At 72.7% G+C, this 55890-nt stretch carries 51 protein-coding genes and 1 tRNA gene (2 of these 52 running past the window's edge); 29 read left to right on the top strand and 23 right to left on the bottom strand.

The genetic code is table 11. The annotated features are described in order from the left end of the window. From HEK131_RS02720 to mscL, 3 genes are all read left to right on the top strand, one after another. On the top strand, positions 1-369 hold the final stretch of the coding sequence (locus tag HEK131_RS02720; RefSeq protein WP_217461250.1) for an S-methyl-5'-thioadenosine phosphorylase. The gene continues 465 nt to the left of window position 1, outside the view; the window shows 369 of its 834 coding nt (coding positions 466-834); its start codon lies beyond the left edge, outside the window; it ends in the stop codon at positions 367-369. Between the two features lie 177 nt (positions 370-546). Continuing rightward, positions 547-1164: an RcpC/CpaB family pilus assembly protein gene (locus HEK131_RS02715; protein ID WP_244333540.1), complete on the top strand. Its 618-nt coding sequence runs from the start codon at positions 547-549 to the stop codon at positions 1162-1164. Positions 1165-1305: 141 nt separating this feature from the next. Further along, positions 1306-1827 (top strand): large conductance mechanosensitive channel protein MscL, encoded by a 522-nt coding sequence (mscL, locus tag HEK131_RS02710; RefSeq protein WP_244333539.1) that lies wholly within the window; start codon positions 1306-1308, stop codon positions 1825-1827. Positions 1828-1846: 19 nt separating this feature from the next. Here the strand turns inward: mscL and HEK131_RS02705 are convergent, their stop codons facing one another. Beyond that, a complete protein-coding gene (locus HEK131_RS02705) occupies positions 1847-2023 on the bottom strand; it encodes a hypothetical protein (RefSeq protein WP_202496326.1) in 177 nt (58 codons plus the stop codon). A 73-nt stretch (positions 2024-2096) separates the two neighbouring features. Here HEK131_RS02705 and HEK131_RS02700 point away from each other — a divergent pair, with 73 nt between their 5' ends. From HEK131_RS02700 to HEK131_RS02690, 3 genes are all read left to right on the top strand, one after another. Next, positions 2097-2720 (top strand): flavin reductase family protein, encoded by a 624-nt coding sequence (locus HEK131_RS02700; protein ID WP_244333538.1) that lies wholly within the window; start codon positions 2097-2099, stop codon positions 2718-2720. Positions 2721-2800: 80 nt separating this feature from the next. Continuing rightward, the gene (locus HEK131_RS02695; protein ID WP_244333537.1) at positions 2801-3829 is read left to right on the top strand and encodes a P1 family peptidase; all 1029 of its coding nucleotides are present in this window, start codon (positions 2801-2803) and stop codon (positions 3827-3829) included. A gap of 185 nt (positions 3830-4014) precedes the next feature. Beyond that, positions 4015-4761: a DUF6227 family protein gene (locus HEK131_RS02690; protein ID WP_217461255.1), complete on the top strand. Its 747-nt coding sequence runs from the start codon at positions 4015-4017 to the stop codon at positions 4759-4761. A 61-nt stretch (positions 4762-4822) separates the two neighbouring features. On the opposite strand, the gene HEK131_RS02685 is transcribed toward HEK131_RS02690, so the two are convergent. From HEK131_RS02685 to HEK131_RS02670, 4 genes are all read right to left on the bottom strand, one after another. Then, positions 4823-6916 carry a PTS fructose transporter subunit IIABC gene (locus HEK131_RS02685; protein WP_244333536.1) on the bottom strand — a complete coding sequence of 698 codons (2094 nt, stop codon included), beginning with the start codon at positions 6914-6916 and terminating at the stop codon, positions 4823-4825. Positions 6917-7094: 178 nt separating this feature from the next. Continuing rightward, positions 7095-8042 (bottom strand): 1-phosphofructokinase, encoded by a 948-nt coding sequence (pfkB, locus tag HEK131_RS02680; RefSeq protein ID WP_244333535.1) that lies wholly within the window; start codon positions 8040-8042, stop codon positions 7095-7097. Continuing rightward, the gene (locus HEK131_RS02675) at positions 8039-8800 is read right to left on the bottom strand and encodes a DeoR/GlpR family DNA-binding transcription regulator (RefSeq protein ID WP_217461258.1); all 762 of its coding nucleotides are present in this window, start codon (positions 8798-8800) and stop codon (positions 8039-8041) included. The genes pfkB and HEK131_RS02675 overlap by 4 nt, the downstream gene beginning before the upstream one ends. A gap of 146 nt (positions 8801-8946) precedes the next feature. Further along, on the bottom strand, positions 8947-10443 hold the full coding sequence (locus HEK131_RS02670; RefSeq protein ID WP_244333534.1) for an MFS transporter: 1497 nt from the start codon (positions 10441-10443) through the stop codon (positions 8947-8949). A 63-nt stretch (positions 10444-10506) separates the two neighbouring features. Between HEK131_RS02670 and HEK131_RS02665 the strand changes: the two genes are divergently transcribed. Then, the gene (locus HEK131_RS02665; protein WP_217461260.1) at positions 10507-11487 is read left to right on the top strand and encodes a helix-turn-helix transcriptional regulator; all 981 of its coding nucleotides are present in this window, start codon (positions 10507-10509) and stop codon (positions 11485-11487) included. Here HEK131_RS02665 and HEK131_RS02660 read toward each other — a convergent pair. Together HEK131_RS02660 and HEK131_RS02655 are read right to left on the bottom strand one after the other, a co-directional pair. Further along, positions 11478-12080 (bottom strand): TetR/AcrR family transcriptional regulator, encoded by a 603-nt coding sequence (locus HEK131_RS02660; protein ID WP_217461477.1) that lies wholly within the window; start codon positions 12078-12080, stop codon positions 11478-11480. The two genes, HEK131_RS02665 and HEK131_RS02660, sit on opposite strands and share 10 nt — an antisense overlap. A 630-nt stretch (positions 12081-12710) precedes the next feature. After that, on the bottom strand, positions 12711-13739 hold the full coding sequence (locus tag HEK131_RS02655) for a sigma-70 family RNA polymerase sigma factor (RefSeq protein WP_217461261.1): 1029 nt from the start codon (positions 13737-13739) through the stop codon (positions 12711-12713). Between the two features lie 191 nt (positions 13740-13930). Between HEK131_RS02655 and HEK131_RS02650 the strand changes: the two genes are divergently transcribed. Beyond that, on the top strand, positions 13931-14458 hold the full coding sequence (locus HEK131_RS02650; protein ID WP_244333533.1) for a GNAT family N-acetyltransferase: 528 nt from the start codon (positions 13931-13933) through the stop codon (positions 14456-14458). A gap of 15 nt (positions 14459-14473) precedes the next feature. Here HEK131_RS02650 and HEK131_RS02645 read toward each other — a convergent pair whose 3' ends face one another. Beyond that, on the bottom strand, positions 14474-15262 hold the full coding sequence (locus tag HEK131_RS02645; RefSeq protein ID WP_244333532.1) for a dioxygenase family protein: 789 nt from the start codon (positions 15260-15262) through the stop codon (positions 14474-14476). A gap of 148 nt (positions 15263-15410) precedes the next feature. Between HEK131_RS02645 and HEK131_RS02640 the strand changes: the two genes are divergently transcribed. Next, positions 15411-15932: a MarR family winged helix-turn-helix transcriptional regulator gene (locus HEK131_RS02640; RefSeq protein WP_244333531.1), complete on the top strand. Its 522-nt coding sequence runs from the start codon at positions 15411-15413 to the stop codon at positions 15930-15932. 13 nt (positions 15933-15945) lie between these two features. Here HEK131_RS02640 and HEK131_RS02635 read toward each other — a convergent pair whose 3' ends face one another. After that, positions 15946-17484 (bottom strand): MFS transporter, encoded by a 1539-nt coding sequence (locus HEK131_RS02635; RefSeq protein WP_244333530.1) that lies wholly within the window; start codon positions 17482-17484, stop codon positions 15946-15948. Between the two features lie 199 nt (positions 17485-17683). Beyond that, positions 17684-18328 (bottom strand): TetR/AcrR family transcriptional regulator, encoded by a 645-nt coding sequence (locus HEK131_RS02630; RefSeq protein ID WP_217461479.1) that lies wholly within the window; start codon positions 18326-18328, stop codon positions 17684-17686. A gap of 355 nt (positions 18329-18683) precedes the next feature. On the opposite strand from HEK131_RS02630, the gene HEK131_RS02625 reads away from it, so the two are divergent. Beyond that, positions 18684-20015: a M6 family metalloprotease domain-containing protein gene (locus tag HEK131_RS02625; protein WP_244333529.1), complete on the top strand. Its 1332-nt coding sequence runs from the start codon at positions 18684-18686 to the stop codon at positions 20013-20015. Positions 20016-20113: 98 nt separating this feature from the next. After that, a tRNA-Arg gene (locus HEK131_RS02620) sits at positions 20114-20186 on the top strand. A 65-nt stretch (positions 20187-20251) separates the two neighbouring features. Here the strand turns inward: HEK131_RS02620 and HEK131_RS02615 are convergent. Continuing rightward, positions 20252-20611 (bottom strand): amphi-Trp domain-containing protein, encoded by a 360-nt coding sequence (locus HEK131_RS02615; RefSeq protein WP_244333528.1) that lies wholly within the window; start codon positions 20609-20611, stop codon positions 20252-20254. 231 nt (positions 20612-20842) lie between these two features. Here HEK131_RS02615 and HEK131_RS02610 point away from each other — a divergent pair, with 231 nt between their 5' ends. The 4 genes from HEK131_RS02610 (at position 20843) to HEK131_RS02595 (ending at position 24940) form a co-directional block, all read left to right on the top strand. Next, positions 20843-21169, top strand: a complete 327-nt coding sequence (locus HEK131_RS02610) for a carboxymuconolactone decarboxylase family protein (RefSeq protein WP_161146232.1) — start codon at positions 20843-20845, stop codon at positions 21167-21169. 117 nt (positions 21170-21286) lie between these two features. Continuing rightward, positions 21287-22732: a DUF2252 domain-containing protein gene (locus tag HEK131_RS02605; protein WP_244333527.1), complete on the top strand. Its 1446-nt coding sequence runs from the start codon at positions 21287-21289 to the stop codon at positions 22730-22732. Positions 22733-22815: 83 nt separating this feature from the next. Next, complete coding sequence (locus tag HEK131_RS02600; protein ID WP_244333526.1) at positions 22816-24432, top strand: MFS transporter; 1617 nt, start codon at positions 22816-22818, stop codon at positions 24430-24432. Positions 24433-24526: 94 nt separating this feature from the next. After that, a complete protein-coding gene (locus tag HEK131_RS02595) occupies positions 24527-24940 on the top strand; it encodes an LppU/SCO3897 family protein (RefSeq protein ID WP_244333525.1) in 414 nt (137 codons plus the stop codon). 70 nt (positions 24941-25010) lie between these two features. On the opposite strand, the gene HEK131_RS02590 is transcribed toward HEK131_RS02595, so the two are convergent. The 3 genes from HEK131_RS02590 to HEK131_RS02580 all read right to left on the bottom strand — a co-directional run bounded on the left by HEK131_RS02590 (position 25011) and on the right by HEK131_RS02580 (position 27673). Beyond that, complete coding sequence (locus HEK131_RS02590; RefSeq protein WP_244451926.1) at positions 25011-25946, bottom strand: bile acid:sodium symporter family protein; 936 nt, start codon at positions 25944-25946, stop codon at positions 25011-25013. Between the two features lie 143 nt (positions 25947-26089). After that, entirely contained in the window at positions 26090-26470 is a 381-nt protein-coding gene (locus HEK131_RS02585) for a TraR/DksA family transcriptional regulator (RefSeq protein WP_244333524.1), read from the bottom strand. Then, complete coding sequence (locus HEK131_RS02580; protein ID WP_244333523.1) at positions 26471-27673, bottom strand: MFS transporter; 1203 nt, start codon at positions 27671-27673, stop codon at positions 26471-26473. It lies immediately after the preceding gene. A gap of 66 nt (positions 27674-27739) precedes the next feature. Between HEK131_RS02580 and HEK131_RS02575 the strand changes: the two genes are divergently transcribed. Together HEK131_RS02575 and HEK131_RS02570 are read left to right on the top strand one after the other, a co-directional pair. Further along, positions 27740-28714: an ArsR family transcriptional regulator gene (locus HEK131_RS02575; RefSeq protein ID WP_244333522.1), complete on the top strand. Its 975-nt coding sequence runs from the start codon at positions 27740-27742 to the stop codon at positions 28712-28714. A gap of 9 nt (positions 28715-28723) precedes the next feature. After that, positions 28724-29230, top strand: a complete 507-nt coding sequence (locus HEK131_RS02570) for a glutathione peroxidase (RefSeq protein ID WP_217461273.1) — start codon at positions 28724-28726, stop codon at positions 29228-29230. A 154-nt stretch (positions 29231-29384) separates the two neighbouring features. Here the strand turns inward: HEK131_RS02570 and HEK131_RS02565 are convergent, their stop codons facing one another. The 3 genes from HEK131_RS02565 to HEK131_RS02555 all read right to left on the bottom strand — a co-directional run bounded on the left by HEK131_RS02565 (position 29385) and on the right by HEK131_RS02555 (position 31621). Next, positions 29385-29573: a DUF397 domain-containing protein gene (locus tag HEK131_RS02565; RefSeq protein WP_217461274.1), complete on the bottom strand. Its 189-nt coding sequence runs from the start codon at positions 29571-29573 to the stop codon at positions 29385-29387. A gap of 182 nt (positions 29574-29755) precedes the next feature. Further along, the gene (locus HEK131_RS02560) at positions 29756-30613 is read right to left on the bottom strand and encodes a helix-turn-helix domain-containing protein (RefSeq protein WP_244333521.1); all 858 of its coding nucleotides are present in this window, start codon (positions 30611-30613) and stop codon (positions 29756-29758) included. Between the two features lie 252 nt (positions 30614-30865). After that, positions 30866-31621 carry a GOLPH3/VPS74 family protein gene (locus tag HEK131_RS02555; RefSeq protein ID WP_217461276.1) on the bottom strand — a complete coding sequence of 252 codons (756 nt, stop codon included), beginning with the start codon at positions 31619-31621 and terminating at the stop codon, positions 30866-30868. Between the two features lie 181 nt (positions 31622-31802). On the opposite strand from HEK131_RS02555, the gene HEK131_RS02550 reads away from it, so the two are divergent. The 3 genes from HEK131_RS02550 (at position 31803) to HEK131_RS02540 (ending at position 38460) form a co-directional block, all read left to right on the top strand. After that, complete coding sequence (locus tag HEK131_RS02550; protein ID WP_244333520.1) at positions 31803-34577, top strand: D-alanyl-D-alanine carboxypeptidase; 2775 nt, start codon at positions 31803-31805, stop codon at positions 34575-34577. A gap of 165 nt (positions 34578-34742) precedes the next feature. After that, positions 34743-36737, top strand: a complete 1995-nt coding sequence (locus HEK131_RS02545; RefSeq protein ID WP_244333519.1) for an LLM class flavin-dependent oxidoreductase — start codon at positions 34743-34745, stop codon at positions 36735-36737. A 154-nt stretch (positions 36738-36891) separates the two neighbouring features. Continuing rightward, entirely contained in the window at positions 36892-38460 is a 1569-nt protein-coding gene (locus tag HEK131_RS02540) for a sodium:solute symporter family protein (RefSeq protein WP_244333518.1), read from the top strand. 67 nt (positions 38461-38527) lie between these two features. On the opposite strand, the gene HEK131_RS02535 is transcribed toward HEK131_RS02540, so the two are convergent. Continuing rightward, positions 38528-39643 carry an ADP-ribosylglycohydrolase family protein gene (locus HEK131_RS02535; RefSeq protein WP_217461279.1) on the bottom strand — a complete coding sequence of 372 codons (1116 nt, stop codon included), beginning with the start codon at positions 39641-39643 and terminating at the stop codon, positions 38528-38530. A 234-nt stretch (positions 39644-39877) separates the two neighbouring features. Between HEK131_RS02535 and HEK131_RS02530 the strand changes: the two genes are divergently transcribed. Next, on the top strand, positions 39878-40420 hold the full coding sequence (locus HEK131_RS02530; RefSeq protein ID WP_374201416.1) for a DUF2165 domain-containing protein: 543 nt from the start codon (positions 39878-39880) through the stop codon (positions 40418-40420). On the opposite strand, the gene HEK131_RS02525 is transcribed toward HEK131_RS02530, so the two are convergent. Next, on the bottom strand, positions 40413-40976 hold the full coding sequence (locus HEK131_RS02525; RefSeq protein WP_217461280.1) for a hypothetical protein: 564 nt from the start codon (positions 40974-40976) through the stop codon (positions 40413-40415). The genes HEK131_RS02530 and HEK131_RS02525 overlap by 8 nt on opposite strands. Positions 40977-41035: 59 nt before the next feature. Then, entirely contained in the window at positions 41036-43621 is a 2586-nt protein-coding gene (locus HEK131_RS02520) for a bifunctional FO biosynthesis protein CofGH (RefSeq protein WP_244333517.1), read from the bottom strand. 171 nt (positions 43622-43792) lie between these two features. On the opposite strand from HEK131_RS02520, the gene HEK131_RS02515 reads away from it, so the two are divergent. The 6 genes from HEK131_RS02515 to HEK131_RS02490 all read left to right on the top strand — a co-directional run bounded on the left by HEK131_RS02515 (position 43793) and on the right by HEK131_RS02490 (position 50599). Continuing rightward, on the top strand, positions 43793-44305 hold the full coding sequence (locus HEK131_RS02515) for a hypothetical protein (RefSeq protein ID WP_244333516.1): 513 nt from the start codon (positions 43793-43795) through the stop codon (positions 44303-44305). Positions 44306-44386: 81 nt separating this feature from the next. Next, positions 44387-45229, top strand: coding sequence for a DUF4097 family beta strand repeat-containing protein (locus HEK131_RS02510; protein ID WP_244333515.1), 843 nt, complete (start codon positions 44387-44389; stop codon positions 45227-45229). A 79-nt stretch (positions 45230-45308) separates the two neighbouring features. Beyond that, entirely contained in the window at positions 45309-46334 is a 1026-nt protein-coding gene (locus HEK131_RS02505) for an ATP-binding cassette domain-containing protein (RefSeq protein ID WP_244333514.1), read from the top strand. Continuing rightward, the gene (locus HEK131_RS02500; RefSeq protein WP_217461285.1) at positions 46331-47113 is read left to right on the top strand and encodes an ABC transporter permease; all 783 of its coding nucleotides are present in this window, start codon (positions 46331-46333) and stop codon (positions 47111-47113) included. Before HEK131_RS02505 ends, HEK131_RS02500 begins: the two co-directional genes overlap by 4 nt. 128 nt (positions 47114-47241) lie before the next feature. Further along, positions 47242-50181 (top strand): AfsR/SARP family transcriptional regulator, encoded by a 2940-nt coding sequence (locus HEK131_RS02495; RefSeq protein ID WP_244333513.1) that lies wholly within the window; start codon positions 47242-47244, stop codon positions 50179-50181. Between the two features lie 226 nt (positions 50182-50407). After that, the gene (locus tag HEK131_RS02490; protein ID WP_217461287.1) at positions 50408-50599 is read left to right on the top strand and encodes a hypothetical protein; all 192 of its coding nucleotides are present in this window, start codon (positions 50408-50410) and stop codon (positions 50597-50599) included. A 158-nt stretch (positions 50600-50757) separates the two neighbouring features. Here the strand turns inward: HEK131_RS02490 and HEK131_RS02485 are convergent, their stop codons facing one another. Then, positions 50758-53106: a PQQ-binding-like beta-propeller repeat protein gene (locus tag HEK131_RS02485; RefSeq protein WP_244333512.1), complete on the bottom strand. Its 2349-nt coding sequence runs from the start codon at positions 53104-53106 to the stop codon at positions 50758-50760. Between the two features lie 192 nt (positions 53107-53298). Then, positions 53299-54027, bottom strand: a complete 729-nt coding sequence (locus HEK131_RS02480; RefSeq protein WP_244333511.1) for a VOC family protein — start codon at positions 54025-54027, stop codon at positions 53299-53301. A 124-nt stretch (positions 54028-54151) separates the two neighbouring features. Between HEK131_RS02480 and HEK131_RS02475 the strand changes: the two genes are divergently transcribed. Further along, positions 54152-54787 (top strand): TetR family transcriptional regulator, encoded by a 636-nt coding sequence (locus HEK131_RS02475; protein ID WP_217461482.1) that lies wholly within the window; start codon positions 54152-54154, stop codon positions 54785-54787. Between the two features lie 111 nt (positions 54788-54898). Then, positions 54899-55576 (top strand): pyridoxine/pyridoxamine 5'-phosphate oxidase, encoded by a 678-nt coding sequence (locus HEK131_RS02470; protein WP_217461290.1) that lies wholly within the window; start codon positions 54899-54901, stop codon positions 55574-55576. Positions 55577-55583: 7 nt separating this feature from the next. Here the strand turns inward: HEK131_RS02470 and HEK131_RS02465 are convergent, their stop codons facing one another. Then, positions 55584-55890 carry the 3' end of a GNAT family N-acetyltransferase gene (locus HEK131_RS02465; protein WP_244333510.1) on the bottom strand. Its footprint extends 563 nt past the window's final position, so 307 of the gene's 870 nt are visible here — the last part of the coding sequence; its start codon lies beyond the right edge, outside the window; it ends in the stop codon at positions 55584-55586.

Raw genomic sequence — 55890 nt, 5'->3', positions numbered from 1 at the left:
TGGACGCCGGTGGACGGCGGCACGCTGGTCGTGGTGGAGGGGCCGCGCTTCTCCACCCGCGCCGAGTCGCTGTGGCATCAGGCGCAGGGGTGGTCGGTGGTGGGCATGACCGGGCATCCCGAGGCGGCCCTCGCCCGTGAACTGGAGCTCTGCTACACCTCGCTGACCCTGGTCACCGACCTCGACGCGGGCGCCGAGACCGGCGAGGGCGTGTCCCACGACGAGGTGCTGCGGGTGTTCGCGGCCAACGTGGACCGGCTGCGGGGCGTGCTCTTCGACGCGGTGGCCGCGCTGCCGGCCACCGAGGAGCGGGACTGTCTGTGCGTGGGCGCGCTCGGGGGGATGGAGCCGGGGATCGAGCTGCCGTGAGGTGGCTGCGGTAGGCGCCGGCTGAGGGTGCGGCGGGGCGACTCGTCGGTCTTCTTCCTCGTCCGGGTGACGGGGTTTTCCACAACCGGCCCGTTGTCCACGGGCTCGGGCGGGGTTCGGCGGGGCGGGTCATCGTGGGGATCGCAAGCCGTTCCCTCGCCGCAGGTGGTGATCCACATGTCCGTGAACCCGAACACCGTCCCCGCTTTCCGTGTGCCACGTCCGCCGGGGACCGATGCCCCGGCCACCCGTGAGGTCCCCTTCTTCCCGCCCGTGCGCGTACGAGGCGGCGGCCGTCAGGCGGGGCGGCTGGCACGGTACCGGGGCCGGGCGGTCGCCGCGGGGCTCGCGGTGACGGCGGCGGCACTGGTCGCGGCCGGCCCCCGCCCGCTGTCCGGCGGCACTCAGTCCACCGAGCGGCCCCGGGGCCACCCCGCCGCGGACCCGGTACGGAGGCACGGGCCGGGCGAGCTGGTCCGGGCCCCGGTCCGCATCGCCGACGCGGCCGCCGTCCGGCTGCTGCGCCCCGGCGACCGGGTGGACGTGGTCGCGGCCGAGGAGCGGTCGGCGGGCGGGAGCGCGGCGCGCGTGCTCGCGCGCGGGGCCAGGGTGGCCCGGCTGCCGGAGCTGCCGGAGCTGCCGGAGCTGCCGGGCCAGGGCGATGGGCCGGAGGCAGGTGTCGGTGAGGGAAGCGTCACTGCCGGGGCGCTGGTCGTACTGGCGGTGCCGCGTGCCACGGCGGCGCGGCTGGTGGGGGCAAGCCCCACGGCACGGCTGGCGGTGGCGCTGTGGTGAGCCTTGTCGGCCATGTTTCCGAAGGCATGCGGTCAAGTCGCTCGATCGGGGGACGGGATTGGACAGGGTGGCCGCACCTTGACGTAGGTTGCGGAGCGCTCCGTTCCCCAGCCTGTGCACACGACGAGGAGAGTCACCGAGGTGAGTGCGAAGAAGGAAGCGACGAGCATTCTGGACGGCTTCAAAGCCTTCCTGATGCGCGGCAACGTCATCGACCTGGCGGTCGCGGTGGTCATCGGCGCCGCCTTCACCAGCATCGTGACCGCGGTGGTGAAGGGCGTCATCAATCCGCTGGTCGGCGCGATCGGCACGAAGAACCTGGACCACTACAGCTACTGCCTGAAGGAGCCCTGCAAGCCAGGAGCGGACGGCACCGCCGAGGGCGGCGTGCAGATCCTCTGGGGCTCGGTGGCCGGTGCCGCGCTGAACTTCGTGATCACCGCCGCGGTGGTGTACTTCCTGATGGTGCTGCCGATGTCGAAGTACCTGGCCCGCCAGGAGGCCCGCAAGCAGGCCCGCACCGGCAAGACCGAGCCGGAGCCGAACCCCGTGACGGAGCTGGAGGTCCTCCAGGACATCCGCGACCTGCTGGTCACCCAGCGCACGGGCACGGCGGACGGCGTGGTCAAGCAGCAGCGCGCCGCCGGGCCGGACGGGCGCTAGCGAAGACCCTCCGCACCGTTCAGAGGTGGTGGGGCGGCTTCTCGTCGAGGAAGCGCCTGAGGTCGGCGGCGCTGTCGCCGGCCGGACGCTCGCCCCACCCCCGGTCGGTGTCGTCCGAGGACTGCTGGTTCAGCGGGTCGTCGAAGACGAGCGCGGCCTTCGGGTCGCGCGGCTCGGGTGCGGGGACGGTGCTCATGCGTCCAGGGTACGGTCCGCCGTCCGGCACGGTTCGGCGCCCGCCGAACGGACCGCTTCCTAGGCTCGCGCCCATGAACAGCCACACGGCGATCGAGCCGAGCATCCTGTACTTCGGCACCCCTGTGGTGCTGCTGTCCACCGAGAACGAGGACGGCACCTTCAACCTGGCCCCCATGTCCTCCGCGTGGGCGCTCGGCCGGACGGTCGTCCTCGGCCTGGGCAGCGAGGGCCAGACCGCACGCAACCTGCGGGCCCGCCCCGACCTGGTCATCAACCTCCCCGCCCCCGACCAGTGGCCCGCGGTGGAACGCCTGGCCCCGCTGACCGGCCGCGCCCCGGTCCCGCCCACCAAGGCGGCGGGCTGCCGCTTCGAACCGGACAAGTTCGCCGCGGCGGGACTGGGTGAAGAGCCCTCCCACGTCGTCCGCCCGCCCCGGGTGGCCGAGTGCCCCCTCCACCTGGAGGCGCGGGCCGAACGCATACGCCCCGACCTCTCCGGCGACTGCGTCGTCGTCGAGACGACGGTCCTGAAGATCCACGCGGCTCCCCACCTGGTGGTCCCCGGCACCCACCACATAGACCCTTCCGCCTGGAGCCCCCTGATCTACAACTTCCGCCACTACTTCGGCCTGGGCCCGGAGCTGGGCAGCTCCTACCGGACGCAGACGCCGCGCACGACGGCCACCGTCGGCTGACACCCCTCGCGTGACGCCCCCTCGGCTGACGTCGCTCGCGGCTCGGTCCGGCCGCCGGGACGGTGGGCCAGACTGCCGGTATGACGACGGCTGGGGCGTTGACGGATGTCGGTGGGATTCGGGTCGGGCACGCCGGGCGGTGGGGGGCCGGGTGGCTCAGCGGGGTGACGGTGGTGCTCGCGCCGGAGGGCGGGGCGGTCGCCGGGGTGGACGTGCGGGGCGGGGGACCCGGCACCAAGGAGACCGACGCGCTGGACCCGCGCAATGTGGTGCGGAAGGTGGACGCCGTCGTGCTCGCCGGGGGCAGCGCGTACGGGCTGGACGCGGCGTCCGGGGTGATGGCCTGGCTGGAGGAGCGGGGGCGGGGGGTGCGGGTGGGCCCCGAGGCGGGGCAGGTGGTGCCGGTCGTGCCCGCCGCGTGTCTCTTCGATCTGGGGCGAGGCGGGGACTTCCGGGCCCGTCCCGACGCGGCGATGGGACGGGCCGCAGTGGAGGCGGCCGCCGCGAGCGTGCCGGGGGCGCCGGTGGCGGAGGGGTCCGTGGGGGCCGGTACCGGGGCGGTCGCGGGGTGCGTGAAGGGCGGGGTGGGCACCGCGAGCGTGGTGCTCGGCTCGGGGATCACGGTCGGCGCGCTCGCGGTGGTGAACTCCGCCGGGTCCGTGCTGGATACCGGGACGGGGGTGCTCTACGGGGAGTTGTTCGAGGGGCCGGTGGCGTATCCGGAGCCGGGGGTGCGGGAGGCCGCGCGGCGGCGGCTGGACGAGGTCGCCGCGCGGAACGCGCCTCCGCCGCTGAACACCACGCTCGCGGTGGTGGCCACGGACGCCGGCCTGTCCAAGGCGCAGGCCCAGAAGATGGCGGGCACCGCGCACGACGGCATCGCGCGCGCCGTCCGGCCCGTGCACCTGCTGAACGACGGCGACACCGTGTTCGCCCTGGCGACGGGCGCCCGCCCGCTCGACCCGGAGCCGACGGCGCTGAACGAGGTCCTCACCGCCGGAGCGGACCTGGTGACCCGCGCCATCACCCGCGCCGTGCGCGCCGCGCACCCGGTGTCGGAGCCGGGCGGGGCGTGGCCGTCGTACGAGGAGTTGTACGGGAGGCGGTAGGTGAAGGAGGGGTGTACGGGGGAAGAAAAGCCTTGGCCGTCAGGGCATTTCGGTCGCCGGGCGGGAACTCTCCGGCCACGCCCGGCGTTTACTCCAGTACGTTTCTCGGTTCCCGGACACGATGTCCGACCGAGGGGCTACGGTATGCACCCACCAGGTGACATGCAGCGACGCCGGGAGACACCTTGAGCGTTCCGTACGAGACGGCGGAGTACGAATCCGCCCAGTCGCCCGAGTCTCCGGAGGAGCACCTCGCGCGACTCCTCGGCCGTGCCCTGAACTCGTTCGAACTGCCCGACGAAGTGCTCCGGGACCTGGACTGCGCGCTGGCGCACGACAGTTCGCTGCACTCCGCCCACCACAGCGCGGGCCTGCACCGCGAGACGTACCGGCACACCTGGCTGCTCGCGGACGGCTCGGCCGTCACCCTCTGGGAGCTGGCCCACAACACCACGCCGGGCGCGGAGGCACAGCACGAGGTGTACCTCGACGAGGAGGAGCTGCACACCGCCACGACCCGGCTGGCGCTGCCGTACGACACCTCGGACTTCGAGCCGCCGGTGCTGACCGAGCTGTCGGCCGTCCCCGAGCCCCGGCACTCGTACGTGGAGGACAACTCCCCCGACCACGCCCGCAGGTTGCTGCGCCGGGCGGAGAACCCGGACCGCCCCGGCGGAGAGCTGGCGGCGCTGCTGGCCACGGCGGCGGCGCACGAGATCACCCAGGCGTTCGGCCGCCCCGGCCGGACCGCGCGGGCCGGGGTGAGCTTCGCGCTGTACGAGCACGCGTTCCTGCTGGGGGACGGCCGGGAGATCTCCCTGTGGGAGGTCGAGCACACCGCGACCCCCGACGGCCGCCACATGTGCGAGGTGTACACCTCCCCGGACGCGGCCCGCGACGCCATGGAGCACCGCGCGGCCCGGCACGGCTAGACGCACCGCGTCCCCCCGGCGGTGTTCGCCGAGGGGACGTTCGTGAGGTGATCCGGCCGGCTCAGGCGGCGATCGCCTGCTCGCTCTCCTTCTCCCCCGCCGCCCGGTCCTTCGCGGACTCGGCGGCCGGGATGTCCTGGCCCGGCTTGCGCATGCCCTTGAGGACGACCACCAGGGCGGTGCTGACGCAGACGCCCGCGGCGATGGCGATCAGGTAGAAGAACGGGTTGCCGATCAGCGGGACCACGAAGATGCCGCCGTGCGGAGCCCGCAGGGTCGCGTCGAACATCATCGACAGCGAACCGGTGACCGCGCCTCCGGCCATCGCGGCCGGGATGACCCTCAGCGGGTCGGTCGCGGCGAACGGGATCGCGCCCTCGGAGATGAAGGAGGCGCCCAGCACCCAGGCGGCCTTGCCGTTCTCGCGCTCGGCCGGGGTGAAGAGCTTGCCGCGCACGGTCGTGGCCAGGGCCATCGCCAGCGGGGGGACCATTCCCGCGGCCATCACCGCGGCCATGATCTTCATCGCGGAGTCACTGGGGCTGGCGACGGCGATGCCGGCGGTGGCGAAGGTGTAGGCGACCTTGTTGACCGGGCCGCCCAGGTCGAAGCACATCATCAGGCCGAGGAGGGCGCCGAGCAGGACGGCGTTGGTGCCGGTGAGGCCGTTCAGCCAGTCGGTCATGCCCTTCTGGGCCGCGGCGATGGGCTTGCCGATCACGACGAACATCAGGAAGCCGACCACCGCCGAGGAGATCAGCGGGATCACCACCACCGGCATGATGCCGCGCAGGGCCGCCGGTATCCGCATCCGTTGGATGGCCAGCACCACACCACCGGCGATCAGACCGGCCGCGAGGCCGCCGAGGAAGCCCGCGTTGATGCTGAGGGAGATCGCGCCGCCCACGAAGCCGGGGACCAGGCCGGGCCGGTCGGCCATGCCGTAGGCGATGTACCCGGCGAGCACCGGGACGAGGAAGGTGAACGCCATGCCGCCGATCTGGAACAGCAGCGCGCCCCAGCTGTCGGTCTGGGTCCACACGAAGTGGTCCATGACGGAGGGCGCCTTGTTCACCTTCCAGCCGCCGATCGCGAATCCCACGGCCATGAGGAGGCCGCCCGCGGCGACGAACGGGACCATGTAACTGACCCCGGACATGAGCCACTTGCGGAGCTTCGTGCCGTAGCCCTCCGTGGAGTCGCCCGCGCGGTCCACCGGGGTACCGGTGTCGCCGGCGGGGGCGGTCTTCTCGCCGCGTTCCGCCTTGGCCCGGACCTCGGCGATGAGTTCGGTCGGGCGGTTGATGCCCGCCTTCACGCCGACGTCCACCGTGGGCTTGCCCGCGAAGCGGTCCTTCTCGCGCACCGGCACGTCGTGGGCGAGGACCACCCCGTCCGCCGCCGCGATCACCGCGGGGTCGAGCCGGGTGAAACCCGCAGAGCCCTGCGTCTCGACGGTCACCTCGACGCCCGCCTCACGGCCGGCGTTCTCCAGCGACTCGGCGGCCATGTACGTGTGGGCGATGCCGGTCGGGCAGGAGGTGACCGCGACGATCCGGAACGGGCGCTCCTTCGGGACCACAGGGGTCTGCGCGGCCGTACTGCCCGCCGCGGCGCCGGCGGAGGCCGCCGCCGGCGCCGTGGCGGTGTCCTTGTCGGCCTCCGCGATGGAGGCACCTTCGGCAGCCGCGTCCTCGGCGGCCTCGGCCGGAGTCACGTCCCCCCGGATCAGCGCCGCCGCCGTCCCCGGCGCGGAGACCGCCCGCAGCGCGTCGGTGAACTCGGTGTTCATGAGCTGGCGGGCCAGCGAGGAGAGGATCGTGAGGTGGGCGTCGTCCGCCCCGGCCGGGGCCGCGATCAGGAAGACCAGGTCGGCCGGGCCGTCCGCCGCGCCGAAGTCGATCCCGGCGGCGCTGCGTCCGAAGGCCAGCGTCGGCTCGGTGACGTGCTCGCTGCGGCAGTGCGGGATGCCGATGCCGCCGTCGAGACCGGTCGGCATCTGGGCCTCACGGGCGGCCACGTCGGCGAGGAAGCCGTCCAGGTCGGTCACCCGCCCCTTGGCCACCATGCGCTCGGCGAGGGCACGCGCCGCCGCTTCCTTGCTCTCGGCGGACAGGTCGAGGTCGACCAGGTCCGCGGTGATCATCTCGCTCATCGCGGGCTCCTTTGCTCGCGTATCGCCCGGGGACGTGGGGTGGGCGTGACGGGGGTGACGGGGGTGACGGGGATGACAGGGGTGACAGGGGCGGTAGAGCTGTGGCGCGGGTCAGGACAGGGGGCGGCGGGCAGCCGCCGGGACTCCGGCACGGGCCGCGTACGCCGGAGCGGGCGGTTCATGACACCGGCTCCGTCAGTAGGCGGTCTACCGGCACGTCCGCCGTCACCGTGACCGAGGCGGGGTCCAGGTCGGCCGGGGTGGGCATCACGCTGCCCGGCAAGCACACGGCGGCCGCGCCGTGCGCCACGGCGGACGCGAGCGCCTCCGGCCCGCTGCCCCCGGCGATCAGGAATCCGGCGAGGGAGGAGTCCCCCGCCCCGACGTTGCTGCGTACGGCGGCCACGCGGGCGGAGCCGAACCAGGTGCCCTCGTCGTCCACCAGCAGTTGGCCGTCGGCGCCCAGGCTGGCCAGCACCGCGCGGGCGCCCATCGCGCGCAGTTCCTCGGCCGCCTTCACCGCGTCGCCCACGGTGAGCAGCGGGCGGCCCACGGCGGCGGAGAGTTCCCCGGCGTTGGGCTTGACCACGTCGGGCCGGGCGCGCAGCGCCTGGAGCAGCGCGGGTCCCGAGGTGTCCAGGGCGATGCGCGCGCCGCCGGAGTGGGCACGGGCGACGACATCGGCGTACCAGGAGGGGGCGAGGCCCAGCGGGAGGCTGCCGCAGCAGGCGATCCAGTCGGCGTCGGCCGAGTGGGTGCGCACGGTGTCGAGGAGCGACTCCTCCTCGGCGGCGGTCAGTTCGGGGCCCGGTGCGTTGATCTTGGTGAGGACGCCGTCCGCCTCCGCGAGCGCGATGTTGGAGCGGGTGGCCCCGGCGACCGGCACGGGGGCGACCTCGATGCCCTGGGCGTCGAGCAGTTCGGCGACGAGGGCGCCGGGCGCGCCGCCGAGCGGCAGTACGGCGAGGGTGCGGCGGCCGGCGGCGGCGACCGCGCGGGAGACGTTGACGCCCTTGCCGCCGGGGTCCATGCGCTCACCTGAGGCGCGGATGACCTCCCCGCGGTCCAGGGCGGGTACCTCGTAGGTGCGGTCCAGGGACGGGTTGGGGGTGACCGTGAGGATCATGCGCGTACCACTTCCGTGCCGCCGCGCTCGATGACGGCCGCGTCTTCGGGGCTGAGCCCGCTGTCGGTGATGAGCAGGTCGACGTCGCTCAGGTCGCCGAAGCGGGCGAAGTGCTCCTGGCCGTGCTTGGCGGAGTCGGCGAGCAGGACGACCCGGCGGGCGGCGGCGAGGGCCGCGCGCTTGACGGCGGCCTCGGCGAGGTCGGGGGTGGTCAGGCCGTGCTCGGCGGAGAAGCCGTTGGCGGCGACGAAGGCCACGTCGGCGCGGATCTCGCCGTAGGCGCGCAGGGCCCAGGCGTCCACGGCGGCACGGGTGCGGGTGCGGACGCGGCCGCCGACCAGGTGGAGCTGGAGTCCGGGGTGGTCGGCGAGGCGGGCGGCGATGGGCAGGCTGTGGGTGACGGCGGTGAGCGTCGCCTCCAGCGGGATCGCGGCGGCCAGCCGGGCCACGGTGGTGCCCGCGTCGAGGATGACCGTGCCGTCGACGGGGAGTTCCGCGAGGGCCGCCTTGGCGATGCGGTCCTTCTCGTCGGCGGCGGTGGCCTCGCGTTCGTTGAGGTCGGGCTCGAAGTCGAGGCGGCCCGCCGGGATGGCGCCGCCGTGCACCCGGCGGACCAGGCCCGCGCGGTCGAGGGCCTTCAGGTCACGGCGGATGGTCTCCGCCGTCACCTGGAACACCTCCGCCAGCGACAGCACGTCCACCCGGCCGCCGTCGCGGGCGAGCCGGAGGATCTCCTGCTGACGCTCCGGTGCGTACATGTCCGCCTGCCTCCGAGTCTCCGCCCACCGTCCGGCATCAATGCCCGAACGTGTGGTTTCGCTCCGAGGCTACGCCCGCGTTTCCGGAAAGTAAACGGGTTCGGGCTCCATTCGGACATGAACGGAACTCGGACAGACAGACTCCGTCAGGACACCAGCTCCGGCTCCCGCTCCCCCTCGGGCAGCTCCGCCCCGCCCTCCACATGCTGTGCCGGACGCTTCGGCAGCACGGCCATCAGCAGGAAGATGACGCCCATGACCCCGGCCACCCACCACAGCGCGTACTGGAAGGCGCTGACGAAGGCCGGGCCGACCTGCGCCGGGGCGAGCCGGTCGGCGATCTGCCCGAAGAAGACGACGGACACCAGGCCGAGACCGAGGGCGTTGCCCATCTGCTGCACGGTGTTGATCAGGCCGGAGGCCGATCCGGCGTGCTCGCGCGGCACCTCGGAGAGGATCGCGTCGGTGAGCGGGGCCACGATCAGACCCATTCCGGCGCCCATCACGACCAGCGGGAGCGCCATCTGCCAGGAGGCGATGGCCATTCCGTACCGGTCGGACTCCCAGATGTAGAGGAGCACACCGAGGCCCATCACCAGGGCGCCCGCCTGGAGCACCTTGCGCCCGAAGCGCGGCACCAGGAACTGCACCGACATCGCGGCGGCCATCGACACCGCGATCGAGAAGGGCACCCCGGTCAGCCCGGCGCGCAGCACGCTCCAGCCGAGGCCGATCTGCATGTACAGCGTCCAGACCAGGAAGAAGACACCGAGCGCGACCCCGAACACCGTCTGCACGGCGATGCCGGCGGCGAAGCTCCGCACCCGGAACAGGGACAGCTCCACCAGCGGGGAGCCGTCGCGGGCCGCCTTGCGCCGCTCGTACGCCACCAGCGCGGCGAAGACGAGCAGGGAGCCCGCCATCATCAGGTGGCCCCACAGCGGCCAGCCCAGCTCACGGCCCCGGGTGAGCGGGTAGAGCAGCATCAGCAGGCCGAGGGTGACCAGGACGACACCGACGAGGTCCAGCTTGAGGGCGCGGGGCGCGCGGGACTCGGTGATGTAGCGGCGGCCGAGCAGGACTGCGGCGATGCCGACGGGGAGGTTGATGAGGAAGATGGGCCGCCACTCGAGGCCGAACAGGTTCCACTCCGTCAGCAGCGCGCCGAGCAGCGGCCCGGAGACCGCGCCGAGGCCGACGACCCCGCCGAACAGGCCGAAGACCTTGCCGCGTTCATGGGCGGGGAAGGTGGCGTGCACGATCGACAGCACCTGCGGGACCATCATCGCGGCCATGCCGCCCTGGAGGATGCGGGCCGCGACCAGCATCGCCGGGTCGACGGCGAGACCGCACAGCGCCGAGGCTACCGTGAAGCCGCCGACACCCAGCAGGAACAGCCGCCTGCGGCCGTGGATGTCACCGAGCCGGCCGCCGGTGATCAGACCGGCCGCGAACGCCAGCGCGTACCCCGCGGTGATCCACTGGATCTGGCCGAACGAGGCGCCCTCGTCCCGCTGGATGGAGGGGATGGCTATGTTCACGATCGTCACGTCGACGAGGTCCATGAAGGCCGCGGTCATCACGATGGCGAGCGCGAACCAGCGGCGACGGTCCGCGCCGGAGGTCTGTTGCGTTGAGGTCATGTACTCCACGCTAGTGACCCAGTAGGACAGAACGTGTCCTAGATGTGCGCCATGCTCGGACGCATGACGACGGACACCCCGGCTAGGCTGCTGACGCTCCTGTCCCTCCTCCAGACCCCGCGCGAATGGCCCGGCGGCGAGCTGGCCGGCCGGCTCGGGGTCTCCCGGCGCACCGTCCGCCGTGACATCGACCGGCTGCGCGAGCTGGGCTATCCGGTGCAGGCCAGCAAGGGCGCGGAGGGCGGGTACCGGCTGGTCGCGGGCAAGGCGATGCCTCCGCTGGTCCTGGACGACGAGGAGGCCGTCGCCATCGCGGTCGGCCTGCGCGCCGGTGCCGGGCACGCGGTCGCGGGCGTGGACGAGGCGTCGGTACGGGCGCTGGCCAAGCTGGAGCAGGTGCTCCCGGCCCGGCTGCGCCGCCAGGTGGCCACCCTCCAGGCGGCGACCACACCCCTGACCAGCGGCGACGGCCCGACCATCGCCCCGGAGACGCTGACCGTGATGGCCTCCACGGTCGCCGGCCACGAGCGGCTGCGCTTCGCCTACCGCGCCGGTGACGGCAGCGAATCGCGCCGGCTGACCGAGCCGTACCGGCTGGTGTCCACCGGGCGGCGCTGGTACCTCGTCGCCTACGACCTCGACCGCGAGGACTGGCGCACCTTCCGCGTGGACCGGGTCAGCGAGCCCTTCGCCACCGGCGCCCGCTTCACCCAGCGTGAACTGCCCACCGGCAGCGCGGCGGAATTCCTGCGCCACTCGATCCGACCGCACATCGAGACCTGGGAGTTCACCGTCCGCTTCGCGGCGCCCGCCGACCTGGTCGCCGCCCACGTCCCCCACTGGTTCGGCGCCCCCGAACCGGACGGCCCCGGCCACTGCCTCCTGCGCGGCACCACCGGCGACCCGGTGGAGTGGCTGGCGGTCCGGCTGGCGATGACGGGCCACGAGTTCACGGTCCAGGGTCCGGACGTGCTGACCGAGGCCGTGCGGGCGCTGGGGGCGCGACTGCTCCGTGCCGGGAGTGCGCCCGCCCCTCAGTCCTGAGGGGCTTCCCAGGCGAAGTCGCCCAGGGCCACCAGGTTGCCGACGGCCAGCGCGGCGGGTCCGGCCGGGCCGGTGGGCGGGGCATCGGTGAGGGCCCAGGTCTCCACGGCGACGCGTACGGCCGCGCCCGCGACCGCCGCGGCGAAGCGGAGGCGGGGGGTCGCCGCTTCGGCGACGTCGGCGCCGTCGGCCGGCGTCAGCCGCGCGGCCAGCGCCTCGGCCAGTTCCGTCTCCGACGCCTGGCAGACCTCCGCCCAGACCTTGCGCAGGGCCGGGCTGGTGTGGGCCATGCGGATGAGGGTGCGGGCCCACTCCCAGGCGGACGCGGAGACGCCGACGCCGGGGGCGAGGGTGCGGTCGACGGCGTGCCGCAGGGCTTCGGGGAGGGCGAGGTGGGCCGGGGCCTCGCGGACGGTCGCGGTCCAGAGCTGGGCGCCGGCCGCGTACAGCGGGGCCACCGCCTCCTCCTTGGACGCGAAGTAGCGGTAGAAGGTGCGCGGCGCGATGCCCGCGGCGTGGGCGATGTCCTCGGCGCGGGTGGCCCGCAGGCCCTGCCGGACGAAGAGGGTCGCGGCGGCGCGGGCGATCTCCATACGGGTCTCGGCCTTGCGGCGCTCGGTGAGGGAAGCCGCCGGAGAGGCCGGGAAGGAGCGCCTTCGGGCGGTGGTGCCGGTGTTGCCGGTGTTACGGGTGGTACGGGGGGTGCTCACCTCGGCAGGCTATGCCCCTGTGGCACAATCTGCCATTCGGCGGGTCACCCCGTGGTTCAGGTGCGGGGTGGCCCGCTGTGCCATGCCCGCCCCGAGGCCGCCCGGGCAGAAAAAAAGCCGGGCCCCGGCGCCGGGGGGGGTGGCGCCGGGGCCCGGCGGGAAGTCCCGACGCCGGGGGGGATGACGTCGGAACTGGTCCGTGGGCGCCCGCCCCGGAGGGCGGGCCTGGCGCAGCGGTGGGGCCGCTGCGCGCCGTACTACGGGGGAGTGCGGTCCCCGGAGCCTCGACTCCGGTGCCCGCAAGGGTTGTTCCCTCGCCCCGGGGCGTTGAAGCGACGGGACCGCGCCATGTTTGCGCCGTCTTCCGCCACCGGGCGCCCCGACACGCGCCGGTCGCGCACCGGGCGCCGCTCATACACCCGGCGCCGACCGCACCGAGCGGACGACCGCGCACCCGGCGCGATCGCACCGCGCGCACGTCCGTACCGCACGCCCGCTCCCCCGCCAGGGGTCCTAGGCCGCCGCGTCGAACCCCGTGTCGCGGGCCAGCTTCTTCAGTTCCAGCAGCGCGTGCTTCTCGATCTGCCGGATCCGCTCGCGGGTCAGACCGTGCTCCTTGCCGACCTCGGTGAGGGTCCGCTCGCGGCCGTCCTCGATGCCGTACCGCATCTTGATGATCGAGGCGGTGCGCTCGTCGAGGCGGCCGATCAGGTCGTCCAGCTCCTCGCGGCGCAGCAGGCTGAGCACCGACTGCTCGGGGGAGACCGCGGAGGTGTCCTCCAACAGGTCGCCGAACTGGGTCTCGCCCTCGTCGTCCACCGGCATGTTCAGCGAGACCGGGTCACGGGACCAGTCGAGCACGTCCGTGACACGCTCCGGCGTGGAGCCGAGCTCGGCGGCGATCTCCGCGGGCTCCGGGTCCCGGCCGTGCTCCCGGTTGAACTCGCGCTGGACGCGGCGGATACGGCCCAGCTCCTCCACCAGGTGGACGGGGAGCCGGATGGTGCGGGACTGGTCGGCTATCGAGCGGGTGATGGCCTGGCGGATCCACCAGGTCGCGTACGTGGAGAACTTGAAGCCCTTGCGGTAGTCGAACTTCTCGACCGCGCGCACCAGGCCCGCGTTGCCCTCCTGGATGAGGTCGAGCAGGGGCAGGCCGCTGCGCGGGTAGCGCCGGGCCACGGCCACGACCAGGCGGAGGTTGGAGCGGATGAAGACGTCCTTGGCCCGCTCGCTCTCGTCGAACAGTGCCTCGAGCTCATCGCGGGACGCCTCGGCGGCGGTCTCCTCCTGGCCGTCGAGGACCTGGCGCGCGAACACGCCCGCCTCGATGGTCTGGGACAGCTCGACCTCCTTGGCGGCGTCGAGCAGGGGCGTACGCGCGATCTCGTCGAGGTACATGCCGACCAGGTCGCGGTCGGCGATCTCGCCGCCGCGGACGCGGACGCTGCTTGCCCTGTCAGCCGTCTGTCCCCCAGAGCCCGGAGCCTGGGAGGTGCCCCCATTGGCGGACTTACGACGGGCGACGGCGCGGGTTGCCATGCGTGCTCCCTTGCGGTGGTGGCTGGCAGGTGGTCCTGGCGAACGCTCGGCACTCCGGACCCTCCCTCGGGACTCTCCTCGGGTGCCCTGCATCCGTGGGAAACAACGACTGGAATCCGGACAGAATTCCCAAGCTGCCCCCCGATTTTTCTGATCATGCAGTACCCTGTGGCGCCACACGGGGAGGTGCGATGCCGTCCAGGAGCACAGAGGTGCAGGTCAGGCCGGGGACCGAGGCCGATCTGGACGCCCTCACGACGCTGTACAACCACTACGTACGTGAGACGGCCGTCACATTCGACACGGCGGTTCTCACCCCGATGGAGCGCCGCCCCTGGCTGCTCTCCCACCCGGAAGACGGCCCGCACCGACTCCTGGTTGCCACGGAAGCGGATTCCCGCCACATCCTCGGCTACGCCACCTCGGGCCCGCACCGCCCCAAGGCCGCCTACGCGCCCTCGGTGGAGACCTCGGTCTACCTCGCCCCGGACGCGACCGGCCGCGGGGTGGGCACCCTGCTCTACGGCGCCCTCTTCGCGGCGCTGGCGAAGGAGGACGTGCACCGCGCCTTCGCCGGCATCACCCAGCCGAACGAGGCGTCGACCAGGCTGCACGAGCGCTTCGGCTTCCGGCACCTGGGCACGTTCGGCGAGGTGGGCCGGAAGTTCGGCCGCTACTGGGACGTGGCGTGGTACCAGAAGGACCTGGCGTCCGGCTGAGCCGCCGGGGCCGTTTCAGCCGAACTGGACCGACCGCTTGGCGAGCCCCATCCAGAACCCGTCGATCACCGACCTGTGCGCGTCCGCGCCCGCGGCGCCGAGCGTGACGAACAGTGGCGCGAAATGTTCGGTGCGCGGGTGGGCGAGCCGCCCGGCGGGGGCCTTGGTCTCGAAGTCGAGCAGCGCGTCCCAGTCACCGGCGTCCAGCGCGGCCCGGCCCCAGTCGTCGAACTCGGCGGACCAGCCCGGCACCCCGCCGGCGTGCCGCAGGGCGGCCAGGTTGTGGGTGAAGAAACCGGAGCCGACGATCAGCACCCCCTCGTCACGCAGCGGCGCGAGCTTGCGGCCGAGGTCCAGCAGGCGGGCGGGGTCGAGGGTGGGCAGGGAGATCTGGAGGACGGGGATGTCGGCCTCGGGGAACATCTCGACGAGCGGGACGTAGGCGCCGTGGTCGAGGCCACGGTCGGGCACGTCCTGGACCGGCACGCCGGGGGCGCGCAGCAGCTTGCGTACGGATTCGGCCAGTCCGGGGGCGCCGGGGGCGTCGTAGCGCACGCGGTAGTAGTGCTCGGGGAAGCCCCAGAAGTCGTGGACCAGCGGGGCGGTGTGGGTGGCGCCGAGGGCGAGGGGGGCCTCTTCCCAGTGGGCGGAGACCATGAGGATCGCCGTCGGGCGGGGCAGGCCGGCCGACCAGGCGGCGAGCTGGCCGGGCCAGACGGGGTCGTCGGCGAGCGGCGGGGCGCCATGACTGAGGTAGAGGGCGGGCATGCGCTCGGGAGCGGACGGCTCGGCGGTGTCGTGCATGACGGCTCCTCCCATGGCGGCCTCAGGGCGGCCCGCTGGGGACCGAGGCTGACGCCGAGGCGACTTTGCTTTAACTCTCAAGCATTACCCGGTCAGATTACGCCCGGCTTGTTCAAGTTTCAAGAAGGTGGCTCGTACAGTGGGAGACATGAACTCGGCATCCACCCCGGCAACGGCGCCGGCATCCGGACACCGCTGGCTCAGCGACGAGGAGCAGCGCGTCTGGCGGGCGTACCTGCACGCCACCACGCTGCTGGAGGACCACCTCGACCGTCAGCTCCAGCGCGACGCGGGCATGCCGCACATCTACTACGGCCTGCTCGTCGGCCTCGCCGAGGCGCCGCGCCGCAGGCTGCGGATGACCGAGCTGGCCCGGAAGTCGAAGATCACCCGCTCCCGGCTCTCGCACGCGATCGCCCGGCTGGAGAAGAGCGGCTGGGTGCGCCGCGAGGACTGCCCCTCGGACAAGCGCGGCCAGTTCGCCGTGCTCACCGAGGAGGGCGCCGAGGTGCTGCGCCGCACCGCTCCCGGCCATGTGACCGCGGTCCGGCAGGCGCTGTTCGACCGACTGAGCCCGGAACAGCAGAAGGCCCTCGGCGAGATCATGGAGATCGTCGCCGAGGGCCTTCAGCCGAGCGAGGCGGGTGCGGACCTGCCCTGGCTCCGCTGAGTCACACCACCGGCTAGTGGGCGACCACCGGCACCGGGACCTCGTCCTCGGCGCCGTCGCCGGAGGCCACCTTGGTGGAGCCCGGCTTACCGGCGTTGACCATGGTGAACGCGATCAGCGAGGCGACGGCCAGGATGCCGACGGCGAACCAGATCGCCGAGCTGTACCCGTGCACCATGCCCTGGAGTTTGACCAACTGCTGCTGCGGCGCGGCGGTCGCGGACGCGATGTGGTCCTTGACGTACGAGGTGGTCGCGGACGCGGCGATGGTGTTCAGCAGGGCGGTGCCGATCGCGCCGCCGACCTGCTGCGAGGTGTTGACCATCGCGGAGGCGACACCCGCGTCCCGGGGCTCGACGCCCTGGGTCGCCAGCGACATGGCGGGCATGAACGCCGTACCCATGCCGAGGCCGAGCAGCACCATCGCGGGCAGCAGCAGTGCCGCGTAGGAGGAGCCGATCTCCAACTGGGTGAGGATCAGCATGCCGATGGCGGCGAGCAGGAAGCCGGGGCCCATCAGCAGCCGGGCCGGGACCCGGATCATCAGGCGGGCGCCGATCTGGGTGGAGCCGGTGATCATGCCCGCGACCATCGGCAGGAACGCGAAGCCGGTCTTGACCGGGGAGTAGCCCTTCACGACCTGCAGGTAGTAGGTCAGGAAGAGGAACAGGCCGAACATGCCGATGATGGCGAGGCCGAGCGAGAGGTAGATACCGCCGCGGCTGCGGTCGGCGACCACGCGCAGCGGCAGCAGCGGAGCCTTGACCCGCTTCTCGACCATCACGAACGCGAGCAGCAGGACGACGGAGGCGACGAACATCGAGATGGTGACCGCGTCGCTCCAGCCGTCGGACTCGGCGCGGGTGAAGCCGTACACCAGGGCGACCAGGCCGAGCGTGGAGAGGAACACGCCGGGGATGTCGAGCGGGGAGCGGTTGCGGCCGCCCTCGGGCTCCCGGATCACGAACCAGGCACCGGCCGCGGCGACGATGGCGAAGGGGACGTTGACGAAGAAGGTCCAGCGCCAGTCGAGGTACTCGGTGAGGAAGCCGCCGAGGATCAGACCCACGGCACCGCCGCCGCCCGCGATGGCGCCGTAGATGCCGAACGCCTTGGCGCGCTCCTTGGCGTCGGTGAACATCACCGCGAGCAGGGACAGCGCGGCCGGGGCGAGCAGGGCGCCGAAGACACCCTGGAGGGCGCGGGCGCCGAACATCATCACGCCGGTGGTGGCGGCGCCGCCGAGCGCGGAGGCCGCGGCGAAGCCGGCGAGGCCGAGGAGGAAGGCGCGCTTGCGGCCCCACAGGTCGGCGATGCGGCCGCCGAAGAGCAGCAGGCCGCCGAAGGCGAGGGCGTAGGCGGTGACGACCCACTGCCGGTTGCCGTCGGATATGCCGAGGTCCTGCTGGGCGGAGGGCAGCGCGATGTTCACGATGGTGGCGTCGAGGACGACCATGAGCTGGGCCAGCGCGATGAAGACGAGCGCCTTCCAGCGGTTGGCGTCGCCGCCGGGCGCGGCGGCCGCGGGCGGCCTGGTGACCGTTTCGGACATGGGGGTACCCCGTTCGGGACTTCGAGTGGACGTTCAGGACATGCGGGGCACGGTCGTACGGCGCTGCGTACGCGCACAGGGCGTGCGGGGCCCCACCGGCTCGCCCTCGTCGGCGGCCGGGTGGCTAGGGGGTGCGATTCCGGGGCGCGGGCCCGGCAGGTCGGTCGGTCGGATCGGTCGGTGGGATCGATCGGTCAGATCAGGACTGGCGCAGATCCTCCATGGTCACGGCCGTGCCGGGCAGGACGGAGCGGGCCGGTGCCCGCAGTCCGTCGAGGAAGAGTTGGAGATGGCGGTGCACGAATCGGTCGACGTCGAAGCAGGCCGTACCGGCCGGGGGCCGGCTGAGCTGCGCGGCGGCGACCATCAGGTCACCGACGCCGACGTCGGTGCGGAGCTGGCCGGCCGCCTTGGCGCGGTCCATGACCTCGGCGATCAGGGCCTCCACCCGCTCCCGCGCCGCCTCCAGGTCGGGGTGGTTGCGGTCGAAGGTGCTGGAGACCATCGGACACAGCGCGCTGATCCGCTCGTCGGCGGAGGCGTGCGCGAAGCGTTCCAGCGCGGCGAAGGCGTCGCCGGTCTCGGCGAGCGCGCCCTTCGCCGCTTCGGCCGTGCGGTCCATCACGGAGCACAGGACCTCCCGGACCAGGGCCTCCCGGTCCGGGAAATTGCGGTACAGCGTGGCGTTGCCGACGCCCGCGCGGCGGGCGATCTCGTCGAGCGGCACCTGGGGGCCGTGCTCGACGAACATCTCCCGTGCGGCGGCGATGATCCGCTCCCGGTTGCGGAGCGCGTCGGCACGGGGCCGGGGCGACGCCCTGCGGGCGGGGGGTGCGGTGCGCACGGCGGACACGGCGGGCTCCACATCTGTACGGGTCGGGACGGGCGGACGGTGATCGTCCGTTGATCCGGGGAGAAGCTCCCCGTTTCGCGCGGACACAGGTCTAAACGGGGAGACCCTCCCCGCTTATTTCCCGCCTCGGAAGAAATGCCTGTGACCTGGGTCACATCACGGTCGGCGCGTCACTGTTCCGCTTCCGGCCGGACGATTCACCCCAACAGTATGCGATTCACACCCACTCCTGCCGAAATCCCACGATCGGTCTCCTCCAGCGCGCGACCCCGGCCCCGGCGACCGAGGGTGAGGCCAAAGGGTGCAGCCGGGTAACGGGGGCTGCCGTGGAGCGGGAGGTCCATGCATGCAGCCGCAGTCGCCCCGCCGCCGCATACGCCCGCGCCGCGTTGCCGCCCTCGCCTCGGTGACCGCGCTGACCTTCGCGGTCAGCACCTCGGCCGGGTCCGGGCAGCTCACGGCGCGCACCACCGCCGGGCCGATCGGCCTGATACGCACGGCCGCCCTGGCTCCCTGCATGATCCAGGGGGCGGCGGAGGTCCAGATGACCGAGGGCTTCCCCACCTCCACCGGCTACTCCCGCTCCACCGGCACCGTCCACGCCCTGACCCTGATGGTCGACTTCCCGGACACCCCCGGCGAGGGCAAGGCGATGGACCGCTTCCACGAGTTCTTCCCGAAGACCCAGGAATGGTTCGCCAAGGCGTCCTACGGCCGGCTCGACTACCGCGCCGAGACCCCGGTCACCTCCTGGCTGCGGATGCCCAAGCCGTTCGAGGACTACGGCATAGAGCGCGGCGCCCCCTTCGACCCCGGTTACCGGCAACTGGTGCGGGACATCGTCTCCGCCGCCGACCCGGACGTGGACTTCCGCTCCTACGACCTGCTGAACGTGCTGGTCACCCCGAACGCCGGCCCCTCCGCCCTGGACACGGTCCTCTCCGTGACCTTCGCCGGCAACGGCGAGGCCCCGGTGGCCGACGGCACCCCGGTCGCCAACGCCTCCTTCGTCTACTCCCGCCAGGACGACGGCTCCGGCGCGTACACGGAGACGGGGTACCGGGTGCTGCCGCACGAGAACGGCCACACCTTCGGGCTGCCGGACCTCTACACGCAGGAGGGGGGCAGCGCGGTCGGCCACTGGGACATCATGAGCGAGGACTGGGGGGCCAACAACGACCTGCTGGGCTGGCACAAGTGGAAGCTGGGCTGGCTTCCGGCGTCCCAGGTCGGCTGCGCGACGGCGGCGGGCAGCGCGGACTACACCCTGTCCCCGCTCTCCCGGAAGGACGGCGGCAAGCTGGTCATGGTCCCGCTCGACGACCGCACCGCGTACGCGCTGGAGCTACGGGCGGAGGGCGGCAACGACGAGTCGGTCTGCAAGCCCGGCATCCTCGTCTACAAGGTCGACGCCTCCGTCGACACCGGCCGCGGTCCCATCACCGTCTACGACGCCCACCGCGACAGCGGCGGCTGCACCCGGAGCCCCAACGTCCACGCCGAGCTCTCCGACGCCCCGTTCTCCCCCGGAGAGACCTTCAAGGACCCCTCCCACGGCATCACGATCCACGTGGCGAGCGCGGACCTCGACGGCAGGTACCGGGTACGGGTGACCCGCACCCACGCGGCGAAGGGCACGACGGCCGCGGCGGGGCCGGTCCTGCCAAGTCGCCGCTGAAGTCGACCCTTTGGCCGGCCACGCCCCCGCTCGCCCACCACCCCACCCCTGATCCGCTACCCTGTCAGGGGCAGCCACCCCGGTGGCCGTCGTACCCCGCCTTCGTAGCTCAGGGGATAGAGCACCGCTCTCCTAAAGCGGGTGTCGCAGGTTCGAATCCTGCCGGGGGCACAGAGAAACACCTGGCCAGAGGCCCTTTCGTTCGGTGAACGGAAGGGCCTTCGCGCGTGCCCGGCTCACTTCTTCGCGGCGGCCCGCTTCACGGCCTTGCCCGTGGCGCCGCGCACGGACTTCGCGGGCACCCTCTTCCGCGTGGCGGCGGCCTCCGTGCCTGGGGCCGCCGGGGCCGGCGCCGGCGTCGCCCGCTTCCGTGCGGTCGGCCACTTGAACTCGATCTCCAGCTCGATCTCGCCGTTGCCGATCTCGATCTCCATCTCGCTGTGGAGGTCGTCGGGGATGCGCAGGCTCAGCGTCCCGGAGCCGAAATCCAGCTCGGCCTCCCCGCCTTCCCGCAGCGCGGCCGCGAGTGCCGTGAGCTGGTCAGCCGCCTCAAGGCGTGACAGTGAGCGCTTCTGCTCGAACTTGAGGTCCTTCATGGTTGTCTCCCGTCCCGGGCGAAGACCAGCAGGCCGCTACCGATACCGGTCGCCTTCGGCCGGTCGGGCTACTTCCAATCTCGTCGTCCCGGCTTCACCGCGCATGTCGGGGTGTCGTGCACAGGGCCCGGATGGGTTCTACGGTTGAGGTGAGGCCCCACATCCGCGGAACTCTCTCCGCTTCGCGCCTCACTCCCCCTCGGGCCAGAACTCACCAGGAGGACATGCGACATGTCCACTGCATCCGACACCCCCGTCCTGGACACCCTCGCCGCCATGACCGTCGACTCGATCGAGCGCTGCGGGCTGCCCTCGAACGCACTCATACTCACGCGCATCGCGGCACTCGCCGCCTCCGACGCCCCGCCGATCTCCTACGCGGCCCATATCGACCCCGCCCTCGACAGCGGCGTGACCGCCGAACAACTGCAGGACGTCCTGGTCGCCATCGCACCCATCGTGGGCACCGCCCGCGTCATGACGGCAGCGGCCAACATCGCCACGGCACTCGGCATCGCCATCGCCGTCGCCGATGCCGAAATAGCGGCCCGGGGCTGAGAGCGGGGCTCCCACCCGGCATCGACGGTCCGCGCGGCCGGCACCGGACAGCAGGGCGAGGAACTGTCCGTCCTGTCCCGCATGCCCGTGCTCGCGGACCCGGCAGGAAGGTCCCCGATGTCCCGGAGCGCGGCCACGGCCATGCGCGTGTCACCAGGCACCACGCCCGCGGACCGTGCGGCTCTCGGCAAAGCGGCCCGGCGCCGCTCGCCCCGGTCGAGCCACTCCGTGTACCGGCCCGCTCCCGACCGGCCGGACCCGCTGACGGTCCTGGAGGCGCAGTCCGCCTCGCGCGTGCCCGAACTGGTCCCGATCCGCTACGGCCGGATGACGGAGTCCCCGTTCCGCTTCTACCGGGGCGCCGCCGCGATCATGGCGTCCGACCTGGCCGGGACCCCGGTCTCCGGGCTCACGGCCCAGCTCTGCGGGGACGCGCACCTGCTGAACTTCCGTCTGCTCGCCTCGCCCGAGCGGCAGTTGGTGTTCGACATCAACGACTTCGACGAGACACTGCCGGGCCCCTGGGAATGGGACGTCAAACGGCTCTCGGCGAGCCTGGTCGTCGCGGGCCGGGCGAACGGCTTCGACGACGCCGAGCGCGCCCGCATCGTGAACTCCACGGTCCGTTCGTACCGCGAGGCGATGATCCGGTTCGCGGGCATGCGCAACCTCGACGTCTGGTACGCGAAGATCGGCCCGGACCTCCTGGAGTCCCTGGTCGCGGGCCGGCTGCGCGGGACGGACAGCGGTCGCAGGAACCTGGCCCGCGCCATGGCGAAGGCCCGCACCCGCGACAGCCTGCAGGCTTTCGACAAGCTCACCGAGACGGTCGACGGCCGGCCCAGGATTGCGGCGGACCCCCCGCTGCTCGTCCCGGCCGGTGACCTGCTGCCGGAGGTCGAACGCAGCGCGCTGGAAAGCCGGTTCCGCGGCCTCGTCGAACGGTACGGCCGCACGCTCGCCTCCGACCGGCGCACACTCCTGGCGGACTACCGCCTGGCCGACGTCGCCCGCAAGGTGGTCGGCGTCGGCAGCGTCGGCACCCGCTGCTGGATCTTCCTGCTCCTCGGCCGGGACGACCAGGACCCGCTCTTCCTCCAGGCCAAGGAGGCCGACACCTCCGTGCTCGCCGCGCACCTCGGCGAGAGCCGGTACCGCAACCAGGGCGAGCGGGTGGTCTCGGGCCAGCGGCTGATGCAGGCCACGAGCGACATCTTCCTCGGCTGGGAGAGAGTGGACGGGATCGACGGCAGGCAGCGCGACTTCTACGTCCGCCAACTGCGCGACTGGAAGGGCATCGCCGTGCCGGAACGGATGCGGCCGAAGGACATGCGGGTGTTCGGCGAGCTGTGCGGGTTCACCCTGGCCCGTGCGCACGCGCGGTCCGGCGACCGCGTCGCGATCGCCGCTTACCTGGGCGGCGGTGACTCCTTCGACCGGGCACTGGCCACCTTCGCCGAGGCGTACGCCGACCAGAACGAGCGCGACCACCAGACCCTGGTCGACGCCGTACGCGCGGGCCGGCTCCCCGCGGAGGAACCCCCGGCCGCCCGGCCCGAGTGATCCCGCCGGCCTCGGTCCGCCAACCGGTCGACCTCCGGGGCGGGTCGCGGAGCGCTCTCCCGGGCGGCTGGAACGATGCGCGCATGGCATCCGGAGCAGGCACCGCCGGCAGTCCGGCGACGGCGCGAATCGTCCTGCTGGCCCTCGCGGCCGGTCAGTTCCTGATGGCGCTCGACAGCTCGGTCATGAACGTCTCGATCGCGACGGTGGCCGAGGACGTGGGCACCACGGTGACGGGTGTGCAGGGCGCCATCACGGCCTACACCCTCGTGATGGCGATGTTCATGATCCCCGGCGGCAAGGCGGGGGCGCTGATCGGCCGCAGACGCGCGTTCATGATCGGCTGCGTCGTCTACGGCTGCGGCTCCCTCACCACCGCGCTCGCGCCGAACCTGCCCGTGCTGCTGCTCGGCTGGTCGCTCCTCGAAGGGATCGGGGCGGCACTCATCCTGCCCGCGATCGTGGCGCTCGTGGCGAGCAACTTCGCCGCCGAACGCCGTCCCGCCGCCTACGGTCTCGTCGCGGCCGCGGGCGCCGTGGCGATCGCGGTGGGGCCGCTCATCGGGGGTGTCGCGACGACGTACTTCTCCTGGCGGTGGGTCTTCGCCGGTGAGGTCGTGATGGTGCTCGGCATCCTGGGGCTCGCCGGCCGCATCGCCGACGCGCCGGTCGGTGAACGCCCGCGCATCGACCTGGTCGGCGCCGTGCTCTCCGCGCTCGGGCTCGGGCTCTTCGTCTACGGCGTGCTCCGCTCGGACGAGTGGGGATGGTTCCAGCCGAAGCCCGGCGCGCCCTCGGGGCTCGGGATCTCGCTGGTCGTGTGGTTCATGCTGGCCGGTCTGCTCCTGATCTGGCTGTTCCTCCGCTGGGAGGCCCGCATGGTGGAGCGGCGCGGGGAGCCGCTCATCGACCCGGGCATGCTGCGCAACAGGCAGTTCACCGGCGGACTGACGATGTTCTTCTTCCAGTACCTCGTCCAGATGGGCGTCTTCTTCGTCGTACCGCTCTACCTGTCCGTCGCCCTGGGCCTGTCCGCGCTCCAGACCGGTGCCCGCATCCTGCCGCTCTCCGTGACGCTGCTGGCGGCCGCCGTCCTGATCCCCCGCTTCTTCCCGGACGTCTCACCTCGGCGGGTGGTGCGGCTCGGGACCCTCGCGCTGCTCGCGGGCGCGGTGGCCCTGATGGGCGCGCTCGACGCGGACGCCGGAGCGGAGATCGTCGCCGTCCCCCTCCTGCTGATCGGGCTGGGCATGGGCGCGCTGGCGTCCCAGCTCGGGGCGGTCACCGTGTCCGCGGTGCCGGAGACGCAGAGCGCGGAGGTGGGCGGCGTCCAGAACGCGGTCACCAACCTCGGTGCCTCGATCGGTACCGCGCTCGCCGGGTCGATCATGATCGCCGCGCTGACGAGCTCCTTCCTCACCAGCGTGGAGCGGAATCCGGCGATCCCGGCCGAGGTCAAGAGCCAGGCGACCGTCGAACTCCAGAGCGGAGCACCGTTCCTGTCGGACGCCCAGCTCAAGTCCGCCCTCACGGAAGCGGGCACGAGCACGGAGGTGACGCGGGCGGCACTCGACGCGAACACCGAGGCCAGAATCGACGGTCTGCGCGCCGCACTGGCCATCCTCGCCTTCGCCGCGCTCCTCGCGATGTTCTTCACCTCACGGATCCCGGACACCCAGCCCCGTTCGACGGCGGCATAGCCGCGAGGCGGCCGTCGCAGCACTTATATGACTCTTATTTATCGGGTAACGTGCGCGCGTTCGATTCTTCATGAAACTCTCAGAAAGACCGACGATGAGCGCTCCGACGCCCCCCGCTGCCCCGCAGGACCCCCAGTTCCAGCAGGGTCAGCCCTTCCAGGGGGCCGCGCCCGTGCCCGCACCCGCGCCCGCCAAGCCGAGCAAGGTGAAGAAGTTCCTCAGCATCGTGGCTCTGCTCGTCGTGGCCGTGGTGGTGAAGGTCGGCATCGCGTACGCCTTCAACTCCCCGGTGCACGCCGAGGCCGGCGACTGCGTCCGGGTCACCGGCGGCGAGAACGACCCCGACGTCGACGTCAAGGGCTGCGACGACAAGGACGCCAACTACAAGGTCATCAAGGTCGTCAAGGACACCTTCGACGTCAACGCGTGCACGGTCGGTGAGGCCGCCCTCGCGCAGGAGTGGGACGCCGAGAAGTTCGTCCTCTGCCTGGCCCCCGTGAAGAAGTAGGACACACCGGAACGCGGAACGGGCCGGGCGGCTGATCAGCCGCCCGGCCCGTTTCGCGTTCCGAACGCCCCTACGCCGCGCGCCGGTTCATCCACGCCGCCACCACCGCGCCCGACAGGTTGTGCCAGACCGAGAAGACCGCGGCCGGAAGGGCCGTCAGCGGGGTGAAGTACGTGGCCGCCAGGGACGCGGCCAGGCCCGAGTTCTGCATGCCGACCTCGAAGGCCATGGCCCGGCTCGCCGCCGGGTCGAGCCTGGCCAGGCGGGCCGCTCCGTAGCCGAGGGCCAGGCCGAAGGCGTTGTGCAGGACCACCGCGAGCAGGACGATCGCGGCCGCGTCCTTGAGCGCGGAGGCGCTCGCCGCCACCACGATCAGGACGATGACCGCGACCGTCCCGGCGGACAGCCAGGGCAGGGCGGGGAGGCAGCGGCGCACCAGGGTGGCGGCCAGGCGGCGCACCAGGAGGCCCGCCACCACCGGGACCAGGACCGTCTTCAGGATGTCGACGACCATCGGGCCCGCCTCGACGTCCAGCATGTGGCCGGCGAGCAGCAGGACCAGGTACGGGGTGACCAGCGGGGCGAGCAGGGTGGAGACCGTCGCCACCGACATCGACAGGGCCACGTCTCCCCTGGCCAGGAAGGTCACCACGTTGGACGCCGTGCCGCTCGGGGTGCAGCCGACGAGGATGACGCCGACGGCCAGCGCCGGGGGCAGGTCGAGCAGTTCGGCGATCGCCCACCCCAGGCCCGGCATGATCACGTAGTGGGCCACCAGGCCGAGGGCGACGGCCCAGGGACGCTTGACGACGCCCTGGAAGTCCTCCGACGTCATCGTCAGCCCCATGCAGAACATGACGACGCCGAGCAGGTAGGGAACCGCGGTCTTCCCTTCGGCGAAGGTCGACGGCAAGAGCATCCCGAGAGCGCCCGCGGCGAGCACCAGCACAGGGAAGACGGTCACGGCACGCTTCGCCGTCCGGTCCTCATCCCCCTTGTCCGGCACGGCCGTTACCGGCTCGACCGGGGCGACCTGGCCCTCTGAGTGCTGCACTTCCCGCTCCCGCGTCCGCCCTGCCACCGCCGCGCGCGGCGATCCGCCCGCACGCCCGATCGTGTCAGACAGGCCCCGGACCTCGGGAGGTCCCCCTAGCGCACCCCCGCACACCCCACACACCGCGTGGTCGCCGGCCGTACCTCCAGGCGTTCCGGCGGGATCTCGGTGCCGCAGGTCTCGCAGATGCCGTAGGTCCCCTCCGTCAGGCGGGTCAGGGCTTCGTCGAGGTGTTCCAGGTGGGTGCGGGCCTGGGCGAGGAGGGAGGCCACGTGGGCGCGTTCGAAGGCGGTGCTGGCGCCGTCCGGGTCGTGTTCGTCGTCCACGGCGACCAGGGCGTTCGCCTCGACGATCGCCGTGAAGTCCCTGCTCAGCGCCTCGATCTGGGTCTGCGTGGCGGCGCGCTCGGCGGCGAGGCGGGCCTGGACGGCGGCCCGGTCGGGAGGTACGGGGGCATTTACCGGCATATCGGCCATTCATACCTCAGCGTCCAGCCGGCCGCGCGTATTCCGGACCTGTGACCGCCCTTCGCGCCCCGCCAGGGCCAGCGCCACCGTGACCGTCACCGACGCCCCCGCCATCAAGGTCATCCCCGTCGCCGGAGAGATCAGTTGGGCCAGCGAGCCCGCCACCGCCGCGCTCACCCCCTGCAGGGTCAGCATGCCCGCCGAGTGCAGGCCGAGGGCATGGCCGGACAGGTCGCCCGGGGTCAGGGCCATCAGGCGTTCCTGCTGGACCAGACTCGCGCCGAAGCCCACCGAGGCGAGCGTCACGCACAGCATCGCCAGCGGCAGCGGGGGGTGGGCCGCGAAGGCCAGGTAGGGCACCGCCAGGAGGAGGAGCAGCGGGGTGGCCAGGCGGGCGCGGGCCTCCGGGGACAGGAGCCGGCCCACGGTCACGTCCCCCACCAGCATCCCCACCGCCGCGCAGGCGAACAGCGTGCCCGCGGACGTGGGCGCGTACGACACGTAGAGCGACTCGCAGCCGACGGTCAGGCCGTTGGGCACCCACAGGCCCAGATAGGTCAGGCGGCGGGGACGGGAGGACCACAGGACGGCGTTGGTGCGCCAGGTCGCCGCCACGGACGGGCGGCCGGTGGCACGGGGCGGCCGGGCGGTGAGGCCGAGGCGGAGCAGCAGCGCCGCGGTCAGGTACAGGGTGGCCGCCAGCAGCAGGCACGTACGCGGGGAGATCGCGGTGAGGAGGACACCACCGGTCGCGTAACCGACCGTCTGAGTGAGGCCGTTCATGATGTTGAAGAGGGAACGTCCTGCCAGATAGCGGTCCTTGGTGAGGATCTCGTTCACCAGGCCCCAGCGAACCCCGCCGCCCAGCGCGGCGACCAGGCCCAACAGGAGGACGACGCCGAGGAGTACGCCGGGCGGCAGCCCCGGCACCGCCTGGAACGCCGTGCCGGCCGCGAAGGCACCGGCGATGACGGACAGGGTGGTGCGCGGCGGCAGCCGGTCGGAGCCGGAGAGCAGGAAGGTCGCGCCGAGGACCTGGGCCAGCGACGGGCCGAACATGCTGAGCGCCGAGAGCAGCGGGGAGCCGGTGGCCCGGTAGACGAGGGTGCCGAGGGCGAGTCCGCCCATGGTCTGGGCGGCGGTCTGCGCCGAGGAGGCGAGGAAGAGCGGGGTGAACTCCGGTGTGCGGAACAGGGATCTGTAGCTGGGCATGCGGGGAGTCTTGGTCCTCCGGCGCACGCTGGTTAATGTTTCGCCGGGCGGCGAAAGGTGGCGGGCATGGGGTGGTGGCTGCTCGACGCCGACACGCTGGCCCGCAGCCGGTTCGTCATCTCCCCCTTCGCCGAGACCTTCGCCTGCCTCAAGCTGCTGCACGCGGCCACGCCCACGCACCCGGGCGAGCGGGAGTGGCTGCGCACCCATCTGCCCGCGTACCGGGCCCGGCTGGCGCGGGACCCCGTCACCGCGCTGCTGATCCGCGCCGGACTGGGCCGCGACTGGATCGCCGACTTCCTCACCCCCACCCCGCGCGACGGGGAGACCTTCACCGAGGAGATCGCCCGGGTGCGGGCCGCCCGCCCCGCCGACGCCCGCGCCCACCTGCTGCTCTCCCTCGCCGGGCCGCTGCCCGCCGCACTGGACCGGGACGACCTGCCCGAGCGGGCGGCCGCGCTGCTGGAGTGGGTGTGGGAGGAGACGGTACGGCCGCACTGGGAGCGGCGCAGGCGGGTGCTGGAGGCGGACGTGCTGGCCCGCACCGCGCGGATGAGCCGGGGCGGCTGGGCCGGGGTGCTGGACTCGCTGCGGCCGGGGACGCGGTGGCTCGGGGAGAGCCGGTTCCAGGTCAACGTCCGCGCCTACCCGCCCCGCGAGATCTCCGGCGCCGAACTCGTCCTCGTCCCGGTGACGGCGCAGCGGCAGGGCTGGGTGTCGTGGGAGGAGCGGGAGCGGTACGCGGTGGTCTACCCCTGCGCCGGTGTCCTCGCCGGACCGGCCGAGCGTCCGGTGCCCACGAGCCTGGGCGCGCTGCTGGGGCCGGGCCGCGCGAGCGTCCTGTCCCTGCTGGACTCCCCCTTGAGCACGACCCAGCTCACCGCGCTCACCGGCCAGACGCTCGGCTCGGTCGGCCGCCATCTGAAGGTGCTGCGCGAGTCGTCCCTGATCACCCGCCGCCGCGCGGGCCGCTCGGTGCTGTACTCACGCACGGCGGCGGGAGAGGTACTGGTGGAGGCCGCGCGGGTGAGCCCTGACTAGGCTGCCCGCATGACGACCAGCGATCACACCCCCTCCCCCCTCGATGTCGAGATCGGCGCCCTCCAGGGCGGCTCCGCCGAGCTCTCCCGGTACGCCGGGCAGGCCGTGCTCGTCGTGAACGTGGCCTCCAAGTGCGGGCTGACCCCGCAGTACACGGGCCTGGAGCGACTGCAGGAGCGGTTCGGCCCGCGCGGGTTCACCGTGCTCGGCGTGCCGTGCAACCAGTTCATGGGGCAGGAGCCCGGTTCCGCCGAGGAGATCGCGGAGTTCTGCTCGGCGACGTACGGCGTGAGCTTCCCGCTGACCGAGAAGGTCGAGGTGAACGGCGACGGCCGCCACCCGCTCTACGACCGCCTGACGGGCTTCGCCGACGCCGAGGGCCACACCGGCGACATCCGCTGGAACTTCGAGAAGTTCCTGGTCGGCCGCGACGGCCGGGTCGTCGCCCGCTTCGCCCCGCAGACCGAGCCGGAGTCCGCCGAGGTCGTGGCGGCCGTCGAGGCGCAGCTCGGCTGACCCACGCCTTCCCGGCACGAAGAGAGCCGGCATGAGTGAAGCCCCCTCGGCAAGGACGGCGACCGGTCGAGGGGGCTTCGCGGGTGGTGCTCGTGCTGTCGTGCTCGGCGAAGCATCGGTCGGGTGCTTCCGCGCGGTGGGACCGGAGCCGGTCCTACTTGACCGAGGCCACGAAGGCGTTCCACGCCGTGGCGGGGAAGGCCAGGACGGGTCCTCCGAGGTCCTTGGAGTCCCGTACGGCGAGTTCGGCGGCGGTCGGCGACTTGACCTCGACGCAGGCGCCGTTGCCCGCGGAATAGGAGGACTTCATCCACGTCTCCGAAGCGCCCTGAATCAGTGCCATGTCCACTCCTGTTGCGAGTTGCGGTGGTGCGGTTCACGCCAACCCATGCGAGCGATTGGCGTGATCGACGCTAGCCGGTCAACCGACCTGCTCGCAGGGGGCGTTCACTCAAGCGGATGGCATATTCCAACTGACCCGTCACGGATACGGGGCGACGGTGTACGATCCCTCGCCCCGCGTCACTACTGGGCGAACCTCTTGGCGGCGTCCTGGATGAACCGCTGGGACTGCTCCACCGGGAGTGCCTGGGCCCGCAGGTGCTCGTACATCACGGCGTACTTCTGCACGTCCGGCGCCTTCTCCAGGTACAGGTCGCTGGTGACGCCCTCCAGGTAGACCACGCTGGAGTCGGCCGCGTCGGCGAACTCCAGGATGGCGTACTGGCCGTTGAGACCCGGATGCGCGCCCACCTCGAAGGGCAGCACCTGCACGGTGACGTGCGGGAGCTGGGACAGCTCGCCCAGGTGCTCCAACTGCTCGCGCATGATGAGCTTGCTGCCGACGACGCGGTGCAGCGCGGCCTCGTCCAGCACCACCCAGAGGCGCAGCGGGTTCTCCTGGTCGGTGACCCGCTCCTGCCTGCGCATACGGACCTTGACGCGCTTCTCGATCTCGGCGGTCGAGGTCTCCGGCAGCGCGCCCCGCACCAGCGCCTCCGCGTACGCGCGGGTCTGCAACAGGCCGGTGACGAGCTGGGGTTCGTACACCCGCAGCGACTCCGCGTCCGTCTCCAGACCGATGTAGACGCTGTACGGGATGTCGCCGAATGTGTGCCACCAGCCCTGCTGGCGTGAGTCGCGGGCCATCTCCATCAGCGAGTCGACCACCCTCTGGTCCTCGACCTCGTACACCCCGCACAGATCACGGACGTCGCGCTGACTGATGCTGCGGCGGCCGTTCTCCAGCCGGCTGATCTTCGACTGTGACACCAGCAGGCGGTCGGCGACCTCTTCGGCCGTCATGCCCTTGAGCTCGCGGAGCTTGCGCAGCTCCTGGCCCAGTCGGCGCCGCCTGACGGTGGGATTGACATTGGACGCCACGGGACGCACACCTCCGGCTGGCTGCCTGTATCTGACACTTTGCGTATCTGCTGTTGAGCAGACTGCCACCAAGGTGGTTTCTACCGCTGGGAAACGTCGGATATGCGGCGCGTACGCGTCAGTTCGGGGTACGGGCCGGTCAGCGGTCTGCTACGCACGCAAGCGTCGGAGCGGGGCGGGGAACCCTGTCGGTCCCCCGTCCCGCTCCTCGGCCCGGCCGTCATCGAGCGAAGTCGCCCTCGGCCGGTCCGCTCAGTGTGCCGCCGCTCGGGCCATGGGGCCGTGGTGCGGCTGCATCGGGACCCCGCGTGCGGGTTCCCCGGTGGCCCTGGCTCCGGGGCCGGGCTGCCGGCCCGTGGGGCCCTGGCCGCGCCTCGGCTGCGCGGCCACGCCGTTCTGCACGTCCATCACCGCGTGCGCGACCAGGCCGCCCATCGGGTCGTGCCGGATCAGGTCCCGCAGCCGGGAGCGGGACGAACGCCCCTCGTTGCCCGGATACAGGTGCTTGCCCAGCCCGACCGCGTGGGCCAGCGCGGCCAGCGCGGCGGTCCGTGGGTCCGGTGGTACGCCGGTGCGGATCGCGGAGTCGAGCCTCCCGCGGATCTCCCGGCTGATGGTGGTGTCCGTCGCCTGGTACCGCGTGGTCGGCAGCACGCCGCACATCTGGCCCGGTACGGCGGCCACCATGCCGCACCTCTCCAGGTGCGACAGATAGGTCTGGCGCAGGCCCAGCCGGGGCCCGCCTATCCAATGGACGGCCCGTACCGGAGCGCCGCGCCTTCGCAGCAGCTCCAACGCGCAGTCCAGAGTCGGATCTCCTGTCGGCCGTGGCACCACCACGGCGATACGATCCCCGTCTGGGGCTATCCGTCCGGCCAGCGCCAGCTCCACTAGCTGCGCACCGGCCAGACCGAGGTCGAGCGACTGCGGCTGCGCAGTGGTACCCGTGGCCGGGTCCAGTGCGAGCATCAGAAGCTCTTCCGGAAGTGTTCTGCGGCTCCTGCCCATCCATGCCTCCCCGCGTGGATGAATGACAGGGTGACGCCTCTCACATTCATCTGTCGAGGGTGCGTGCCCGGTTCATGGGGGAACCGGCAGGTATGTCGTTCTCGTCTGCCACTACGGGCGAACCCCCACACAGGACACTGGTACATGGTTCGGACAGTGCGCGCGAGTGCGCGTGCGGCGCATGGAGGAGGCATCGGTGGCGGGCGAGTCCCCCGACAGGTCGAAGCAGCACGAGGCGTCGGCGGAACCGGCGTCGGGGAGCGCGGGCGCGGTGCCCGCGGCCCGCGAAGCGGGCTCCGCAGGTTCAGCCAAGGCGACCACCGCCGACTCGGCGGCCCCCGTCGAGGACGAGGAACTCCGCGAGGCGGTCTCGGCTTGGGTCCGTTCGGCCGAGGACGCCTCCGGCGGCTCGGCGAAGGAAAAGCCCTCCGCCGAGGGCGAGTCGGGCACTTCCGCCGAGGGTGCCTCCGGCGGTTCGGAGGAGGGTGACTCTCCGGCCGAGGCCGCGGGTGGTTCCGCCGGTTCGGACGAGGGTGCCTCTCCGGCCAACGCCGAGAGTGGTTCGGCTGGTTCGGCTGGTTCGGACGAGAGTGGCTCTTCGACCGAGGCCGCGGGTGGTTCCGCCGGTTCGGACGAGGGCGCGGCTTCGGCCGACGCCGGGGAGGGTTCCGAGGGCTCGGACGCCTCGGACGCCTCGGACGAAGGTGGCTCTCCGGCCAACGCCGGGGGTGCTTCCGGAGGTTCGGACGAGGGCACGGCTTCGGCCGACGCCGGGGAGGGTTCCGAGGACTCGGACGCCTCGGACGCCTCGGACGAAGGTGGCTCTCCGGCCAACACCGGGGACGCTTCCGGAGGTTCGGACGCGGGCACGGCTTCGGCCCACGCCGGGGACGGTTCCGACGGATCGGACGAGGGCGGCTCTCCGGCCGGCGACCGTGACGGTGCCGATCCGGTCAAGGCCGGGGATTCTTCGAATGGTTCGGGCGCGGAGGGTTCCGCGGACGACGCCGAGGACGCGCCGGAGGAAGGTTCCGGCACCGGGGACGCGAAGGCGGCCGAGGGCGCCTCCAAGGCCGTACCTGACGACACGTTCAAGAAGTCCGGCGCGGACGGGGCCCCGGACGCCACTGACGCCCCTGAGGGCGCTTCCGAGGGCTCCGGTGAGGATTCGCCCCGCGAGGACCCCGAGGGCGCCCCTGAGGGCACCTCCGGCTCCGCTGAGGACTCCGAGGAGGGCGACGCCGAGCCTGCCGACGAGCCCGCCGCCGGGAACGATACCGAGGACGAGGCCGAGGACTCCTCGAAGGGCACCCCCCTCCCGGCCGCGAAGGGCGACGCCGAGCCCGCCGGTGACGTCCCCGAGCGCCCCGGCAAGGACGCCCCCGAGGCCGGTGCCGAGGACAGCCCCGAGGACGCCACCACTCCCGCGGACGCCGTCGACAACCCGACCACCGTCTTCAAGGCCCCCAGGCCCAAGAAGCCGGAGGTCGACCAGCCCACGACCATGCTCAAGCTGGGCGGGAAGCCGAAGCCCGCTCCCGCGGAGCGGGACGCCGAGCGGACCAGCAGGTTCGTCGCGCTCAAGCCCGACCTCAAGGGACCCTCGGCCAAGGCCGAGGAGACGCGGGTCGTGCCCCAGGTGGGCCCGGAGCGGACGACTCAGCAGCCGCTGCCGCCGAAGCCGCCGCTGGACCTGCTGGCGGAGCTGACGAACACGCCCCCGCCGCCGGAGACCCCGGTACGCACGCTGATGCGGCGGGTGAAGATCTGGACGCCGCTGGTGATCCTGCTGGTGGTGATCCTCGGGGTCGTGCAGGCCACGCGCCCGCTGCCGCAGCCCTCGCTGGCCCTGACCGCGAAGGACAGCTACACCTTCGAGGGCGGCAAGGCGGACATCCCCTGGCCCGCCGACGGCCAGGCCGCGCTGGACGTGCAGGGCATCGGCTCGTTCGGCTCCTCCGGTTCCGGCAAGCCCGTCCCGATCGCCAGTGTGGCGAAGGTGATGACCGCGTACCTGATCCTGCGCGACCACCCGCTCAAGAGCGGCGCCGAGGGCCCGAAGATCAACATCGACAAGACCGCCCAGGCCCAGTCGAAGGCGGGCCAGGAGTCCACCGTCGACGTCACGGAAGGTGACAAGATCACCCAGCGTGAGGCGCTGGAGGGCGTGCTGATCGCGTCCGCGAACAACGTGGCCCGCCTCCTCGCCCGCTGGGACGCCGGTTCGGAGAAGGCGTTCGTGGCGAAGATGAACGAGGCCGCCGAGGGCCTCGGCATGGACGGCACGACGTACACCGACCCCTCGGGTCTGACCAACTCCACCGTCAGCACCGCCTCGGACCAGGTGAAGCTGGCCAAGGCCGCGATGGAGATGCCCGCGTTCCGCGAGGTCGCGGCGATGATGTCGTACACCGACTACAAGGGCACGTACCACTCCAACTGGAACCAGCTCGTCGGGCACAACGGCGTCGTCGGCATCAAGACCGGCACCACCACCTCCGCGCTCGGCAACCTGGTCTTCGCCGCGAAGCAGGACGTCGACGGCGAGACCCGGATGATCATCGGCGCGGTGCTGCGGCAGCCGCCGAGCAAGCGGGACAACAGCATCCTCAGCGCCGCCATGGACAGCAGCGACGCGCTGATCCGGGCCGCGCAGGGCGCGCTGAAGTCGGAGACGGTGCTGAAGAAGGGCACGGTCGTCGGGTACGTGGACGACGGCCTGGGCGGCCAGACCCCGGTCGAGGTGACCGAGGACGTGAAGGCGGCCGGCTGGGCGGGCCTGAAGGTGCGGCTCTCCTTCACCTCCAGCACAATCCCGCACGTCGCGAAGGCCGGCACCAAGGTCGGTTCGCTCACCGTGGGTGACGGCTCGGCCGGTGCCGTGAAGGTGCCGGTCGCCCTGCGCGACGACCTGGCCGAACCGGGCCTCGGCAGCAAGCTGACCCGCATCGGCTGACCCCCCGGCAGCCCCCGTACACGCACCCCGCCGTCCGCGCTCCCTCCACAGGGGCCGGGCGGCGGGGTGCGTGCTAGCGTCGCGAATCGGGGCAGGTCACCGGAGACCGCACCCCGGCCGCGCAGGGGGCCGAGAACGGAAGACGGGACACGGGGAGTGCCTGACGTGGCGACAACCGAGCCGAAGCGTGCCGACGGCGCCGAGCCGGACCCGGCGTCGGGCCCCCGGATACCCGCCCCGCCCCCGGAGACGGACCCCCACGGCCGGCCGCCTGCCGGCACCGCCCTGCGGACCCTCGTGCGGACACACCCCGTGCTGTCGGTGACCCTGCTCGCGGGCGTCCTGCACATCATCTGGTTCTTCACCTTCGCCAACAGCGGCGGCGACCTCGCGGCGCAGGACGCCTGGGCGGAGTTCGTCGGCCGGCACCCCGACTCGGCGTACAACCTCGCCTGGTACGGCGGCATGCACCCGGTGTCGTACAGCGTGGTGTCGCCGTACCTGATGTCCGTGCTCGGGGTGCGGACCACGATGATGATCGCCGGCACCGGCTCGGCCGCCCTGCTGACGATGATCCTGTTCCGCAGCCGGGCGGTGCGCAATCCGCTGTGGGCCGCGCTGGCCGGGGTGTTCGCGCTGCTGGGCAACGCGGTGTCGGGCCGGGTGACGTTCGGCCTCGGCACGCTCTTCGCGCTCTGCGCGGTGGCGGCGGTGTTCTGCTGGCCGTACGAGGGCCGGTACGCGCGCTGGGCGACGCCGCTGGCCGCCGCGCCCCTGGCCGCGCTCGCCGGGATCTTCGCGCTGCTCGGCGGCGCGGTGTCCGGCTGGGTGGCGTACGGGCTCGCCGCGCTGTTCGCGGCCGGAGCGGTCGCGGTGGTCTGCTGCTGGCCCTACCGGGGCCGGTACAAGCGCTGGGCGAAGGCGCTGGCGGCCGCGCCGATGGCCGCGCTGGCCACGATGGCGTCGCCGGTGGCGGGGCTGTTCGTGGGGCTGGTCGCGGTCGCGCTGTTCCTGCAGAAGCGGCGGCCGGGCGCGTGGGCGCTGGGGCTGGCTCCGGCGGCGGTCGTGGCCGCGTCGGCCTGGCTGTTCCCGTTCTCCGGCACCCAGCCGATGACGTTCGGCTCGGTGATCATGCCGCTGCTGTACGGGCTGCTGTGCGCGTTCCTGGTGCCCAAGGAGTGGGTCACCGTACGGCTGACGGCGGGCGTGTACAGCCTGAGCGTGGTCCTGGTGTGGCTGATCAGTTCACAGATCGGCTCGAACATCTCGCGGCTGCCGATGCTGTTCGCGGGGGTGGCGCTGGTGGCCGCGCTGCCGTTCACGGCGCCGCGCTCGCGCCGCTGGTACGTGACCGTGCTGGCGCTGGCGGGCTTCGTGGGCTGGATCGGCTTCAAGTCGGTGGACGACGTCGTCCACACGACCCCGGCCGCGTCCTGGGCCCGTGAGCTGGCGCCGCTGGTGCACCAGTTGCAGCGGGCGGACGCGGAGCAGGGCCGGGTGGAGGTGATCCCGGTGCGCTCGCACCGGGAGGCGTCCGCGCTGGCGCCGTACGTGAACCTGGCGCGCGGCTGGAACCGGCAGGCCGACATGGAGCGCAACCCGCTCTTCTACGACGACACCCTCAACTCGGCCAACTACCACGAGTGGCTCCAGCGCTGGGCGGTGCGCTACGTCGTGCTGCCGGCGGTGGACGACCCGGACGGGGACGGCGGGGTGCGCGAGCGGGAGCTGGTGCTGCGCGGGATGCCGTACCTGGACCGGATCTGGAGCGACTCCAACTGGCAGCTCTACCGGGTGACGGACCCGGCGCCGATGGCCGAGCCGAACGCGGTGGTCCGGCGGGCGGAGCAGGGCGAGATGACGCTGGACGTCAGCGCGCCGGGACGGATCCTGGTCCGGGTGCCGTACTCGCCGTGGCTGAGCGTGGTGGACGAGCACGGCAAGAGCCTGACGCCGCCGCAGGAGACCGAGGAGTCGAAGCGGCGCCCCGAGGGTTCGCCGAAGTCGTACGTCAACGTCGACGGCTGCCTGAAGGAGACCCCGGTGGACGCGGCGGGCGACCGCTGGACGGTGCTGCTGGCCCCGAGGGCGGGGACGTACCACCTGGCGGCGCCGTACCAGTTGCCGCGCGGCACGCCCTGCCCGGACGAGCTGAAGTAGCCCAGCATGCGTTCACATTTCTGAACCTGAATCAGAGAACCGAACGATTTTACCTCCCCTTGACTCGACGCTTCCTTGCCGCGCGTCCATGTTCAAACCCAGAGTTCACATTCCTGACTGGCTGACGCCGGCAGCCGAACGCGGGAGGGGAGACATGAACGGTCTCGACTGGGCGGTGCTGATCGGCTATTTCGGCGTGATGGTGGCGATCGGCCTCTGGTCGCACCGGCGCGTGGACGACGTGGGGGACTTCTTCACGGCCGGGGGCCGGATGCCGTGGTGGCTGTCCGGCATCTCCCACCACATGTCGGGCTACAGCGCGGTGATGTTCACCGGGTACGCGGGCATCGCCTACACCTACGGGATCACCTCGTACGTGACCTGGTCGTTCCCGATCGCGCTGGGCATCGCCATCGGCTCCCGGATGTTCGCGCCACGCATCAACCGGCTGCGCTCGCGCCTGGGGGTGTCCTCGCCGCTGGAGTACCTGAAGAACCGGTACGACCTCACCACCCAGCAGGCGCTGGCCTGGTCCGGGATGCTGCTGAAGATCGTGGACGTGGGCGCGAAGTGGGCGGCGATCGCCACGCTGCTGTCGGTGTTCACCGGGGTGTCGCTGAACCAGGGCATCCTGATCACGGGCGCGGTGACCGCCGTGTACTGCACGATCGGCGGGCTGTGGGCGGACGCGCTGACCGAACTCGGCCAGTTCGTCATCCAATTGCTCGCCGGGGTGGCGATGTTCGTGGCGGTGGTGCTGAAGCTCGGCGAGAAGGACATCGGGGTGTTCGGCGCCTTCGACGAGCCGGCGCTCAAGGGTCACGGGGAGCCGCTGGCGGGGCCGTACGGGACGGTGTTCCTGCTGGCGTTCCTGTTCATCAAGCTGTTCGAGTACAACGGCGGGATGCTCAACCAGGCCCAGCGGTACATGGCGACGAGCGGCCCGCGCGAGGCGGAGCGGTCCGCGCGGCTGTCGGCGCTGCTGTGGCTGGTGTGGCCGGTGGTGCTGTTCTTCCCGATGTGGATGGCCCCGCTGCTGGTGCGCGCCCAGAAGCCGGACGGCTCGGACGCGTACGCCCTGATGACCGAACAGCTCCTGCCGCACGGCCTGTTGGGGCTGGTCGTGGTCGGGTTCTTCTCGCACACCATGGCCATGTGCTCGTCCGACGCGAACGCCATCGCGGCCGTGTTCACGCGGGACGTGGCACCGGTGCTGTCGCGGCGGGCGCGCGGGTGGGGCGAGCGGACCGGGCTGCTGGCGGCGCGGGTGACGACGGTGGTCTTCCTCGGGCTGTCGATGGCGGTGGCGACCCAGGTGGACTCCCCCGCCTTCAAGGACATCATCACGGTCGTCATCAAGTGGGTGGCCGGGCTGATGGGGCCGATCGCCATCCCGATGATGCTGGGGCTGCTCCGCCCGTTCCGCCGCTCCGGCCCCACGGCCGCGCTCACCGCCTGGGCGGCCGGCCTGCTGGCGTTCTGGCTGGTCAACTACCCCGTCAACTGGCAGGTGGAGGGCGGGGTGCCGCTCCAGTACCAGGTCTCGGTACCGCTCGCGGTGTCGCTGGTGCTGTACGTGCTGATCGGCTGGGTGAAGCCGGAGGACACCCCGGAGCGGCTGGCGGTCATCGACCGGATCAACACGGACGGCGACGGCACGGCGACCGTCCCGGCACCGGGCCCGGCGGGCGACGACGTGGTGGGGGCACCTCGGAAGGAGTGAGGGCCCCCGGCCCCGGACCTGGCATGGGCCCCGAACCCGGCATGGGGCCCCGGACGGAGCGAGGCCCTCAGGCTCGCGGGTAGCGGGCGAGCCAGCCCGGGGCGGAGCCGGCGGGGCTGTGCAGGGCGGGGCCCTGGGTCATCTCCATGGCGAAGTCGTCGGCGAGTTCGAGGATCGTGGGGCGGCCCTCCAGCTCCGGCAGCCAGGCCGGGGGCAGGGCCGTCTCGCCGTGCAGGGCGCCGAGGAGGCCGCCGGTGAGGGCGCCCGCGGCGGCGGAGGGGCCGCTCTGGTTCACGGCCAGGCAGAGGCCGTGGCGCACGTCCTCGCCGACCAGCGCGCAGTACACGGCGGCCGACAGCAGCCCGTCGGCCGTGCCCTCCCCGGCCAGCTCCGCCACCCGCGCCGGGCTCGGCAGCCCCTGCCGCACGGCGCCCAGGGCGCGCTGGAGGGCGCCGGTGACGGGTTCGTGGCCGGGGCGGGCGGCCAGCAGGCCGAGCGTGCTCTGTACGGCGCCGTCCAGGCTCTCGCCGCGCGCGAGGGCGTGCACGACGACGGCGTACGCGCCCGCCGAGAGGACCGCGACGGGGTGCCCGTGGGTCTGCGCGGCGCACTCCAGGGCCAGTTGGACGACGAGCTGCGGCTCCCAGCCGACCAGCAGCCCGAAGGGCGCCGAGCGGGCGACGGCCTCCGGGCCCACCTCGCCGGGGTTCTTGGGGCGCTCCAGCGTGCCCATCACGTCGTTGCCGAGCCCCAGCAGCAGGGCCCGTGTGGGCCCACGGCGGGCGTACAGCCACTCCTCGCGGGCCAGCCAGCCGTCCTCCTCGCGGCGCTCGTCCGGGCCCCAGTCCCGCTGGGTGGCCGCCCAGCGCAGGTAGGCCCGGTGCAGGTCGGTCGGCGGGTGCCAGGCGCCGGTGTCGCGGCGGACCTGCGCCCGGATCAGGCCGTCCACGGTGAACAGGGTGAGCTGGGTGTGGTGGGTGACGGTGCCGCGTCCGCCCCGGCCCGGCGCGAGGTCGGTCAGGCCCTCGGGGCCGTGGGCGGCGCGGATCGCGTCCAGGTCCAGCGCGTCGACCGGTGCGCCGAGGGCGTCCCCGATCGCGGCGCCGAGCAGGGTCCCGCGCACGCGGCCGCGGAAGTCCTGCTGTTCGGCACGACCCCAGACGGCGCCGCTCGCCGCACCCATCCAGCCCTCCTCGCGCCACCGTCCGCCCGCACGACGGTCAGCACTGTAATGGACCCGGAACGCTCCGATCATCGAGCCGAACGGTCTCCGTCGGACCCATACCGGTCAGGTCCGGACGCTTCCCTCCATCGCGTCCGGCCTTTCCGGCGGCGACAGGGCCTCCCCCGTGAACCGCGCGGCGCACGGCGTCCGAAAGCCGTTCCTGTCCGGTGGAGGTCGGGAAGAATTCCGGTCATGACCATGACCGATTCTGCGGCCCCCGCCGATTCCGCCCGTGCCGCGCGCACCGGGCTCGGGCTCGCCGCCACCGTGCTCACCGGTGTGCTCGCGCTGTACATCGCCCTCGTCGCCCTCGGGAACATCACCGACTTCGGGACGAACCAGCAGTACGTCCGGCATGTGCTGGCGATGGACACCACGTTCAAGGACGACCACCTGATGTGGCGGGCCATCACCAGCACCGCGCTCCAGGACACCGCGTACGTGGTGATCATCGCCTGGGAGACGGTGGCCGCCGCCGTGCTCGTGTGGGGCACCTGGCTGTGGGCCCGGCGGGACGCCGTCCGCGCGCGCCGGTTCTCCACCTACGGCCTGCTGATGCTGATCCTGCTGTTCGGAGCCGGGTTCATCGCCATAGGCGGCGAGTGGTTCGCCATGTGGCAGTCCAAGACGTGGAACGGCGTGGACGCGGCGACCCGCGTGTTCCTGCTCAGCGGGGTCGCCCTGATCGTCAACCACCTGCCGGACCGCGACGGGCGGCGGGAACCGGCTATTTGACGACCGACACCTTGGTCTGCAGGTCACCGAAGGACCACAGTGCGGCTCCGTCCTCCTTGTGGAGGCGGATGCCGCCGGTCCGGGCACCGTTGGCGGGCGGCGGCGAGGCGCCGTCGACGGCGTTGGAGAAGCCTATGTTCACGCCGGACGCGACCGTGAAGTACATGATGTGCTCCACCCGCACGCCGTCCGAGCCGGTCGTCGCCTCCGTGCGCGCGGTGATCGTGTAGCGCCCGGGCTGCGGGTCCACCGTCCCCGGCCACACCGTGAACGTCCGGGACGACTCCCCCGTCGCGTCCACCAGCCAGACCCGGTGCGCGTAGACCGAGTAGACGATCCTGCGGCCCACCCCCGACGCCTCCGGCAGCGCGGGCGGGCCGGAGGGGGTCGGGAGGGCGGACGGGGTCGGGGAGGCCGAGGCCGTGGGGCGCGCGTGCGCGGCCGGGGCCGCGGGACGCGGACCGTGGTCGGCCTGGACGGCGAGGGCGACGACGGCGGCGGTCGCCGCCACCGTAAGTCCGGAGACCCAGGCCCACGAGGGCAGTCGGGCAGCCACGGGTACGCATCTCCTCCGCTGTGGGACCCCTTCTCAGATCCGGGGTCGGATCATCGTACTCAGTCCACGAGGGGCAACAGTTCCGGCAGGTGCCCGTCCGAGGCGCGGGCCGCCGCCCGCCGCTCCTCGGACACCTCGCCGTACAGGGTCGTACGCGGTTTCGCCGGCCGTCCGGCCGCCTCCGCGACCGCCTCCAGATCCCGGACGGACTTGTACGAGCCGTACGAGGAGCCCGCCATCCGGGAGATGGTCTCCTCCATCAGCGTGCCGCCCACGTCGTTGGCGCCGGAGCGCAGCATCTCGGCCGCGCCCTCGGTGCCGAGCTTGACCCAGCTCGTCTGGATGTTGGGGATCCAGGGGTGGAGCAGGAGCCGGGCCATGGCCGTCACCGCGCGGTTGTCCCGCACGCTCGGGCCGGGCCGCGCGATGCCCGCGAGGTAGACAGGCGCGTTGGTGTGGATGAACGGCAGCGTCACGAACTCGGTGAATCCGCCGGTACGTTGCTGGATGCCGGCCAGCGTGCGCAGGTGGCCGAGCCAGTGCCGGGGCTGGTCGACATGGCCGTACATCATCGTGGACGAGGAGCGGATGCCCAGCTCGTGGGCGGTGGTGATGACCTCGGTCCAGGTGGCCGTGGGCAGCTTGCCCTTGGTCAGCACCCAGCGCACCTCGTCGTCCAGGATCTCGGCCGCCGTGCCGGGGACGGAGTCGAGTCCCGCCTCCTTGGCCGCCGTCAGCCACTCCCTGATGGACATCCCCGTACGGCTCGCCCCGTTGACGACCTCCATCGGGGAGAAGGCGTGGACGTGCATGCCGGGCACCCGCTCCTTCACCGCGCGCGCGATGTCGAAGTAGGCGGTACCGGGCAGGTCCGGGTGGATGCCGCCCTGCATGCAGACCTCCACCGCGCCCACGTCCCACGCCTGCTGGGCGCGGTCGGCGACCTGGTCCAGGGAGAGGGTGTAGGCGTCGGCGTCGGTGCGGCGCTGGGCGAAGGCGCAGAAACGGCAGCCGGTGTAGCAGACGTTGGTGAAGTTGATGTTGCGCGTGACGATGTACGTCACGTCGTCCCCGACCACCGACTTGCGCACGTCGTCCGCGATCCGGCACACCGCGTCCAGTGCCGCGCCGTCCGCGTGGAGCAGGGCCAGCGCCTCGGCGTCGGTGAGCTTGGTCGGGTCGTCGGCGGCCGTGCGCAGGGCCTCGCGGACGTCGGTGTCGATGCGCTCGGGGACCATGCCGGGGGCGGCGGCCTCACGCAGCTCGGCCCAGTCGCCGTACACCTCGTCGAAGTCGTCGCGCCGGTCCGAGGTGCGGCCCTCGGTGTCGATGGAGGCGTGCAGGTCGGTGCGGCCGGTGGCGGTGAAGACCTCCTCCGGCTCCTGCCAGGGCAGCCCCTCGGGGAGCACGCCGGGCCGGGCCAGGCCGGTCTCCGGGTCGGCCAGCGCGGCGACGTGCGGGCGCAGCCGGGGGTCCAGCCAGGGCTCGCCCCTGCGGACGAACTCCGGGTACACGCAGAGCCGTTCGCGCAGCTCGAAGCCCGCCGCACGGGACCGCTCGGTCAGCTCCTCGATCTGCGGCCAGGGGCGCTCGGGGTTGACGTGGTCGATGGTGAGCGGCGAGACCCCGCCCCAGTCGTCGATCCCGGCGCCGATCAGCCGCTCGTACTCGCTGTCGACGAGGTTCGGCGGGGCCTGGAGGCAGGCGGACGGGCCCATGATGTGCCGGGCGACGGCGACGGTGGCGATCAGTTCGTCCAGTTCGGCGTCCGGCATGCCGCGCATCGCGGTGTCCGGCTTGGCGCGGAAGTTCTGGATGATCAGCTCCTGGACGCCGTGGTAGGCGCGGGCGACCTTGCGCAGCGCGAACAGCGACTCCGCGCGCTCCTCGTAGGTCTCGCCGATGCCGATCAGCAGGCCGGAGGTGAAGGGGACGGAGGAGCGGCCGGCGTCCTCCAACACCCTGAGCCGTACGGCGGGTTCCTTGTCCGGGGAGCCGTGGTGGGGGCCGCCGGGCTCGGACCAGAGGCGCTCGGCGGTGGTCTCCAGCATCATGCCCATGCTCGGCGCGACCGGCTTGAGCCGCTGGAAGTCGGTCCAGCTCATGACACCGGGGTTGAGGTGGGGCAGCAGGCCGGTCTCCTCCAGGATGCGGATGGAGATGGCGCGCACGTAGGCGATGGTGTCGTCGTAGCCGTGCGCGTCCAGCCACTCGCGCGCCTCGGGCCAGCGGTCCTCGGGCTTGTCGCCGAGGGTGATGAGGGCTTCCTTGCAGCCGAGCGCGGCACCCTTGCGGGCGATGTCCAGCACCTCGTCCGGCGACATGAACATCCCGTGTCCCGCGCGGCGCAGCTTGCCGGGGACGGTGACGAAGGTGCAGTAGTGGCACTTGTCGCGGCACAGCCGGGTCAGCGGGATGAAGACGCTTTTCGAGTAGGTGATGACTCCGGCCCGCCCCGCCGCCTCGAGGCCCGCGTCCCGTACCCGTGCCGCGGACGCGGTGAGGTCCTTCAGGTCCTCGCCGCGGGCCTGGAGCAGCACCGCCGCCTCGAAGACGTCGAGGGCGACGCCGTCACGGGCACGTTTGAGGGCGCGACGCATGGAGTTCTCGGTGGGGCCGGTTCCGGAGGTCGCGGAAGTCGTCATTCGAAGAGCATACGTTCGGGGTGAGCTGGGGCTACGGGCGCTTTCGGGCGGGCCCGCGTGGGTGCCACCCGACACCGGGCGGCACCGGTGGTGGCACCACATGGCGCCATCCGGTGCCACGTGATGCCAATAAGGCTTGCCATGGCGCCACAATGGTGCCAAGCTAACGCCATGGACCTCACCCCGTATGTCGACACCCTTCGCCGCGAACTCGCGGTGGCCGCCGAGGCCGGTGGCGAGGAAGCCCGCGAGCTGGCCGAGCGGCTGACCGCTCCGCTGGAGTCGGCGACCCGCCTGACCATGCTCCACGTGCTCTCCGCCGCGATGGACGAGATCACCCGCGAGCTGGCCCCCGGCTCGGTCGACGTACGACTGCGCGGCCTGGACCCCGAGTTCGTGGTCACGGCCCCGCCCGCCGAGGCCGCCGGGGCGGAGGAGGCGGCCGCCGCGCCGGTCGCACCCCCGCCGGCCGTCGAGGGCGACGAGGGTGGCACCGCCCGCGTCAACCTCCGCCTCCCGGCGCACCTCAAGGCGCGCGCCGAGGAGGCGGCGGGCCGCGAGGGCCTCTCGGTCAACGCCTGGCTGACGCGGGCCGTCTCGGCCGCCGTCGAGGGCGGCGCGCGACCGCGTCCGGCGGAGAAGACCCGCACGATCGGACAGAGCTTCACGGGCTGGGTGCGCTAGCGCCTCCGCCCGCTCCACTTCTCACCCACACCACGTCCCACCTGCGGGGACGCCCTGACGAGCCAAGAGGACGGGACAGCCATGCCTGATTTCGAGACCCCCGAGCCCATCGCGGTCACCGCCCATGTGGGCGCCGGTTCCCTGCGGTTCGCCGCGAGCGACCGCACGGACACGGTCGTCGAGGTACTTCCCCGTGACCCGAAGCGGGACAAGGACGTGCGGGCCGCCGAGCAGACCGAGGTCACCTTCGCCGCCGGCACCCTGACCGTCCGGACCCGGGAGCGCCTGCTCATCGGGCCCTCCGGCCTCGTCGACGTGACGGTGTGCCTGCCCGTGGGCTCCTCCGCCGAGGTGACCGGCTCCTGGACCCAGGTGCTCGGCGAGGGCCGCCTGGGCGAGGTCCGCGTGAAGTCCTCCACCGGCGACGTCCGCCTCGACAGCACCGGCCCGCTGAAGCTGACCGTGTCGCACGGCTCGGTCACCGTGGACCGGGTCGAGGGCGCGGCCGAGATCACCACCAGCAGCGGCAGTGTCCGGGTCGGCACCATCGACGGCCCCGCCGTCCTGAAGAACACCAACGGCACCACGGTCCTCGCCGCCGTCACCGGCGAGCTGCGGGTGAACGGCGCCAACGGCGGCATCGACATCGGGCGTGCCGAGGCGTCGGTCGACGGCGCCACGAGCAACGGCCCCCTGCGGATCGCCGAGGTCGCGCGCGGCGAGGTCCGGCTGCAGACCTCCAACGGCTCCATCGAGATCGGCGTCCGCGAGGGCACCGCCGCCTGGCTCGACGTCAGCTCCACCCACGGCCAGGTGCGCAACGCCCTCGCCTCGTCCGGGGCGCCGGAGCACACCGAGGACACCGTCAAGATCCACGCCCGCACCAACTGGGGCAACGTCGACATCCTCCGCGCCCACGCCTGAGCGCGCGCGCTCCCCCGCTTCCCCCCGCTTCCGCTTCTTCCGCTTCTTCCTCCTTCACCTCGGCCCTCAGGAGGGCTCCATGCCTTCATCTGTCATGCCCACGCCCAGAAAAGCCTCGGACCCGCGTCCCGACGCCGTCTCCGTCACCGGTCTGCGCAAGTCGTACGGCGACAAGACCGTGCTGGACGGCATCGACCTCGCCATCCCGGCCGGGACCGTGTTCGCCCTGCTGGGCCCCAACGGCGCCGGCAAGACCACGACCGTGCAGATCCTCTCCACCCTCATCGCCGCCGACGGCGGCCAGGCCCTGGTCGCGGGCCACGACATCCACACGGCACCGGACGGCGTGCGCTCCGCGATCGGCGTCACCGGACAGTTCGCCGCGCTGGACGACCTCCTCACCGCCGAGGAGAACCTCCTCCTCATGGCCGACCTGCTCCGCCTCGGCAAGCGCGAAGGGCGGGCCCGTACGCAGGAGTTGCTGGAGCGGTTCGAGATCGCGGACGTCGCGAGGAAGCGGGCGGCGACCTTCTCCGGCGGTATGCGGCGCCGGCTCGACCTCGCCATGACCCTGGTCGGCGACCCCCAGGTGATCTTCCTGGACGAGCCGACGACCGGGCTCGACCCGCGCAGCCGCCGCACCATGTGGGACACCGTGCGCTCGCTGGTCGCGGGCGGCACCACCGTCTTCCTCACCACCCAGTACCTGGAGGAGGCCGACCAGTTGGCCGACCGGATCGCCGTCCTCGACGGCGGCCGGATCGTCGCCGAGGGCACCGCCGACGAGCTGAAGGCGCGCATCCCCGGCGCCCACGTGCGGCTGCGGTTCACCGGCCCCGACGAGTACGAGCGCGCGGCGGCGGCCTTCCCCGGCGCCGCGCGGGATGACGAGAACCTCGCCCTGCGGGTGGCGGGCGACGGCGGGCTGGACGCGCTGCGCGCCCTGCTCGACCGGCTCGACGCCGCCGGTGTCCAAGCGGCCGGCTTCTCCGTGCACACCCCCGACCTGGACGACGTCTTCCTCGCGCTGACCGGCCAGGGCACCACCGGCACCCCCCTCCGCGTCGACGCCGACGCCCAGGACGTCAAGGAGACCCAGCGATGAGCACCCTCGGCCACGCCGCGCACGACTCGATGACGATGCTGCGGCGCAACATCAAGCACGCCATCCGCTATCCGGCCGTCTCGCTCGGCAGCTCGATGATGCCGATCCTGATGCTGCTGCTGTTCGTGTACGCCTTCGGGGACGCGATCGGCAGCGGGATGGGCGGCGGGCGCGGCGCCTACCTGGAGTACCTGACCCCCGGCGTGATCGTCATGGGGGTGGCGGCCGGAGCCATGTCGACCTCGATCGCGGTGTGCTCGGACATGACCGAGGGCATCATCAACCGCTTCCGCACCATGAACATCACCCGGTCGTCGTTCATGACCGGGCATGTCATCGGCAGCGTCCTGCAGACGATGGTGAGCCTCGTCCTGGTCGTGGCGGTGGCGCTCGCCCTCGGGTTCCGGCCGGACGCGAACCCGCTGGAGTGGCTGGCCGCCGCCGGGCTCCTCGCGGCCATCGCCTTCGCGGTGACCTGGCTGTCGGTGGCGCTCGGCCTGATCTCCAAGACCGTGGAGTCCGCGAGCAACAAGCCGCTGCTGGTCCAGTTCCTGCCGTTCCTCGGCTCCGCGTTCGTGCCGGCCGGGTCGATGGCGCCGGGCCTGCGCTGGTTCGCCGAGCACCAGCCGTTCACCCCGATGACCGAGGCCCTGCGCGGTCTGCTCACCGGCTCGGCGATCGGTAACAACGGCTGGATCTCGCTCGCCTGGTGCGCGGGGATCGCCCTGGTCGGCTACATCTGGTCCCGCTCGTTGTTCAACAGCACGACCAAGAGCTGAAGCCGCGAGTGTAAAAACTCTGTGGAGTCCCCCGCGCCGCCTTGTGATCGGCGTCTCGCACGGCTGACGCAAGTGCCGTGAAGAAGGCAAACTGGCCCGGGAAGCTGGATTGCCTAGGGGGCGAACGCATGGACGGTGGGCCGCGGGTGCCTGAGCAGCGGGTCTCCGGTTCCGCCGTGCTGCGGTTCGGGGTGCTCGGGCCGGTACGGGCCTGGCGGGGCGAAGTACCGGTCCCCGCCGGCTCTCCACAGCAACGCGCTCTGCTCGCCGCCCTGTTGCTACGGGAGGGCCGCACCGCGACGGCGGCCGAACTGATCGACGCGCTCTGGGGGACCGAACCGCCCCCCAGGGCGCTCGCGGCCGTCCGGACCTACGCGTCCCGGCTGCGCAAGGTGCTCGAACCCGGCGTCCTGGTCAGCGAGTCCAGCGGCTACGCCATCCGGACGCTCGCCCCGCTGGACCTCGCCGTCACCCAGGAACTCGCCGCGCAGGCCGAGAAGGCGCGCGGCGCAGGGGAGTTGGGCGAGGCGAGGGAGGCGCTCAACCGGGCGCTGGCGATGTGGGACGGCGAGGCCCTGGCGGGCGTGCCCGGACCGTACGCGGAGGCGCAGCGGGTGCGGCTGGAGGAGTGGCGACTCCAACTCCTCGAATCGCGGCTGGACATGGACCTGGAGCAGGGCAGTCACGCCGAGGCCGTCTCGGAGCTGACCGCGCTGACGGCCGAGCATCCGCTGCGCGAGCGGTTCCGTGAGCTGCTGATGCTGGCGCTGTACCGCAGCGGCCGCCAGGCGGAGGCGCTGGCGGTGTACGCGGACACCCGGCGGCTGCTGGCCGAGGAGCTGGGCGTGGACCCGCGTCCGGGGCTCAGCGATCTGCAGCAGCGCATCCTGCGGGCCGACCCGGCGCTCGCGGAGCCCTCGGCGCCGGCCGCGGAGCCTCCCGTGGTCCGCGTCCTGCCCGCCCAACTTCCCGCTTCGGTACCGGACTTCACCGGGCGGGCGGCGTTCGTGACCGAGCTGAGCGAGGTGCTGGCCTCGGCCTCGGAGGCGGAGGGCCGGGTGATGGCGGTGTCCGCGCTGGCCGGGATCGGCGGCGTCGGCAAGACCACCCTCGCGGTGCACGTGGCGCACCGGGCCCGTGCCGCCTTCCCGGACGGCCAGCTCTACGTCGACCTCCAGGGGGCGGGCCCGCGCCCGGCGGAGCCGGAGACGGTGCTCGGCTCGTTCCTGCGGGCGCTCGGCACGGCCGACTCGGCGGTGCCGGACTCGCCGGAGGAGCGGGCCGCGCTGTACCGGTCGGTGCTGGACGGGCGCCGGGTGCTGGTGCTGCTGGACAACGCCAAGGACGCGGCGCAGGTCAGACCGCTGCTGCCCGGCACCGAGGGGTGCGCGGCGCTGGTGACCTCGCGGGTGCGGATGGTCGGTCTCGCCGGGGCGCATCTGGTGGACCTGGACGTGATGTCGCCCGAGGAGGCGCTGTCGCTGTTCACCAAGATCGTGGGCGCGGAGCGGGTCGCGGCCGAGCGTAAGGCGGCGCTGGACGTGGTGGCCGCGTGCGGGTTCCTGCCGCTGGCGATCCGGATCGCCGCCTCCCGGCTCGCGGCCCGCCGCACCTGGACCACCTCCGTGCTCGCGGCCAAGCTGGCGGACGAGCGGCGCAGGCTGGACGAGCTCCAGGCCGGCGACCTCGCGGTCAAGGCCACCTTCGAACTCGGCTACGGCCAGCTCGAACCGGCCCAGGCGCGGGCGTTCCGGCTGCTGGGCCTGGCCTACGGCCCCGACCTCTCGCTGGCGGCCGCCGCCGCGCTGCTGGACCTCGGCCCGGAGGACACCGAGGACCTGCTGGAGTCGCTGGTCGACACCTCGCTGCTGGAGTCGGCCGCGCCTGGCCGCTACCGCTTCCACGACCTCGTACGGCTCTACGCGCGGGCCTGCGCCGAGCGGGACGAGCGCGAGCCCGGCGAGCGGGCGGCCGCGCTCTCCCGGCTGCTGGACTTCTATCTGGCCACGGCCGCCCGGGTGTACGCCATCGAGCGGCCCGGAGACCGCACCGTGGAGCATCTGCACCCCCACGGACACGGGGGGCTGTCCTTCGCCGGGCACCGGGACGCGCTGGACTGGCTGTACGCGGAGGCCGACTGCCTGCTGGCCTGCGTACGGCAGTCGGTGGCCGAGGGCAGCCTGCGGCGGGCGGTGGATCTGCTGCTCGTCGCCAAGGACCTCGCCGAATCCGGCGCCGACGCCCACCAGTTCGGGGCCGCCGCGACCGTCGTACGGGACGCGGCCGCGAAGGCCGGGGACGCGCTGGTGGAGGGCCGGGCGCGCACCACGCTGGCCCAGGTGCACCTCAACGCGGGCCGGTTCGACGAGGCGGAGGCGGAGGCCGAGCGGGCGGTGGAGCTGGCCGGGTCCGCCGGTGACCCGTGGATCGACTGCAACGCGCCCAGCGAGCGCGGGATCGTGGCCGCCTACCGCAGCCGGCACGCCGAGGCCGAGACCTACCTCCAGCGCACCCTGACCGCCTACCGCGCGGACGGCAACCTCCCCGGTGAGGCGAGCGCGCTGTGCAATCTGTCGCGGGTGCACCTGTCGATGGGGCGGGTCGACAGCGCGGTGGAGCTGGCCGGGGAGGGCGTCGCCGTCTACCGGCACCTGGGCCTCACCGTCCGGCTGGCGAACGGGAGTTACGCCCTGGGGCTGGCGCTGGCCGAGTCGGGGCGAACCGAGGAGGCGGAGGCCCACCTCACCGAGGCGCTGACCATCTTCCGGGACAGCCGCCAGCGGCTGTGGGAGGGCATGACCCTCTTCCGGCTCGCCGGACTCCGCCTGGCGGACCGCCCGGCGGCCGCCGCGGCCCTGGCCGAGCAGTCCCTGTCCGTCCTGCTGCACGTGGGCGGCGACTGGCGCCGCGCGGGCGTCCTGACCGTCCTCGGCAAGTCCCTCGCCGCCCTCGGTGAGTCGGACCGGGCCCGTGCCTGCTGGACGGACGCGCTGGCCGTCTTCGACCGGCTGGGCTCGGCGGAGGCGGCCACCTTGCGGGAGTTGCTGTCCCCCGCCCCGGCCGGGTGAACGCCGGTCCGCAGAAATGCGCGGGACCCGGCGTTCATCGTTCGTTTATCGTGCCCGTGCAGTCTTTCTCGCAGCCGATTCGCCGACTCGGGGGCGGGCGGGTCGGCAGTGCCGTCGGTCGCCGTAGCGGTGGCCGGCTGTGACCGGGTCCGTCCGGATGCCCTCGGGGGAGCGGCCGGGCGGACCCGGCCGCCACAGCATCACCTCAGAGCAACGGAGTCCGTCGATGAGCGACGCCAAGAAGTCCGACGAAGTCACCACGCAGGAGAGCCACATCACCGGCGAGGGCGCCAAGGCCGCCGCCGCGCCCGAGGTCACTCCTCAGGAGAGCCACATCACCGGCGAGGAGCAGGCCAAGGACGAGCTGGACGACGTCACCACGCTGGAGAGCCACATCACCGTCGGCGACCCGCGCTAGACCGGGGGGACGCACGGGGGAACACACGGGGGAGCGTGAGCCGCTGCGGAGCGGAGGGGGAGCCGCCGCGGCTCACGCGGGAACACGGGAACGGCCGGGTCGGGGGACCCGGCCGTTTCCGTGTTCTTCGCCGTCACGGCCAGCCGCCGCGCGGGCCCTCAGGCCGTACGGGCCGTCCCGGTGCCCTTCTCCGCGTCCAGCGCGTACACGCACCGGTCCTTGCTGCACGCGTACACCACACCGTCCTTGACCACCGGTGAGCCGGTGATCTCGCCGCCGGTGGCGAGCTTCCAGCGCAGTCGGCCGTCGTCGGCCTTGAGGGTGTACAGCAGGTGGTCGGTGGAGCCGAAGTGGATACGGCCCTCGGCGACCGAGGGCGCGCCCACCACGTCGCCGCCCGCCTGGAAGCGCCACTTGGGCGTGCCGGTGACCGCGTCGAGCGTGTACAGCCCCTTGCCGCTGCCGACGTGCACGTGCCCGGCCGCGACCAGCACCGGTTCGACCGAGGAGCGGGCCTCGGTGGCGATGCGCCAGCGGTCGCGGCCGTCGGCGGCGTCCAGGGCGTAGACGGTGCCGAGGTAGTCGGCGAGGTAGACCCCGCCGCCGGTGACCGCGGGGCCCGGCACGAAGGCGGGCGGGCACAGGAACACCGCCGGGGCCTCGAAGTGCCAGCGCACCCGGCCGGTCGAGACCTCGATGGCGAGGACCCGGCTGCCCGCGCTGACGTACACATAACCGTCCGCCGCCGGGGTCACCCGTACGGGCACCCCGCCGCAGGAGGCCGCGTCTCCGATCGGGTACGACCAACGCTCGTCGCCGGTGCGTGCCTCCAGGGCGCGCAGCCGGGCGTCCTGCCAGACGTAGACGGTGCCGTCGTGCACGGCGGGGCCGGCCTCGGGCGACTCGAAGTCGGTCTGACAGCCGGAGATCTCCCACAGCTTGCGCCCGGCGGCCGCCTCCCACGCCTGCACCCCGCCGCCGCGCGTGCCGGTGACGACCGTGCCGTGGTCGGCGTGCAGGGAGTACACCCAGGCGTCCGTGGACAGCCGCCACAGGTCGGTGCCCTCACGCGCGTCCAGCGCGAACAGGGTGGGCCCGTCGGAGGCGTGGATACGGCCGTCCGCGACCGCCATCGACCAGGCCACGTCCCGCGTCTTGAAGCGGCGCCGCCCGGTGGCGACGTCCAGGGCGTGCACCTCGAAGGAGGTGACGTAGACGAGGTCCCCGTCGACGGACGGGGTGCCCCACACGTCGTTGGACATCCGGAACCGCCACGGCCGCCAGCCCGCCGCCGTCTCCGGCAGTTGCGGGGGCACCGCGGGCAGGACGGGGTCGGCGCCGTTGACGCCCGGGCGCGGCCGGGACCAGTTGGCGACCAGTCCGGCCTCCGGCGGCGGCGCCTTCACGGCGGCCGCGCGGGCGTCGGCGACGCGCGGACCGGGCCCGATGGGCACCTTCACCCCGGCCAGCCGGACCGGCCCGGTGTCGGGGCCGCCGGACGGCGCGGGTGCCGGGGACGGGACGACCGGGTCGTAGGACGGCGGCGGGGGCACCGCCGGGCGTCCCGCGCTGCGCGGGCCGGGCGGCAGCGGGGCGGGCTTGGCGGGCGGCCGGCCGCCCCGGCGGGACTCGATGAGGGCGACGGCCTTCTCCGGCAGCCAGGCGGAGGCGGTGCCGGAGTCGTCGGAGCCGGAGCCGAACAGGTGCGGGGCGAGCTGGGCCTGCAGGTCGGCCGGGGAGGGCCGGCCGGGCGCCTCCATCTGCATGCACGCCTCGATCAGCGGGCGCAGTTCGTCGGGCAGGCCGGTGACGTCCGGGCCCTCGCGCAGCAGCATGAACACCGTCTCGACCGGGTTGGCGCCGTGGAAGGGCGGGTGACCGGTGGCGGCGAAGACCAGGGTGGAGCCGAGCGAGAACACGTCGCTGGCGCCGGTGACGCTGCGGGAGTCCTTGGCCTGCTCGGGCGACATGTAGGCCGGGGTGCCCACCGCGACGTTCGTCATCGTCAGCCGGGTGTTGGACACCCCGGAGGCGATGCCGAAGTCGATGACGCGGGGGCCGTCCTCGACCACCAGCACGTTGGACGGCTTCATGTCGCGGTGAACGAGCCCCGCGCCGTGGATGGACTGCAGCGCCTCGGCCACACCCGCCGCGAGCCAGCGCACCGCCTGGGCCGGGAGCGGCCCGCACTCGTTCACTATCTCTTCGAGCGAGGGCGCGGGGACGTACGCGGTGGCCAGCCAGGGCACCGCCGCGCGCGGGTCCGCGTCGACGACGGCGGCCGTGTAGAAGCCGGAGACCGCGCGGGCCGCTTCCACCTCACGGGTGAAGCGGACCCGGAAGAGCTGGTCCTCGGCCAGCTCCGTGCGGACCGTCTTGATGGCCACCCGCCGCCCCGACGCCGAGCGCGCCAGATAGACCAGCCCCATGCCGCCGGCCCCCAGCCGGCCCAGCACCTCGAACGGCCCGATCCGCCGCGGATCGTGCTGCGTAAGCTGATCCACCACTTGCCTGCCACCTCCCCGTACGAGCCGCGTCTTCCGCCTTTGGACGCGACCGAAGTGCAGCGTCTCACCACCGCACCGCCATGGCGGCACGCACCCCGATTCTTCCTGGCCGGGCGCCCGGTTGCGAACCCGGTGGCGAATCGGGGTGTCTCGTGCCCTATCCCGTCATTTCACCGCCCCCGCGGCACCCCGTCACCGGGTCAGCAGCGCGAACGACGCCCCTTGATTGTCCGTGACGACCGCCACTCGTCCGTACGACGCGTCGAAGGGCGGCACCTGGACGCGGCCGCCGAGCCGCCGCACGGTGGCGAGGGCGGTGTCGAGGTCGGTGACGCGGAAGTGGACGAGGAAGTGCGGCGGCATCTCGGCCGGGAAGGCGTCGGTGACCTGGGCGCGGCCGAAGTCGGGCTCCGCTCCCGCGCCGAACAGGGCCTCGTGGAAGAGGGCGCCGTAGAAGGTGTTCGCGGCGCCGGGGTCGGGGGTGTACAGCTCGGTCCAGACGAACGAGCCCGGCTCGCGGAGCCGCCCGAAGCCGGGGTGGCCGTCGGACTGCCACAGCCCGAAGACCGCTCCCTCGGGGTCGGTGACCAGGGCGGCGGCGCCGAGGTCGGCCACCGCGAAGGGGCCCGAGATCAGGCGCCCCCCGGCCGCGGTGACCTTGCGGACCAGGGCGCGGGCGTCGGGGGTGGCGAAGTACACCGTCCAGACCGTGGGCATCCGGCCGTCCGTCTTGGGCGCGAGCGAGGCGACCGGTTCGCCGTCCAGCCGGGCCCAGACGGAGGCGCCGGGGGCGTCCTCGCCGTCGAAGGTCCACCCGAAGAGCTCGCCGTAGAACCGCTTGCCCGCCTCGACGTCGGGGAGCTGGGCGTCCGCCCAGCAGGGGGTGCCCTCTCCGTACGTCGATGCACTGTTTTCGGCCATGTCGTCAAAGTAACCGGGACCAGCGCACCCCGCAGGACCAGGGAATCCTTGCCCGCACCCCATTTGCAGTCGGCCGAATCGCGCTCCTGCCCCCCGTCGGTAAGCTGACGGCATGACAGGACAAGTGCGTACCGTCGACGGCCGCGTGGCCGGCCGGCGTGGGCAGGCGACCCGGCAGAAGCTGCTCGACTGCCTCAGCGAGATGCTCAGCTCCTCCCCGTACCGAGATGTCAAGGTCATCGATGTCGCGCGGAAGGCGGGCACCTCGCCCGCGACCTTCTACCAGTACTTCCCGGACGTCGAGGGTGCCGTCCTGGAGATCGCCGACACGATGGCCGCCGAGAGCGCCGATCTGACCGAGCTGCTGGCGGGCCGCACCTGGACCGGCAAGGCGGGGTGGCAGACCGCGCAGGACCTGGTGGACGGCTTCCTGGACTTCTACCGGCGCCACGACGCGATCCTGCGCGTGGTCGACCTGGCGGCGGCCGAGGGCGACAAGCGGTTCAACAAGCTGCGGATGAAGATCCTGAACGCGGTGAACGGTTCCCTCACCGAGGCGGTCACCGAGCTGAAGTCCAAGGGCCGGGTGGACAAGGACGTGAACCCGGCGGCGATCGCCGGTTCCCTCGTCACCATGCTGGCCTCGGTCGCCGCGCACCAGAAGGGCTTCACCGCCTGGGGCGTGAAGCAGGCCGAGATCAAGCCGAACCTGGCGCTGCTGATCTATCTGGGAGTGACCGGCAAGAAGCCCACGAAGTAGCGACCGGCGCGCGCACCGGCCCCAAGTCCTGTCTGGCAGGCGGTGGTCCACCTCGGTGTGGACCACCGCCTGTCGCCGTGTCCGGGGCGCCGCGCGGCGGATACTCGACCCATGGCACACCAGGAAGAACCGGAACTCGACGGCCTGCTGCGATCCCTGCGGGTGTGGTCACCGGAGGCGACCGAGCTGCGCCCCTTCGACCCGGACACCGCTCCCCCGACCCCGCTGCCCCTGTTCACCGCCTGGCTGGCCGAGGCGGCGCGCGCGGGCCAGCCGGAGCCGCACGCCATGTCGCTGGCGACGACGGACGAGGAGGGCCGGCCGGACGTACGCGTCCTGCTGCTGCACGGCGCCGACGCCGACGGCTGGACCTTCGCCACCCACTCCACCAGCCGCAAGGGCCGCGACCTGGCGGCCGACCCGTACGCGGCCCTGGCCTTCTACTGGCCGGTGCTGGGCCGCCAGGTACGGGTGCGCGGACCGGTGACGGCGGCCCCGCCCGAGGCGGGCCAGGCCGACCTGCACGCCCGCTCCACCGGCGCCCTGGCGGCAGCCCTCACCGGCCGCCAGAGCGAGGCCCTCCCCTCCCTGGACGACCTGCGCCGGGCCTCGGAGACGGCCTGGGACCAGGCCCGCGAGAACCCGACGACCCCGGCCCCCACCTGGACCCTGTACCGGCTGCACCCCCGCACGGTCGAGTTCTTCCAGGGCGACCCCGACCGCCGCCACGTCCGCCTGGAGTACCGCCGCACGGAGTTCGGCTGGGAGCGGGGTCTGCTGTGGCCGTGAGGTCATGTCAGGCGCCGGGTGCCGCGAACGCCCACCCGGCGAAGTCCGCCACGGCACGGTAGCCGAGCCGCTGGTAGAGCCGGTTGGAGACCGGGTTGGCCAGGTCGGTGAAGAGCAGCACCTCGGCCCCGGTCTCCGCCGCCCGCCGGCTCACCTCCGCGGTGACCGCGCCCGCGTAGCCGCGCCCGCGCAGGGCGGCCGGGGTGTAGACGGGAGCCACCCGGATCTGTCCGGCGCTCTCGGGCAGGTTCCCGGCCAGGGAGACGGGGGTGCCCTCCGGGGTCTCCCAGACAGTGGCGCCGCCGTGCGCCAGG

The sequence above is a fragment of the Streptomyces seoulensis genome (genome assembly GCF_022846655.1).
GTDB lineage: Bacteria > Actinomycetota > Actinomycetes > Streptomycetales > Streptomycetaceae > Streptomyces.
Note: the sequence above shows the minus strand (reverse complement) of the source record. Positions and strands in the feature narration are given on the sequence as shown.

Bases quoted from the DNA above. Each gene is read 5' to 3' on its own strand.
- HEK131_RS02550 (WP_244333520.1), top strand. From the start codon at position 31,803: ATGGAGGAGGCATCGGTGGCGGGCGAGTCCCCCGACAGGTCGAAGCAG.
- HEK131_RS02470 (WP_217461290.1), top strand. From the start codon at position 54,899: ATGGCACACCAGGAAGAACCGGAACTCGACGGCCTGCTGCGATCCCTG.
- HEK131_RS02615 (WP_244333528.1), bottom strand. From the start codon at position 20,611: ATGAAGGACCTCAAGTTCGAGCAGAAGCGCTCACTGTCACGCCTTGAG.
- HEK131_RS02685 (WP_244333536.1), bottom strand. From the start codon at position 6,916: ATGAGCGAGATGATCACCGCGGACCTGGTCGACCTCGACCTGTCCGCC.
- HEK131_RS02670 (WP_244333534.1), bottom strand. From the start codon at position 10,443: ATGACCTCAACGCAACAGACCTCCGGCGCGGACCGTCGCCGCTGGTTC.
- HEK131_RS02700 (WP_244333538.1), top strand. From the start codon at position 2,097: ATGAACAGCCACACGGCGATCGAGCCGAGCATCCTGTACTTCGGCACC.
- HEK131_RS02495 (WP_244333513.1), top strand. From the start codon at position 47,242: ATGGACGGTGGGCCGCGGGTGCCTGAGCAGCGGGTCTCCGGTTCCGCC.
- HEK131_RS02715 (WP_244333540.1), top strand. From the start codon at position 547: ATGTCCGTGAACCCGAACACCGTCCCCGCTTTCCGTGTGCCACGTCCG.
- pfkB (WP_244333535.1), bottom strand. From the start codon at position 8,042: ATGATCCTCACGGTCACCCCCAACCCGTCCCTGGACCGCACCTACGAG.
- HEK131_RS02540 (WP_244333518.1), top strand. From the start codon at position 36,892: ATGAACGGTCTCGACTGGGCGGTGCTGATCGGCTATTTCGGCGTGATG.
- HEK131_RS02635 (WP_244333530.1), bottom strand. From the start codon at position 17,484: ATGTCCGAAACGGTCACCAGGCCGCCCGCGGCCGCCGCGCCCGGCGGC.
- HEK131_RS02520 (WP_244333517.1), bottom strand. From the start codon at position 43,621: ATGACGACTTCCGCGACCTCCGGAACCGGCCCCACCGAGAACTCCATG.
- HEK131_RS02645 (WP_244333532.1), bottom strand. From the start codon at position 15,262: ATGCACGACACCGCCGAGCCGTCCGCTCCCGAGCGCATGCCCGCCCTC.
- HEK131_RS02665 (WP_217461260.1), top strand. From the start codon at position 10,507: ATGACGACGGACACCCCGGCTAGGCTGCTGACGCTCCTGTCCCTCCTC.
- HEK131_RS02660 (WP_217461477.1), bottom strand. From the start codon at position 12,080: ATGGAGATCGCCCGCGCCGCCGCGACCCTCTTCGTCCGGCAGGGCCTG.
- HEK131_RS02585 (WP_244333524.1), bottom strand. From the start codon at position 26,470: ATGGCCGATATGCCGGTAAATGCCCCCGTACCTCCCGACCGGGCCGCC.
- HEK131_RS02565 (WP_217461274.1), bottom strand. From the start codon at position 29,573: ATGGCACTGATTCAGGGCGCTTCGGAGACGTGGATGAAGTCCTCCTAT.
- HEK131_RS02675 (WP_217461258.1), bottom strand. From the start codon at position 8,800: ATGTACGCACCGGAGCGTCAGCAGGAGATCCTCCGGCTCGCCCGCGAC.
- HEK131_RS02580 (WP_244333523.1), bottom strand. From the start codon at position 27,673: ATGCCCAGCTACAGATCCCTGTTCCGCACACCGGAGTTCACCCCGCTC.
- HEK131_RS02570 (WP_217461273.1), top strand. From the start codon at position 28,724: ATGACGACCAGCGATCACACCCCCTCCCCCCTCGATGTCGAGATCGGC.
- HEK131_RS02510 (WP_244333515.1), top strand. From the start codon at position 44,387: ATGCCTGATTTCGAGACCCCCGAGCCCATCGCGGTCACCGCCCATGTG.
- HEK131_RS02625 (WP_244333529.1), top strand. From the start codon at position 18,684: ATGCAGCCGCAGTCGCCCCGCCGCCGCATACGCCCGCGCCGCGTTGCC.
- HEK131_RS02535 (WP_217461279.1), bottom strand. From the start codon at position 39,643: ATGGGTGCGGCGAGCGGCGCCGTCTGGGGTCGTGCCGAACAGCAGGAC.
- HEK131_RS02480 (WP_244333511.1), bottom strand. From the start codon at position 54,027: ATGGCCGAAAACAGTGCATCGACGTACGGAGAGGGCACCCCCTGCTGG.
- HEK131_RS02695 (WP_244333537.1), top strand. From the start codon at position 2,801: ATGACGACGGCTGGGGCGTTGACGGATGTCGGTGGGATTCGGGTCGGG.
- HEK131_RS02650 (WP_244333533.1), top strand. From the start codon at position 13,931: ATGCCGTCCAGGAGCACAGAGGTGCAGGTCAGGCCGGGGACCGAGGCC.
- HEK131_RS02610 (WP_161146232.1), top strand. From the start codon at position 20,843: ATGTCCACTGCATCCGACACCCCCGTCCTGGACACCCTCGCCGCCATG.
- HEK131_RS02705 (WP_202496326.1), bottom strand. From the start codon at position 2,023: ATGAGCACCGTCCCCGCACCCGAGCCGCGCGACCCGAAGGCCGCGCTC.
- HEK131_RS02530 (WP_374201416.1), top strand. From the start codon at position 39,878: ATGACCATGACCGATTCTGCGGCCCCCGCCGATTCCGCCCGTGCCGCG.
- HEK131_RS02500 (WP_217461285.1), top strand. From the start codon at position 46,331: ATGAGCACCCTCGGCCACGCCGCGCACGACTCGATGACGATGCTGCGG.
- HEK131_RS02655 (WP_217461261.1), bottom strand. From the start codon at position 13,739: ATGGCAACCCGCGCCGTCGCCCGTCGTAAGTCCGCCAATGGGGGCACC.
- HEK131_RS02575 (WP_244333522.1), top strand. From the start codon at position 27,740: ATGGGGTGGTGGCTGCTCGACGCCGACACGCTGGCCCGCAGCCGGTTC.
- HEK131_RS02555 (WP_217461276.1), bottom strand. From the start codon at position 31,621: ATGGGCAGGAGCCGCAGAACACTTCCGGAAGAGCTTCTGATGCTCGCA.
- HEK131_RS02595 (WP_244333525.1), top strand. From the start codon at position 24,527: ATGAGCGCTCCGACGCCCCCCGCTGCCCCGCAGGACCCCCAGTTCCAG.
- HEK131_RS02600 (WP_244333526.1), top strand. From the start codon at position 22,816: ATGGCATCCGGAGCAGGCACCGCCGGCAGTCCGGCGACGGCGCGAATC.
- HEK131_RS02490 (WP_217461287.1), top strand. From the start codon at position 50,408: ATGAGCGACGCCAAGAAGTCCGACGAAGTCACCACGCAGGAGAGCCAC.
- HEK131_RS02505 (WP_244333514.1), top strand. From the start codon at position 45,309: ATGCCTTCATCTGTCATGCCCACGCCCAGAAAAGCCTCGGACCCGCGT.
- HEK131_RS02515 (WP_244333516.1), top strand. From the start codon at position 43,793: ATGGACCTCACCCCGTATGTCGACACCCTTCGCCGCGAACTCGCGGTG.
- HEK131_RS02605 (WP_244333527.1), top strand. From the start codon at position 21,287: ATGTCCCGGAGCGCGGCCACGGCCATGCGCGTGTCACCAGGCACCACG.
- HEK131_RS02640 (WP_244333531.1), top strand. From the start codon at position 15,411: ATGAACTCGGCATCCACCCCGGCAACGGCGCCGGCATCCGGACACCGC.